At 57.9% G+C, this 57,351-nt stretch carries 55 protein-coding genes and 3 pseudogenes (1 of these 58 only partly in view); 26 read left to right on the plus strand and 32 right to left on the minus strand.

Annotated elements, in window-relative coordinates; genetic code table 11:
* Nucleotides 1–20 precede the first annotated feature (20 nt).
* Nucleotides 21–215, minus strand: coding sequence for a hypothetical protein (locus tag OOF89_RS15730; protein ID WP_266080052.1), 195 nt, complete (start codon nt 213–215; stop codon nt 21–23).
* Entirely contained in the window at nt 212–535 is a 324-nt protein-coding gene (locus tag OOF89_RS15735; RefSeq protein WP_328517194.1) for a SprT-like domain-containing protein, read from the minus strand. Before OOF89_RS15735 ends, OOF89_RS15730 begins: the two co-directional genes overlap by 4 nt.
* Nucleotides 536–700: 165 nt before the next feature.
* Here OOF89_RS15735 and OOF89_RS15740 point away from each other — a divergent pair, with 165 nt between their 5' ends.
* The 3 genes from OOF89_RS15740 (at nt 701) to OOF89_RS15750 (ending at nt 3,404) form a co-directional block, all read left to right on the plus strand.
* The gene (locus OOF89_RS15740) at nt 701–1,129 is read left to right on the plus strand and encodes an SHOCT domain-containing protein (RefSeq protein ID WP_266080054.1); all 429 of its coding nucleotides are present in this window, start codon (nt 701–703) and stop codon (nt 1,127–1,129) included.
* Nucleotides 1,130–1,630: 501 nt separating this feature from the next.
* Nucleotides 1,631–2,608 carry an ABC transporter ATP-binding protein gene (locus OOF89_RS15745; RefSeq protein WP_266080056.1) on the plus strand — a complete coding sequence of 326 codons (978 nt, stop codon included), beginning with the start codon at nt 1,631–1,633 and terminating at the stop codon, nt 2,606–2,608.
* A gap of 1 nt (nt 2,609) precedes the next feature.
* Nucleotides 2,610–3,404: an ABC transporter permease gene (locus tag OOF89_RS15750; RefSeq protein WP_266080058.1), complete on the plus strand. Its 795-nt coding sequence runs from the start codon at nt 2,610–2,612 to the stop codon at nt 3,402–3,404.
* Here OOF89_RS15750 and OOF89_RS15755 read toward each other — a convergent pair whose 3' ends face one another.
* Complete coding sequence (locus OOF89_RS15755) at nt 3,405–5,012, minus strand: COG1361 S-layer family protein (protein WP_266080060.1); 1,608 nt, start codon at nt 5,010–5,012, stop codon at nt 3,405–3,407.
* A gap of 586 nt (nt 5,013–5,598) precedes the next feature.
* Here OOF89_RS15755 and OOF89_RS15760 point away from each other — a divergent pair.
* Complete coding sequence (locus OOF89_RS15760; protein ID WP_266080062.1) at nt 5,599–6,339, plus strand: HFX_2341 family transcriptional regulator domain-containing protein; 741 nt, start codon at nt 5,599–5,601, stop codon at nt 6,337–6,339.
* A 459-nt stretch (nt 6,340–6,798) separates the two neighbouring features.
* On the opposite strand, the gene OOF89_RS15765 is transcribed toward OOF89_RS15760, so the two are convergent.
* The gene (locus tag OOF89_RS15765) at nt 6,799–7,176 is read right to left on the minus strand and encodes a response regulator (RefSeq protein WP_266080064.1); all 378 of its coding nucleotides are present in this window, start codon (nt 7,174–7,176) and stop codon (nt 6,799–6,801) included.
* Nucleotides 7,169–8,644 (minus strand): ATPase domain-containing protein, encoded by a 1,476-nt coding sequence (locus OOF89_RS15770; RefSeq protein WP_266080066.1) that lies wholly within the window; start codon nt 8,642–8,644, stop codon nt 7,169–7,171. Before OOF89_RS15770 ends, OOF89_RS15765 begins: the two co-directional genes overlap by 8 nt.
* A gap of 152 nt (nt 8,645–8,796) precedes the next feature.
* On the opposite strand from OOF89_RS15770, the gene OOF89_RS15775 reads away from it, so the two are divergent.
* Nucleotides 8,797–9,459: a cyclase family protein gene (locus OOF89_RS15775; protein WP_266080068.1), complete on the plus strand. Its 663-nt coding sequence runs from the start codon at nt 8,797–8,799 to the stop codon at nt 9,457–9,459.
* 371 nt (nt 9,460–9,830) lie between these two features.
* On the opposite strand, the gene OOF89_RS15780 is transcribed toward OOF89_RS15775, so the two are convergent.
* The 3 genes from OOF89_RS15780 to OOF89_RS15790 all read right to left on the minus strand — a co-directional run bounded on the left by OOF89_RS15780 (nt 9,831) and on the right by OOF89_RS15790 (nt 12,555).
* The gene (locus OOF89_RS15780; protein ID WP_266080070.1) at nt 9,831–10,577 is read right to left on the minus strand and encodes a ribonuclease H-like domain-containing protein; all 747 of its coding nucleotides are present in this window, start codon (nt 10,575–10,577) and stop codon (nt 9,831–9,833) included.
* Nucleotides 10,578–10,724: 147 nt separating this feature from the next.
* Nucleotides 10,725–11,087 (minus strand): DNA-binding transcriptional response regulator, encoded by a 363-nt coding sequence (locus OOF89_RS15785; protein ID WP_266080072.1) that lies wholly within the window; start codon nt 11,085–11,087, stop codon nt 10,725–10,727.
* Entirely contained in the window at nt 11,080–12,555 is a 1,476-nt protein-coding gene (locus OOF89_RS15790) for an ATPase domain-containing protein (RefSeq protein ID WP_266080074.1), read from the minus strand. The genes OOF89_RS15785 and OOF89_RS15790 overlap by 8 nt, the downstream gene beginning before the upstream one ends.
* A 345-nt stretch (nt 12,556–12,900) precedes the next feature.
* Between OOF89_RS15790 and OOF89_RS15795 the strand changes: the two genes are divergently transcribed.
* Nucleotides 12,901–13,767, plus strand: coding sequence for a QcrA and Rieske domain-containing protein (locus OOF89_RS15795; RefSeq protein ID WP_266080075.1), 867 nt, complete (start codon nt 12,901–12,903; stop codon nt 13,765–13,767).
* Between the two features lie 209 nt (nt 13,768–13,976).
* On the opposite strand, the gene OOF89_RS15800 is transcribed toward OOF89_RS15795, so the two are convergent.
* Nucleotides 13,977–15,170, minus strand: coding sequence for an MFS transporter (locus OOF89_RS15800; protein ID WP_266080077.1), 1,194 nt, complete (start codon nt 15,168–15,170; stop codon nt 13,977–13,979).
* Nucleotides 15,171–15,307: 137 nt separating this feature from the next.
* Between OOF89_RS15800 and chrA the strand changes: the two genes are divergently transcribed.
* Both chrA and OOF89_RS15810 read left to right on the plus strand, forming a co-directional pair.
* Nucleotides 15,308–16,654 carry a chromate efflux transporter gene (chrA, locus tag OOF89_RS15805; protein WP_266080079.1) on the plus strand — a complete coding sequence of 449 codons (1,347 nt, stop codon included), beginning with the start codon at nt 15,308–15,310 and terminating at the stop codon, nt 16,652–16,654.
* 178 nt (nt 16,655–16,832) lie between these two features.
* Nucleotides 16,833–17,822 (plus strand): glutathione S-transferase family protein, encoded by a 990-nt coding sequence (locus OOF89_RS15810; RefSeq protein WP_266080081.1) that lies wholly within the window; start codon nt 16,833–16,835, stop codon nt 17,820–17,822.
* Between the two features lie 51 nt (nt 17,823–17,873).
* On the opposite strand, the gene OOF89_RS15815 is transcribed toward OOF89_RS15810, so the two are convergent.
* The gene (locus OOF89_RS15815) at nt 17,874–19,541 is read right to left on the minus strand and encodes an AMP-binding protein (protein ID WP_266080083.1); all 1,668 of its coding nucleotides are present in this window, start codon (nt 19,539–19,541) and stop codon (nt 17,874–17,876) included.
* Between the two features lie 101 nt (nt 19,542–19,642).
* Here OOF89_RS15815 and OOF89_RS15820 point away from each other — a divergent pair, with 101 nt between their 5' ends.
* Nucleotides 19,643–20,095 carry a DUF4112 domain-containing protein gene (locus OOF89_RS15820; RefSeq protein ID WP_266080085.1) on the plus strand — a complete coding sequence of 151 codons (453 nt, stop codon included), beginning with the start codon at nt 19,643–19,645 and terminating at the stop codon, nt 20,093–20,095.
* Nucleotides 20,096–20,187: 92 nt separating this feature from the next.
* On the opposite strand, the gene OOF89_RS15825 is transcribed toward OOF89_RS15820, so the two are convergent.
* Entirely contained in the window at nt 20,188–21,801 is a 1,614-nt protein-coding gene (locus tag OOF89_RS15825; RefSeq protein ID WP_266080087.1) for a right-handed parallel beta-helix repeat-containing protein, read from the minus strand.
* Between the two features lie 212 nt (nt 21,802–22,013).
* Between OOF89_RS15825 and OOF89_RS15830 the strand changes: the two genes are divergently transcribed.
* Nucleotides 22,014–22,571: a thioredoxin family protein gene (locus OOF89_RS15830; RefSeq protein ID WP_266080089.1), complete on the plus strand. Its 558-nt coding sequence runs from the start codon at nt 22,014–22,016 to the stop codon at nt 22,569–22,571.
* Between the two features lie 110 nt (nt 22,572–22,681).
* Nucleotides 22,682–23,095 carry a DoxX family protein gene (locus tag OOF89_RS15835; RefSeq protein WP_266080091.1) on the plus strand — a complete coding sequence of 138 codons (414 nt, stop codon included), beginning with the start codon at nt 22,682–22,684 and terminating at the stop codon, nt 23,093–23,095.
* 49 nt (nt 23,096–23,144) lie between these two features.
* On the opposite strand, the gene OOF89_RS15840 is transcribed toward OOF89_RS15835, so the two are convergent.
* A complete protein-coding gene (locus tag OOF89_RS15840) occupies nt 23,145–23,375 on the minus strand; it encodes a hypothetical protein (protein ID WP_266080092.1) in 231 nt (76 codons plus the stop codon).
* 166 nt (nt 23,376–23,541) lie between these two features.
* Between OOF89_RS15840 and OOF89_RS15845 the strand changes: the two genes are divergently transcribed.
* Both OOF89_RS15845 and OOF89_RS15850 read left to right on the plus strand, forming a co-directional pair.
* Nucleotides 23,542–24,885 (plus strand): oxidoreductase, encoded by a 1,344-nt coding sequence (locus OOF89_RS15845; protein WP_266080094.1) that lies wholly within the window; start codon nt 23,542–23,544, stop codon nt 24,883–24,885.
* A 52-nt stretch (nt 24,886–24,937) separates the two neighbouring features.
* Nucleotides 24,938–26,785 (plus strand): DEAD/DEAH box helicase family protein, encoded by a 1,848-nt coding sequence (locus OOF89_RS15850; RefSeq protein ID WP_266080096.1) that lies wholly within the window; start codon nt 24,938–24,940, stop codon nt 26,783–26,785.
* A 523-nt stretch (nt 26,786–27,308) separates the two neighbouring features.
* Here OOF89_RS15850 and OOF89_RS15855 read toward each other — a convergent pair.
* The 4 genes and pseudogenes from OOF89_RS15855 to OOF89_RS15870 form a co-directional block, all read right to left on the minus strand.
* Nucleotides 27,309–28,578 (minus strand): annotated as a pseudogene (locus OOF89_RS15855) (threonine synthase).
* A complete protein-coding gene (locus OOF89_RS15860) occupies nt 28,575–29,336 on the minus strand; it encodes an HpcH/HpaI aldolase family protein (RefSeq protein ID WP_266080098.1) in 762 nt (253 codons plus the stop codon). Before OOF89_RS15860 ends, OOF89_RS15855 begins: the two are co-directional and overlap by 4 nt.
* Before the next feature lie 92 nt (nt 29,337–29,428).
* Nucleotides 29,429–29,710 carry a DUF7521 family protein gene (locus OOF89_RS15865; protein ID WP_266080100.1) on the minus strand — a complete coding sequence of 94 codons (282 nt, stop codon included), beginning with the start codon at nt 29,708–29,710 and terminating at the stop codon, nt 29,429–29,431.
* A 175-nt stretch (nt 29,711–29,885) separates the two neighbouring features.
* A complete protein-coding gene (locus tag OOF89_RS15870) occupies nt 29,886–32,852 on the minus strand; it encodes an FAD-binding and (Fe-S)-binding domain-containing protein (RefSeq protein ID WP_266080102.1) in 2,967 nt (988 codons plus the stop codon).
* 372 nt (nt 32,853–33,224) lie between these two features.
* On the opposite strand from OOF89_RS15870, the gene OOF89_RS15875 reads away from it, so the two are divergent.
* Complete coding sequence (locus tag OOF89_RS15875; protein WP_266080104.1) at nt 33,225–33,524, plus strand: PadR family transcriptional regulator; 300 nt, start codon at nt 33,225–33,227, stop codon at nt 33,522–33,524.
* Here the strand turns inward: OOF89_RS15875 and OOF89_RS15880 are convergent.
* From OOF89_RS15880 to OOF89_RS15895, 4 genes are read right to left on the minus strand one after another with little or no spacing between them, the layout of a single operon-like run.
* Nucleotides 33,521–34,168: a hypothetical protein gene (locus OOF89_RS15880; protein WP_266080106.1), complete on the minus strand. Its 648-nt coding sequence runs from the start codon at nt 34,166–34,168 to the stop codon at nt 33,521–33,523. The two genes, OOF89_RS15875 and OOF89_RS15880, sit on opposite strands and share 4 nt — an antisense overlap.
* Nucleotides 34,169–34,218: 50 nt before the next feature.
* A complete protein-coding gene (locus tag OOF89_RS15885) occupies nt 34,219–34,608 on the minus strand; it encodes a hypothetical protein (RefSeq protein WP_266080107.1) in 390 nt (129 codons plus the stop codon).
* Nucleotides 34,609–34,641: 33 nt separating this feature from the next.
* A complete protein-coding gene (locus tag OOF89_RS15890; RefSeq protein ID WP_407661632.1) occupies nt 34,642–35,340 on the minus strand; it encodes a DUF7530 family protein in 699 nt (232 codons plus the stop codon).
* Nucleotides 35,337–36,215, minus strand: a complete 879-nt coding sequence (locus tag OOF89_RS15895; protein WP_266080109.1) for an NAD(P)H-binding protein — start codon at nt 36,213–36,215, stop codon at nt 35,337–35,339. Before OOF89_RS15895 ends, OOF89_RS15890 begins: the two co-directional genes overlap by 4 nt.
* A gap of 79 nt (nt 36,216–36,294) precedes the next feature.
* Between OOF89_RS15895 and OOF89_RS15900 the strand changes: the two are divergent.
* From OOF89_RS15900 to OOF89_RS15910, 3 genes and pseudogenes are all read left to right on the plus strand, one after another.
* Nucleotides 36,295–36,748, plus strand: a pseudogene (locus OOF89_RS15900) (DUF456 domain-containing protein).
* Between the two features lie 37 nt (nt 36,749–36,785).
* On the plus strand, nt 36,786–37,325 hold the full coding sequence (locus OOF89_RS15905) for a DUF192 domain-containing protein (RefSeq protein ID WP_266080111.1): 540 nt from the start codon (nt 36,786–36,788) through the stop codon (nt 37,323–37,325).
* A gap of 78 nt (nt 37,326–37,403) precedes the next feature.
* Nucleotides 37,404–37,889 carry a GNAT family N-acetyltransferase gene (locus tag OOF89_RS15910; protein ID WP_266080112.1) on the plus strand — a complete coding sequence of 162 codons (486 nt, stop codon included), beginning with the start codon at nt 37,404–37,406 and terminating at the stop codon, nt 37,887–37,889.
* A gap of 116 nt (nt 37,890–38,005) precedes the next feature.
* On the opposite strand, the gene OOF89_RS15915 is transcribed toward OOF89_RS15910, so the two are convergent.
* Nucleotides 38,006–38,377 carry a hypothetical protein gene (locus tag OOF89_RS15915; RefSeq protein ID WP_266080113.1) on the minus strand — a complete coding sequence of 124 codons (372 nt, stop codon included), beginning with the start codon at nt 38,375–38,377 and terminating at the stop codon, nt 38,006–38,008.
* Between the two features lie 127 nt (nt 38,378–38,504).
* On the opposite strand from OOF89_RS15915, the gene OOF89_RS15920 reads away from it, so the two are divergent.
* On the plus strand, nt 38,505–39,098 hold the full coding sequence (locus OOF89_RS15920; protein ID WP_266080114.1) for an HdeD family acid-resistance protein: 594 nt from the start codon (nt 38,505–38,507) through the stop codon (nt 39,096–39,098).
* On the opposite strand, the gene OOF89_RS15925 is transcribed toward OOF89_RS15920, so the two are convergent.
* Entirely contained in the window at nt 39,091–39,657 is a 567-nt protein-coding gene (locus OOF89_RS15925) for a HalX domain-containing protein (RefSeq protein WP_266080116.1), read from the minus strand. The two genes, OOF89_RS15920 and OOF89_RS15925, sit on opposite strands and share 8 nt — an antisense overlap.
* Before the next feature lie 183 nt (nt 39,658–39,840).
* On the opposite strand from OOF89_RS15925, the gene OOF89_RS15930 reads away from it, so the two are divergent.
* From OOF89_RS15930 to dhaM, 5 genes are all read left to right on the plus strand, one after another.
* The gene (locus OOF89_RS15930; protein WP_266080118.1) at nt 39,841–40,152 is read left to right on the plus strand and encodes a hypothetical protein; all 312 of its coding nucleotides are present in this window, start codon (nt 39,841–39,843) and stop codon (nt 40,150–40,152) included.
* A 227-nt stretch (nt 40,153–40,379) separates the two neighbouring features.
* The gene (locus OOF89_RS15935) at nt 40,380–40,673 is read left to right on the plus strand and encodes a hypothetical protein (protein WP_266080120.1); all 294 of its coding nucleotides are present in this window, start codon (nt 40,380–40,382) and stop codon (nt 40,671–40,673) included.
* A gap of 278 nt (nt 40,674–40,951) precedes the next feature.
* Nucleotides 40,952–41,953, plus strand: a complete 1,002-nt coding sequence (gene dhaK, locus OOF89_RS15940) for a dihydroxyacetone kinase subunit DhaK (RefSeq protein WP_266080122.1) — start codon at nt 40,952–40,954, stop codon at nt 41,951–41,953.
* A gap of 566 nt (nt 41,954–42,519) precedes the next feature.
* The gene (gene dhaL, locus OOF89_RS15945) at nt 42,520–43,251 is read left to right on the plus strand and encodes a dihydroxyacetone kinase subunit DhaL (RefSeq protein WP_266080124.1); all 732 of its coding nucleotides are present in this window, start codon (nt 42,520–42,522) and stop codon (nt 43,249–43,251) included.
* Nucleotides 43,252–43,629 (plus strand): dihydroxyacetone kinase phosphoryl donor subunit DhaM, encoded by a 378-nt coding sequence (gene dhaM, locus OOF89_RS15950; protein ID WP_266080126.1) that lies wholly within the window; start codon nt 43,252–43,254, stop codon nt 43,627–43,629.
* A 73-nt stretch (nt 43,630–43,702) separates the two neighbouring features.
* Here dhaM and ptsP read toward each other — a convergent pair whose 3' ends face one another.
* From ptsP to OOF89_RS15995, 9 genes and pseudogenes are all read right to left on the minus strand, one after another.
* Nucleotides 43,703–45,391, minus strand: coding sequence for a phosphoenolpyruvate--protein phosphotransferase (gene ptsP / locus OOF89_RS15955; RefSeq protein ID WP_266080128.1), 1,689 nt, complete (start codon nt 45,389–45,391; stop codon nt 43,703–43,705).
* Nucleotides 45,388–45,654: an HPr family phosphocarrier protein gene (locus OOF89_RS15960; protein ID WP_266080130.1), complete on the minus strand. Its 267-nt coding sequence runs from the start codon at nt 45,652–45,654 to the stop codon at nt 45,388–45,390. Before OOF89_RS15960 ends, ptsP begins: the two co-directional genes overlap by 4 nt.
* 50 nt (nt 45,655–45,704) lie before the next feature.
* Nucleotides 45,705–45,953, minus strand: coding sequence for a hypothetical protein (locus tag OOF89_RS15965; protein ID WP_266080132.1), 249 nt, complete (start codon nt 45,951–45,953; stop codon nt 45,705–45,707).
* A complete protein-coding gene (locus OOF89_RS15970) occupies nt 45,954–46,868 on the minus strand; it encodes an MIP/aquaporin family protein (RefSeq protein ID WP_266080134.1) in 915 nt (304 codons plus the stop codon).
* Between the two features lies 1 nt (nt 46,869).
* Nucleotides 46,870–48,408 (minus strand): glycerol kinase GlpK, encoded by a 1,539-nt coding sequence (glpK, locus tag OOF89_RS15975; RefSeq protein WP_266080136.1) that lies wholly within the window; start codon nt 48,406–48,408, stop codon nt 46,870–46,872.
* 326 nt (nt 48,409–48,734) lie between these two features.
* Nucleotides 48,735–48,980 (minus strand): GNAT family N-acetyltransferase, encoded by a 246-nt coding sequence (locus tag OOF89_RS24570; protein ID WP_328517191.1) that lies wholly within the window; start codon nt 48,978–48,980, stop codon nt 48,735–48,737.
* Nucleotides 48,981–49,059: 79 nt separating this feature from the next.
* Nucleotides 49,060–50,025: an aldo/keto reductase gene (locus tag OOF89_RS15985; protein ID WP_266080138.1), complete on the minus strand. Its 966-nt coding sequence runs from the start codon at nt 50,023–50,025 to the stop codon at nt 49,060–49,062.
* A 73-nt stretch (nt 50,026–50,098) separates the two neighbouring features.
* The gene (locus OOF89_RS15990; protein ID WP_266080585.1) at nt 50,099–50,503 is read right to left on the minus strand and encodes a lamin tail domain-containing protein; all 405 of its coding nucleotides are present in this window, start codon (nt 50,501–50,503) and stop codon (nt 50,099–50,101) included.
* A pseudogene (locus OOF89_RS15995) lies at nt 50,501–51,004 on the minus strand (thermonuclease family protein); the annotation flags it as partial. The gene OOF89_RS15990 and the pseudogene OOF89_RS15995, both read right to left, overlap by 3 nt.
* A 542-nt stretch (nt 51,005–51,546) precedes the next feature.
* Between OOF89_RS15995 and OOF89_RS16000 the strand changes: the two are divergent.
* Nucleotides 51,547–52,023: an SHOCT domain-containing protein gene (locus OOF89_RS16000; protein WP_266080140.1), complete on the plus strand. Its 477-nt coding sequence runs from the start codon at nt 51,547–51,549 to the stop codon at nt 52,021–52,023.
* Nucleotides 52,024–52,047: 24 nt separating this feature from the next.
* Here OOF89_RS16000 and OOF89_RS16005 read toward each other — a convergent pair whose 3' ends face one another.
* A complete protein-coding gene (locus OOF89_RS16005) occupies nt 52,048–53,775 on the minus strand; it encodes a MutS-related protein (RefSeq protein WP_266080142.1) in 1,728 nt (575 codons plus the stop codon).
* Nucleotides 53,776–53,856: 81 nt separating this feature from the next.
* Between OOF89_RS16005 and OOF89_RS16010 the strand changes: the two genes are divergently transcribed.
* Entirely contained in the window at nt 53,857–56,640 is a 2,784-nt protein-coding gene (locus OOF89_RS16010) for a bacterio-opsin activator domain-containing protein (RefSeq protein ID WP_266080144.1), read from the plus strand.
* Nucleotides 56,641–56,671: 31 nt separating this feature from the next.
* Nucleotides 56,672–57,351: the 5' portion of a TIGR00341 family protein gene (locus OOF89_RS16015; protein WP_266080146.1), read on the plus strand. 598 nt of this gene lie beyond the right edge of the window; 680 of the gene's 1,278 nt are visible here — the first part of the coding sequence; it begins with the start codon at nt 56,672–56,674; its stop codon lies off the right edge, out of view.

The following is a 57,351-nucleotide window of genomic DNA, read 5'->3' on the forward strand; positions in this document are numbered from 1 at the left end:
GGCCGAATCGTCAGGGGGTGTTAGTCGTCGTCAGTGGCGGTCAAGAATTCCGTCACCCACTTACCGGGTGAGAGCGGGTCAAGGGACGGAGCGTCGATCAACGCCGCCCTGTGACTGATCTCGTGCCCGCAGGAAGAGACTGTAATCGCCGACGGGCCGCGAATTGCCGTCACTGTCACCGTTTGGCCGCACACCGGACAGCGTTGTGGACTCATTCGGTAGCCTCCTTAACGCGGAGAATACCACCACAGTCACCACAACTGTACTTCTCAGGCTGTTTCACAACCTTCGAGCGCCGGTAGCGCGCAAGTCGTCCCTTACAGTCCTCGCAAATTACCCACCAGTTCGGCGAGTTGAACCGCTCACAGTGCTGGGTTGTGTCGAGGGCGTCCGTCCACCGCTCGAACGTTCGCCCGTGATCTGCCTCGCCGAACTCGTGATACTTCCAGGCGTGAATGAGTTCGTGACGCATCGTCGAACTGAATTGCTCCCAGCCGTGTTGCTCGAAGGCGTCCCATGCGAGCGAGATCGTGATCTCGCCTTCTCAGGGGTTGGATCTTGTTTTGACGGCGAAGGAAACGGATAGATCCGACGATTTATCCAATATCAGGCATATTGTGGATTGACCCCGTCTCCGTGGAGACTGTAAACATAGGAATTGAAGATCATCCGTCACAAAGAATCTGAGTGAAGAACACTAATGCCCTCACTGCTGGGTTCTGATGACCACTGGTTCACCCTCCTCACAGCGACGATTGTTGTTGGAGTATTGTATGGAGCGTTCTCGGTGCCCTGGTATTGGGCGCTGGTTGCTGGTATGATCGTCTCTGGTGTGGTTGAATTTGCAATTAAAGAGGTTCCACCGGAGACTGATGCATATGATCCAAACCAGTATCAACTATGGCATAAGGCGTTCGGGGATCCCCAGGATAGCAACAAGGGTGCTATGAGAAAAACACCCGCTGAGACAGACGGGTCTTTAGACACTCTCCGTAATCGATACGCCAATGGGGAACTCACTGACGAGCAGTTCGAGCAGAAAGTTGAGAAGGTGTTAGAGTCCAAGTCGGTAGATGGATCCAACGAACGCGAAAAAGCACATGATGTACTCACCGAGAGTAACGACTGAAATCCCATCAATTCATTCGCAGTGTAACTGAACGTCTACCGTACGGAGAATCGTCCTTCAGTTCGCGTCTTAACAAGGTTTCAGGATTAGATTTCGTCGCCCCTGCTGACCGCTGACGGCGGTGGGTCACTTCCCATTCAATCGACTCAAAAAGTAACTCTGGGAAATGTTCTGCAGCGACGTCCGCCGCGTGCGCCTGCACTCGGTTGAGCAGCCCGCGCTCAGTCCTCGGTGTGTTCGAGCTTTCGGTCAGCGTTCGCTGGGTAGCGACATCCGCAAAATCCTCCTTGCTCTGTCATAGTCTCACGAAATGCCACTGCACCGTCTCAGGACTACTGTGATGTTGCTCCAAAATCCACCTTTCCCGTTGTCGGTATTAACCGCTGTATCATACTTTCCGACCAGACTACCTCCAGTCTGGATGCTGTTGACCAGTTCGTTCAATAAGCGGTGTGCATTCTGAGGAACCGTTAAGGTTGTTCACGGCGTCTCATTCTCCGTGTGGCGACGGATACAACGGCCGTCAAGAACGCGATCGTTGTCGAGAACCTGACAAAGTACTACGGCGACGTTCGGGGGGTGGAAGACCTATCGTTCACAGTCACGACAGGGGAGATATTTGGGTTTCTTGGACCGAACGGCGCAGGGAAGTCGACGGCCATCCGGGTATTGCTCGGACTCTTGAAGCCGACGCATGGGACGGCGAGGATACTGGAAAACGATGTAACCGACCGTCATGCAGCCATCGCAGCCCGCAAGAACATCGGGTACGTCCCAGGCGATGTGGGGTTTTACGAGGACGCGACCGGTGAGAGATTGCTCGATTATTTCGGATCACTATCAGGTGATGAGCGTCGCGAGGAACTGCTCGAACGATTTCCCATCCCTCGCAATCGGAAGGTGAAGGCCTACTCGCGAGGGAACAAACAGAAGCTCGCACTGATTCAGGCATTCATGCACGATCCTGACCTCGTCGTGATGGACGAACCGACTGCCGGGTTAGATCCGCTGGCACAGAACGCAGTCTACGAGTTCCTCCAAGCCGAACAGCAGCGCGGTGTTACCGTTTTCTTCTCGACCCACATCCTGAGCGAGGTACGAAAGCTCTGTGATCGGGTGTGTATCATCCGCAACGGCCGACGCGTCGCGTTGGAACAGATCGACACCCTGGTCGAGAAGAGTGGGAAGGTCATCCGTCTCGACTTGGCGGAATCCCCGGCACCTGATGACCTCACCTTCGAGGGTGTCGCAAGCGCGAGCCGCGACGCAGACGACTACTATCGGTTAGTCGTGACTGGCAACGACTTCGAGGGAATGGTGGACGTTCTTGACCAGTACACGATTAGAGACATGGAGATTCGGGAAACGTCACTGGAGGATGTCTTCATCGAATTCTACGCCGAGGATGTGGATCGCGAGATGAAACGTATAGAACCGCCACCAGAGAGGGACTGGAAAACGGAAGGAGAGCGATCGTAACGTGTTCGAGATTACGCAGTTCGAAACCACCAAACGCGTCCGAGGGACGCTGATATTGACGGTGGCACTGGTCATGCTCATCGCACTCACCGTCGGCCTGTTTCCCTCGATAGAGAGTGCCGGTATCGACCTGGACGCCTATATCGAAAGCCTTCCTGAAGAGACCCGACGTGCCTTTATCGGCAACGTCACGACTATTACCACTATCGAGGGCTATCTGGCCTCGCAGTTCTACCAACTGGCGTGGCTGCTCGTGCTCGGCGTCTACTACGCGTACGCGGCGGCATCGAGCGTTGCGAGTGAGGTAGAGAACAAAACGCTAGAACTGGTGCTCGTTCACTCGGTCAGCCGGTCACAACTCGTCGTCGGAAAGTTCTTCGCCCTCGTCCCGAGTATGATCGCCGTCAACGCACTCAGCTATCTCGCCGTCTACGGTGGCGTCCGCTACATCGACGAAGTCATCGACCCGATGGATCTCTTTGCGCTTCACGCTTACTCCATCGGGTATCTCCTCGCCTGCGCGGCCCTGGGGATGGTCGCGTCGGTCGTCTTCGATACGGCACGGCGTGCGCAGATGGTTGCTATCGGGAGTGTCTTCGGAATGTTTATCATCGACTCCTTTACTTTCGATACTGACTATGAGTGGGTGGGTGACTTCGCCTTCACTCGCTACTATGATGTCGGTGAGATACTGACAGAAGGAACGGTTGCGTGGAGCGACCTGGCCCTCCTCGTCGTCTCCGCCGTTCTCCTGCTCATCGTCAGCGCTGAGTTGTTCGAACGCAAAGACGTCTGACTACGTTCCTCGTCGCAACCACCACCCGACGGCCACGAGCACTGCGGCGATGACAGCGACCGTCGCAATGACTGGAAATCCCGGTCCGCGTTCCCGTTCTACCTGCACGGGAACCTGATAGGGACCAGCGACGCGGCGCTCTCTATTGGGTGTCTCATAGGTGATCGTCACGGTTGCTGGATGTCGCCCTGCTATGGCTTCATCCCCCACCGTCAACTGGAACGCGGCGGTTCTGGACTCGTTGGGGGAGAGTACACCGACGTACGCGTTTGGATCGTCACTGGTCAGTGGTTCATCAACCTGCAGCCGCGCCGTCACGTTCGTCAGTGGCTGCCCAGCATTGTTGCTGACCTGGACGCGTAACACCCCACTCTCATCACCGCCGAACGACGCTGCCACTGGATCGATGACGAACGGTTCGCGCTTGTTTCCGACTCGGATTGGTGCCTGAAGTGGATCGCTCGCCGTCCGTTCTCCCTCCCGATTGCGGTACACGACGCGGAACGTGAGCTCGCGTGGCCCCGCATTTGTGGCATTGATCGCGTTGATGTCGAATCGGAACGGCCGTTGTTCGCCGGCTGGAATCGTTCCGAGTGGGTAGATCCTTTCCTCGGGTTGGAGAGTAGTCGTGTTTGTCTCGAGGATGAGCACCGCGTCTTGCACCGCCCTCGGCCCGGTGTTGACGACTGCACCGGTCGCTCGTCCCTCGTCGCCGACGCGAAGTGTGCTCGTCACGTTCTGGAGCGCGAACGACTGCTCAGCGTTCGGGATTACTCCGAACAGTTCGGTTGTCGTCCGAGTACGCGTGCCATTCGCCCGATAGGACACGGCGACCGAGAAGGGGTAACTCGCGACGACAGTGTTGTTGGTCGCCGTAGCTTCAAACTCGAATGTGATATCCTCGTTCGTGGCCCATTCGCCGACGAACTGCGTAGCGTTTTGTGTCCGCCCGAGCCGAATGTTCCGGCTCCGCGATTGCAGGGTGACAATTGCGTCACTGACATCCGGCCCCGTGTTCTCAATCGTGACTGCGATCGTACCAGAGTCTCCAACTTGGACGTTCGATCGAATCGATGTGACTTCGAACTGCTCGAGACGGATTGCCTCGGAGGGCTGGACGGTGAAAGTGAACGGGGCGGTGCGTACACGAGAGCCGTTCGCTGCGGTATAGGCGATGACCGCTTGAAATGGGTAGCTCCGTGTCTCCGCGAACTCCTCGGCAAGGATGTCGAACGTCACCGACCGCCGCTCGCCGCTCGCCCACGGGCCGATGGACTTGGTAGCGTTCTGATCCGAGCCGAATCGAACGCTCTCGTTTGGAGCCATAACAAGGATACTCGCATTCGTGACGGTGTCGCCAGTGTTGACGAACGTCAGTGCGAGCGTGCCCGATCCGTCGACTGGTACGTTTGACGAGGTCGAAATCAACCGGAACCGTCCGTCTTGTTCGGTTACAGTTAGTCCACCATTCCCCGCCGTGGTTGGCGACGTCTCCTGTGCGATGACAGAATCGGTCGGGCTAGTGCTCGCTACAACGGACGCGACGCCAAGTGACACGAGCGAGACCGTCAGAACCACCGTGAGCCACCGGTTGGTCACCTCAGACATTCGTCCTGATTATCCGTACATATGCAGTGACGCTTGCTATCGCCTGAGAGCATTATGTTCGTCATTTGGCCCTCACTGCTCGATTCGGCTGCGTCGTATACCGGAAACCATCCCCCATTCCGATAGATGGCATCTATTTCTCCCCCGTCAGGGTACACGACGACGAGGCCTATAGGTTTGACTCCTGGTTGTTCGGCCGATTACGTACCAAATTATGCATAGATTGATCCGGGAATACCGGGGGTTATCCACTTCCGCTTTGTGATCTAATGGGAAGTGAATCTACCAACAGCTCATTGGTCGAAATCGGGTTTCTGAGGCACTGAAATTGGTAATAAAGATACAATAAATCCTATACTGCGATATTAAATCAATAATACACAGTGGCGAGAGCCCTCAGCAGGTAGCGTTCCTGGAATGAACGACTTCAGTGATCACAACGGATTCGTACTTCTGCAAACCGTCGCCGTGTCGTTCGCGCTTCTCCTCGGAATTGAGGATAGATAACGAATTCCCGGTAGTAGAAGAACCGACAGCGGTGTGAAAATCCACGGGATTTAACGAGTCGTGCGTGAACGACCGAGTAATGCAATCCATCGATGAAATTCACATCGCACCGCTGGGATACGAATTCGACCGAATCGTCGGCCCAGTCCATCAACACGGTGTCGATGTCCTCTATCTCCTCGAACACGACGGTCCGGCGAGCGAGCGGCCTGACTATCACGACGAACTGAAATCCGTTCTTCGGGGCGACGGTATCGACGTCAGGAGTAAAGCCGTCGATCTGCTCGACATCTACGACGTGCTTGGCGTCGTTACGACACTCGTCTCCGACCACGAGGACGATATCGTTCGCGTGAACGTTTCGAGCGGGTCGAAACTCTCTGCGGTCGGCGCGGCCATCGCCTGTATGGCGACCGATGCGACGGCGTACTACGTGCAACCGGAAGGATACGCACATCAAGACCGTAACGAACGACAAAGCTACGGATACGTCGGCGAAGAGGTACTCCCCACCTATCCCATCGAATCACCGACGCGGGACCAAGTCGCTGTGATGGATTACGTAGACGAAGCGGATACCGAGGTGTACACGCCGAAGAAAAAGGACATCATCGACTACGCGGAGGCCGCACATCTGTCGTTCATTTCCGACAGCGACCCGGCGAACGACAAGGCAAAATTCGCTCTGTTGAATGCCAATATCGTCGATCCGCTCGTGGAGGACGGCTACGTCAATGTGAAAAAAGTGGGGCGACAAAAGCAAGTGACGTTGACCGAGACGGGTCGAGACGTGCTTCGGGCCTTTCGACACAAGCTCTGAGAGACTGTTTCGGTCGAAGCTATCGTGTTCAGGTCGCATAGCTGGCCGAGAGCCCAGAATTCGACCGATGTTCCCGTGAAACCTATCGTGTCCGCTTCTTTCATTGCGCACGTGATCGAAGACAGGGTCGGTCAGGTCGAAAGAACAGTTTCGATAGTATAGATAGTTAGTATACTATCGATAGTTTTGTAATAGTACTGAATAAGGTACTGGCCGAACTACTATTTGATGACGACGTAGCACTACTCCACCCCCTCGGCCGACGACAGCCCCCTGTGCGGTCCCCCCGCTTCGGCCCTCACTCCAAAACAGTTCGGTTCACCAACCGACAGTCTCCCCCCGCTAACCGCTTCGGCTCCCTCCACTCGTCGGACGAACCCTACTCGTCATCGGTTCTCACCCTCCTGTCGAAAGCGTTCGCTCGAAACCGAAACGCGAAAACGAAAATTCGACCCGTGATCAGTTCATCCGGATATATTCCATCAGGCCGCGTATCGTCGCCTGCAAATCCGCCTTATCGACCGGCTTTTCGAGAATGGTTTGTGCCCCCCGGCTGACCGCTTTCTGACGCATTGCGGGCGGAATCTGTGCGGCGAGGACGAGCATGGGAATATCTCGGTTGTTGAGCTGCTCACATCGCTTCCAGATGTCCTCGGTGAATCCGTCCACGTCGAGAACGGCGAGCGCCACGTCGTCACGATGCTGAAGCAGTTCGTCGAACTCCCCCATATTCGTCGCTATCTCGACGTCGTATCCACCGTTTTCGAGGAGTCCAGCGAGCAGTTCGAGGTTTCGCTCTCGCTTACCGAGCGCGAGAATGAGGGCCGCCTCACCCATTGTGGTTTCCTGATGCCGACTGCGCCACCTCCGGAGAACCCGAAAGGACGCTGTTCAGTTCGGTCAAGGGTTCCCCGACCTTGAGACCGTGTTCCGTGATTTTGAACTCCCGAAGGCTTCGCTCGAAGTCGCTCGTGCGCTTTTTCAGGACGCCAATAGCTTTGCGCATCTCGCCGGTGACTTCGAGATGACGAAGAAAAACAATATTGTCCGCAAGGTAGCTGATTCCCGCTTCGGTCGCTTGAAACTCACCAGTAATGGTGTCGATTTCGTCCACGAGAATGACGGTGACCCCCATGTTCTTTAGATAGCGACAAAGCGAATGGAGTTTTCGAACCAACACACGGTCGTCGTCGTCCCTGAGCGAGAGTTTGTAGCCGTCGATACCGTCTATCATCACGATGCTCGTGTCGTTTTCTTCGACCTCCTTTCGTACTCGGTAGGCGAATTCGGTCGCGGAGCAATCGAGGGGTTTCATCTCCTCGACTTCGAGGGCACCCTGTTCTTGCATCCGTTTGACGGGGATATTGATGGTCTGGCTCCGTTCGCGGAACGTTTCTAGCGTTTCCTCGAACATATACATAACCGAGCGCTCGCCGCGACCGGCAGCCTCCTTCATGAACTGCGTTCCGACGGTGGTCTTCCCAACTCCTGTCGGGCCGCTGAGAATGCTGATGGTGCCGCGTTCGAGGCCACCGTGGAGCAGTTCGTCAACCTCCGGAATCCCCGATGAAACGGATTCGATTTCGAAGGACCGGGAATGTTCTGTCGGAGAGATTTCCGGATAGACGGAGAGACCACCCTGTCCGATGCGCATCGCATGGTCACCTTCGTTGACGGAGGAACCACGGAATTTCGGGACGCTGATGGTTCGCCCGTGGGAGGAGTGTTCGAGTTCAATCGTGCCGTCGGTCATGTATTGTAGGTCGTCGTCGGACGACTCATCACTGTGTTGTGACGTGAACAGAACCGTTGCACCTTGCTCCTTCAGATAGTGCATGAACGCGATGACCTGTTTTCTGAACTGATACTCGTCGGAAGTGAGGTGACGAAGGCGAGTGAGCGGGTCGATAAACACGCGGTCGGGGTCGATGGACTCGACACGGTCAGTAATCGCCGTCGTCAGTGGTTCCTGTTCAACTTCGCTCGGTGTGAAAATGTCATACGATTGTTCATCGACGAACACGTCCGAATCCGGACTCAAATCGAGGAAATGGACGTCCGAAAGGTCGATATCGAGCGTCGATGCGTTGTCCCGAATATCGTCTGCCGACTCCTCGAGATTAACAAATAACACCGTTTCGTCCGCTTCGACACCTGCGGTGAGGTATTTCATTCCGAGGATCGTTTTCCCCGTACCTGGGTCGCCTCGGAGAAGGTAACTCCGCTTCGCGATAAAACCCCCTTGTAAAATTTCGTCTAGCCCCGTCGTTCCCGTCGATATTTTTGTCAATTGACTGTTACTCATACGCGGCGTTGCTATACCTGCACAATGAAACCGTATATTTCTATCGGAGTGGATAGCGGGAAATCAGTGGAGAGTGGTGCAAGTACCATGATTTATAAAATGGAGATCGAACGACCGGGTTTTATTTCGACACCACCTTCAAACAGTCGAGAATGTATCACGACTGCACACAGGTACTCGACTCCGATGCGACGACGTATCCCGATGACCCGCCTGTCGAACTCGCGCCGCACACAACCTTCGAGAAGGATGGCTATCGAGTCACCGAACTCGGGTTCGGAACGCACAGTGGCACGCATATCGATGCGCCATCCCATACCGAACCCGACGGGCGGACGCTCGATTCGTTTCCCATCGAGACGTTCGTTTTCGATGCAGTACTGGTCGACTGCCGTGGCAAAGCGGCGCGCGAACCGATCGACCGTACCGACCTCCCGAAATCAACAGGCGGTGACCTGCTCGTCTTTCACACCGGATGGGACGCCCATTGGGGGACGGATGCGTACTTCGACCATCCGTATCTATCTGCGGAAGCCGCGAGATGGTGCGCCGACAACGGATACCATGTCGCCATAGACGCGCTAAACGTGGACCCGACGCCCACCGAGGGGGCAGGCGACGTATCAGGGAACGCTAAAGACAAACCTGAGGGAGTTCCTGCTCACCACGCACTTCTCGGGACCGACCACCTCATCGTGGAAAACTTGACCAACCTCGACGGATTGCCGGAACAATTCACCCTCGACGCGTTCCCATTATCGGTGAGCGATGCCGACGGTTCACCGGTTCGTGCCGTAGCGGAGTTCCAACCGTAGCAATCGAGACAGTCAGCCATGGAGGAGATCGATTCGTCGACCGGAAGACGCCATCGACGTGGAACACGGTGGGTACATCCCCGTCACGAGGGTCAGTCGCGGGGTCGCTGCCGTAGCTGGCCCATTCTACACAGTAAAATGAGATGCTCGCAATCACGGCAATGACGACAATCGGAACCGCCTGCGTGAGGTAGGTGACTTCCCACAAGACGATAGAGATAGCCGTAATCAATGCACCCTAGATGAGCGCGTTCGCAGTAATTAGGTCGTTCCAGTACACCTCGAAGAGCGGTGTGGTTCGACACTTCATACCAAGTGAATATCTTCGAACAGTAAATATAGATCATTCGAGGCGGGTCGATAGCTGGGTTTCAGGGCAAATGACAGGCGAATACGTCGTCGTGAAGCGTCCCTGTGGCGGTGTCCAAGATCGTTTCCAAATTCTGCGTGTCGTACTGGTTGTACCGAACAAGCGTGTCCAGCGCATCCTCGTCGCCCGCTTCGTACTGGTGCCAGAGTCGGACCGCGTCCTGTCCATCAATGTCCATTCCGCCGCGACTGATGCCGAGTTCGTCTTCCACCGCACTCAACCCGCCCGTGAGGCCGAGACGTTTGCAGGTGTACATCAGATCGACGTGCGGCGTATCGAGCGAGAGATCGAAGTTGTGTTCGAGGAATGGTTGGTCGAACCGTTTTCCGTTGAATGAGACGATGAGGTCGGATCCGCCGAGTTCGCGCTGAAGCGCCTCGGCGGTAAGGTCGTCCCCTCGGACGAGCGTTTTCGTCTCGCCGTCCTGATGAAGACTGACGGTCGTGACGACACTCGAATACTTGCTCAAGCCGGTCGTCTCGATGTCGAAAAAGCAGGTATTTTCCTTGAAGTTTTCGTACAGTCGCCAGTTCTCACCGCTAGGGAACTCGGACGCGAAAAACCGTGAGTTGCCGTCGTCCAGATGCTCGTGCGCGGTAGCGATGAACGACTCGATTCTGTCGGCCGTCGCGTCCCCGACGAGCGACGGATCGAACTCATCCCAGTTGATGCTGCCGTTCCGCCACAGTTTCTGCTCCGTCTTCTCGCCCACCCCGCGGACGGGAATGAAACTGTTCTCAATTCGCATTGCCGAAAAAATTCGGCGAGAGGCTTAAAGAGGTTGCCTCTCGCGGGCGATAATCGCCAACTCAAAACAAGTAACAAATTATTTATAATATTTCATATGTAAGATAGTCTGATGAATTCTATAAAACGAACGAGCAGGTTCGAGTACTCACTGCTGTTGAATCATCCCTCGGATCGTCGCTCGAAGGTCAGCCGAATCGACCGGTTTCTCGAGAATCGAACGGACACCACGACTGATCGCCTCCCGTCGAACGTGGGCAGGGGTCGATGGCGTGAGGACAACGGTAGAGACATTGTTCTCGTTGAGGTATTCACATCGTTTCCACAGGTCCGCCGAGAACCCCTCCGTATCGAGGACAGCGATTTTGACGGTGTCGTCCCTGCGAAGGAAGGTATCGAACTGCTGTACGGTAGTTGCGAGATGGGCCTCACATCCCTCCTCGTCTACGAGGTCTGCAAGGAGTTCGAGATTCTGTTCGTTCTTACTGAGGACGAGCAGTGTTTCAGCCATCGTTCGACACGGATTCGGATTCGACCCACTCCGGTTCACCTGACAGGACACCTCGGAGACCGGTGAGCGGTTCGCCGACTTCGAGACCGTGATCCGTGATGCGGAACTCACGGAGGGTCCGCTCGAAATCGCTCGTGCGCTTCTTCAGGACTCCGATGGCCTTGCGCATCTCACCGGAGATCTCGAGATGGCGGAGGAAAACGATGTTGTCGGCGAGATAGCTGATTCCCGCCTCAGTGGCTTGGAAATCACCGGTAACGGACTGGATTTCGTCCACGAGGATAACGGACACACCCATATCCTTGAGATAGCGAGAGAGCGTGTGGAGTTTCCTAACGAGCATCTGATCGTTTTCGCCCCTTACCGACAGCTTGTACCCCTGCAAACCGTCTATCATGACGATATCGGTGTCGTTTTCTTCGACTTCCCGGCGCACTTCGCGAGCGAACTCCATAGCCGAGTGGTCGAGGGGTTCCACCTCTTCGACCATGAGCGAATCCTGCTCGATCATCGCCTCAACGGGAATATCGATGGTACGGTTGCGCCGCATGAACGTCTCCCGACTCTCCTCGAACATGTAGATGACGGAGCGCTCGCCGCGACTGGCAGCCTCCTTCATGAACTGCGTTCCGGCGGTCGTTTTTCCGACACCGGTCGGTCCACTCAGGACGGTGACCGTCCCTCGTTCGATACCGCCGTGCAGTAGATCGTCGATTTCGGTGACACCGGACGGTATCGGTTCGGCGACGAACTCCCGGTCGTTGCCGGTCGGTGTGAGTTCCGGATAGACGGCGAGACCACCCGGTTCGATACGCATCGAGTGTTGGCCCTCTCGAATCGATGACCCACGGAACTTTGGAACGCTGATTATTCGGCCCATCTCCGGACGTTCTAGTTGGATGGTTCCGTCAGTCATGTACTGAAGGTCGTTGTCTGGCGAATCCGGCGTGTTCTCCGAAGTAAGCAGTATCGTTGCGCTCTGTTCTTTCAGGTAGCGCATGAACGCGATAACTTGCTTTCGAAAATGGTAGGTATCAGCGGTAAGATGACGAAGCTTCGTCAGTGGGTCGATAAACACGCGGTCGGGGTCGATGGACTCGACACGGTCGGTAATCGCCGTCGTCAGTGGTTCCTGCTCTACCTCGCTCGGTGAGAAAATGTCGTAGGATTGCTCATCGACGAACACGTCCGAATCCGGACTCAAATCGAGAAAATGAACTCCGGAGAGGTCTACGTCCAATGACTCTGCGTTCTGCTCGATTTCGTCATTTGATTCCTCCAAGTTGACGAACATAGCCGTCTCGTCTGCCTCGGTACCGGCAGTGAGGTAGTTCATCCCGAGAATCGTCTTTCCTGTTCCCGGGTCGCCCCGAACGAGATAACTCCGTTCTGGAATAAGGCCACCGTGTAGTATCTCGTCCAGTCCAGGCACACCCGTCGATATCCGCTCTGGTGGACTGTGCGTCATACCCTACTATAGAATCACTGTAACCCGCATATATCTCTATTGGGCGCGGAAGTAAGGGGCCAAACAACTTGCCGACCAGTCGAGGGGGGGTTTCGAACGAGTGTTATCGAATAGTTTTGCAGGAATTCGAACACTAGTGGGAAAAAATGGAATTATCAATACGAATTTGAAGAGTCAATTAGGGAGGCATTACCCATTTGAAGCTCGAAGTAAGCGAAGCAGTCGGTCGGGTGGGACGACGAATAACAAAGCACGGCGAGGCCCTAGACCGAATGATTGCGTGGAGCGGCGACAGAACATAACGGTTAGACTTGGACCGTCGATCCACGCAGGGTGAACAATACGATGTCAGAGGCGGATAAATATCCGGAAGACACGTCACGCCGCCGCTTCGTCAAAGGAGTTGTCGGAAGCGCGGCATTGGCTGGTATCGGAACTGGAACGGTCGCGACGCTGAAATCTGCAACGGCGCCGTCCGGCGCAGGGGGTGGTATCGTCCAATACTACGGCGTCGAGAACGTCGCGGGACCGGCACCGCGGGGAATGCCACAGATTCCGGTCGAAATCGAAGACAACGGCGACGTGAAAGGAGTCTGGCCGAAGGTCCAACAGCGAGAACAAGAAGGCAGAACAGTAACCGTCGCCGAAATGCAACTCGGGGGAGTCACGTACTCATCCCAGTGGTTCCAGTACTGTGGTGTCCAAACATATCCCGGTATCGCACCGGATGCCGAACAGGATAACTACTTCAGGTACACCTCGTCCTCACAGTACGAGTGGCAGTCCGAAGACGTCGAAGCTGGGGCCATCGTGAACATCAACGATTTCGAGGATTACGAGTCGTGGGGGAACGGGATCGGCAAATCCGGACTCGGGAAACCCGCCACCGCGACGTGGCGGTCACAGGACGTTCCAGCGAGCGGAACGATACCCGTACAACTCATCCGAAGTCCACGTATCGAGGAGATGGCGAACCAGAACCAGTGGATAGGGGCGAGCACGCAGGAGGGCTTCATCGCTATCATGGACAAATGTACACACTTCTGTTGTGTACCTCTGTTTAAAGGCGACCCCGGTAGTGCGAAGTTCAACGCCGAGAACGAGATTTACTGCCCGTGCCACCAGTCAGTGTATGACCCGTTCTCGATCGAAAAAGTGTCGTTCGTCGCGCTTCCACGGCCGGACGATTCCTCCGGCGGCGGAAGCGCGTAGCTCGACCGTTCGGTTATCGTTTCTCAACCGATCGCCACGTCCGACCCGTCTCGCCGCCGCATTTCGACCGCGGACGGATGATACGAGTGTCTCCAACTGCTCCAAATAATGGTAATCCAACCGCCGACACGGGCGATGGCGAACGTCGTTGTGAACGGTTCTGTGGAATGCCAATTCCGTCGAGCAGGACAGCACGTCGAATCCGGTCGTCATTCCGTCGGGCGTGATGACTCGAAAGGATCTGCAGTCAATCGAATGACCGAAACGATCCCAACGGCGAGACAGCCGAACCCGGCAAGCGCGAACAGTGGCGACGTAGCGTCCGCTACTACGCCGCCAGCAGCTCTGGCGAAGAGAAATACGAGCGCGTGAACCATCGAGACACCACTCAGTGTGGTTGCTCTCCCGTGAGAAGCCACCCGGTCGTTGACGAATGTGCTTCCGAGCGTATCGGTAACCGTGTTCGCACCCCGGGAGAGGAAGAACACCGGCAGCGCGACGGCGTGTACCGAGCTGGCGACGAGCAAAACGATGGCGAGCGTCGTCGGACCGAGGACGAACCATCGGCCCACCCCGATTCGACGACCGACCGCGTCGGCCGTGGAAGAACCGAGCGCTGCGGCGAACATGAGGGCCGAGTACAACGGTCCGAGCGAAGACGGTTGAAACCCGATGGACAGAGCGACCGGTTGTACGAACACCTCGACGGTCTCCGGTACGGCGAGAACAATCCCCGACAGGAGAACGAACGACCGGACCGTTCGATTGGAAACGACCGAGAGAAGAGCGGTTCGTGCTTCAGTGAGCGAGAATTCACCGTCCGAACCGGATACGGTGGGTTCCGGAAGCGTGAGGACGACCAACGCGCCGATGGTTGTCAACACGCCAGCGAGGAGAAACGGTAGTGCGGACCAACGTTCGTAGAGGACGCCGCCGACGAGGGCGGAGAGTGCTGCTGAAGCGTAGAAGACGCCAGTACCTCTGCCACGGACGCGAGTGTACGAGTCGGTCGCGTGATGGTCCACGAGGGTATCGTAAAGCCACGCGTCGGTGCTTCCGGAGCGGAACGTCGCGGCGACACCCCAAAACCCCCAACAGAAGACGAATCCGACGAGCGAATCGGCGAACGCGAACCCGAAATGCGTCACGGAGATGAGAACGGAACCGACGAAGAGGCTGTTTCGGCGCCCGATTAGGTCGCCGACGTAGCCCGTCGGAATCTCGCCGAGAAGCGTTCCGGCGAAGAACATCCCTGCGGCGAACCCGACGCCCGCGAGGTCGAGACCCTGCGCGAGTGCGTGAACCGTGAGGATCGGGTAGACGAACCCACCGGAGGTGAGGGCACGATAGCTGTAAAACCGGTGGACGAGCAAATCGACGGAGGAGTGAGCGTGTCGTGACATCGAGAGCGGTGTTCGGTTTCGAGAATGCAGAGGGGGGATAATAATCGCTCGTCGAAACACGACACCGTTTGGCAGCAGAACCATCCGAGGGCGGACCGAGCGAAACTTTATATTCGAAAACGAAGCAATCGATGGGGATGGCCGACGAAACCGTGAATCCCGAACGTCACTACAAGGGCCACCCTTCTCCGGCAAACCTCCGCGAAATCGCGGGGTTCTTCCTGAAAATCGGAGTCGTAGGGTTCGGCGGACCGTTGGTTCACATCGCCATGATGGAAGACGAACTCGTGGGAGAGGGGAGTCGGCAGTGGACGGACGAATCGACGTTCATGGAGGGACTTGCCATCTGCAACATGCTTCCGGGGCCAGCATCGACGCAACTGGGGATATTTATGGGATGGGTCCGCGGTGGAACTCCGGGTGCGGTGGTCGCCGGGGCGTGTTTCATGCTCCCCGCATTCGCGATCATCGTCGCGCTCTCGTATCTCTACTTCGCCTACGGGGAACTACCGGCGATACGGGATGGTCTTCTGTACGCGATCAATCCGGTCGTCATCGGCCTTATCGTCGGGTCAGCCTACTCAATGGCTCGGAGCGCATTGGGTGCGGCTGAAACCGACCTATCGTTCGAAATCGGCGACGATTCGTGGAGCGTTGACGTAAGACTCCTCTTTCTGTTGGTCGCTGCACTCGTCGCAACCATCCTGTTCAATCCGAATCCGGTGTTGGAGTTCGCGGTGGCTGGATTCGTCGCGCTCCTTATCTATCGATGGTCGTGGGTCGCGTCGAATCTCGGCCGGATGTCGCTCACAGCAGCGATCAGTATCACACTCGCGGGATTGTATTTCAGCCGGGACAAAATCGTCGAGTTCGCGTCCTCACGGGCGAAGGGAACCGGCTGGTACGCTGCCGTCGCCAGCATCGCCGGAGCGCTGTGGGCGAACACCTGGGTGAAACTCGTCCTGTTCATGCTCTACACGGGATCGTTCATCTACGGTGGTGGTTTGGTACTCATCCCGTTTATCGAGAAATACGTCGTCGACGAATTCGGCTGGATGGACACCGCGACCTTCGTGGATGGCATCGCACTCGGCCAACTAACCCCCGGGCCCGTGGTAATGACGACCGCGTTCGTCGGGTACGAGCTCTTCCTCTCGCAGGGCATCCCGATGGCAGTCTTCGGCGCGTTCGTCGCCGCTTTCGCGGCGTTCGCACCCTCGTTCGTCTTCATTGTGGCGATGTTTCCCTATGTTGCGAGGGTTCGTGACAACCCGCAAATCAGAACCGCGCTCGTCGGCATTAACGCCGCAGTCGTCGGTGCGATTTTGGGTGCGACAGTCTCATTAGCCCAGGAGGCAATCGTAGACCCGCTGACCACGATGGTTGCGTTCGGTACCTTCGTGCTGTTCGTCCGCGGAGTCAAGGCTGTGACCCTCATCCTCGGTGGTGGCGTAATCGGGATCGTCGCGTACTATCTGCTCTAAACCTATTTTGAGTCTTTTGCGTGGCGGATGTCCGGGTAGATAGCTAGAAAGCTATCCAAAAATATTTCCGAATAGTTAGTTAGGTGGGTAGAAATACAGTCGAACCGTTCGGCGGACAATTCCGGAAGGAATGTGGGGAAACAGCATGGCTAAGGCTGAATCGAGCGTATCGATATCCATGAGAATGCTCGTCGATGGGGAGTGGAAAGACGCGTACGAGACGACGAACGAGGAGGGTGAGTTCGAGCGACAGACCACGACGTTCCGGGAGTGGGTCGAAGCCGACGAGGACGCCGAATTTTCGGCCGAATCGGGACGATATCACCTCTACGTCTCGTACGCCTGTCCGTGGGCACATCGAACGCTCATCACGAGAGTACTAAAGGGACTGGATGCCGCGATTTCGGTGTCGGTAGTGGACCCGTACCGCCAAAACGATGGATGGGAGTTTTCCCCCGACCGAATCGGCTGTACCGCTGACACCGTCAACGGGACGGAGTATTTGCGGGACGTGTACGTCCAAGCGGACCGGGAATTTACGGGACGCGTGACTGTACCAGTGCTGTGGGACACGGAGCGAGAAACCATCGTCAACAACGAGTCGGTGGAAATCATGCGGATGCTGGACACCGAATTCGATGACGTAGCGGAGCGAGACGTGACGTTCTATTCCGAGGAATACCGCGACGAAATCGATGACACCATCGAGGCGATTTACGAACCCATCAACAACGGTGTCTATCGGGCGGGGTTCGCGAACACCCAAGCCGCATACGAAAGCGCAGTGACCGAGTTGTTCGACGCGCTTGACCACTGGGAGGGCGTCCTCGCCGACCAGCGCTTTCTCGCTGGACCGGAATTGACGGAAGCCGATTTCGCCATGTTCACTACGCTCGTGCGCTTCGATGCAGTGTACGAGACGCACTTCAAGTGCAACCTGCGACGCATCGTTGACTATCCGAACCTGTGGAATTACTTAAAAGAGCTGTACCAACTGCCCGGTATTGCCGAAACGGTCCGAATGGATCACATCAAAGAACACTACTACCGAAGCCATACGGATATCAACCCGAAACAGATCGTTCCGAAGGGACCGAAACTCGACCTCGGTGAAACACACGACCGGGGTTCGTTGGCGGGCGGTCCTCCCGAGGGACTTCGACGGTAAATATCGCCGGTTGATACGGTTCGAAGAACGGTCGGTCTTCAGCAGTCACGGTTACGCACGCTCGTCATCCCGGAGTTTTCGCCGCTGAATCTTCCCTGTCGTCGTCTGGGGAAGTTCGGCGACGAACTCGATATCACGTGGGTATTCGTATTTCGCCAATCGGTCGCGCACGAGCGTTCGCAGTTCCTGCCGGAAAGAATCGCTTCCCTTACGGGTCGAGACCGGTTGCACGTACGCCTTGACGATTTCGCCACGGGTTTCATCCGGGACGCCGATGACGCCGACCTGCTCCACGTCCGGGTGTTCGAGTATCGCGCTTTCGACCTCTCCAGGACCGACACGATACCCGCTCGTGATTATGACGTCATCGTCGCGTGATTTAAACCAGAAATAGCCGTCCTCGTCGCGATAACCGAGGTCGCCCGTCAAGTGCCACCCATCGACGGTTACCGCCGCGGTTTGTTCGGGCTGGTTCCAATACGCCTCGAAAACGACGGGGTCGTTACCTCGCTTGACCGCAATCATGCCCACGTCGCCGACGGCTTTTTTCTCGCCGGAGTTGGGGTCGATAATCGCAACCTCGTGACCGGGAACCGGTTTGCCCATGCTTCCGGCGCGAACGGGGAACCAGTCGCTACAGTTCGAGACCAACAAGTTCGCTTCAGTTTGGCCGTATAGTTCGTTAACCGAGACCCCATCCAACTCCTCCGCAGCCCATTCGATGATTTCGGGTGTGAGCGGCTCACCGCCGGAGCAGATGCTGTCGAGCGCCAAATCATACGTTTTTACTGGCTCTTCGACGCTCATCATCATTCGAATCGCAGTGGGTGGAAGGAACGTGTGTGTGACCGAAAATCGTTCCAGCAGTTCGTACGCGGTTTGGACGTCAAAACCGCCCATCGGATAGCCGACTACGGAGTGACCGTAATGCCACGCTGGGAACACTAAATCGCCGAGCGCACCGATCCACGCCCAATCCGCTGGCGTCCAGTAGACCGGAGTTTCATCGGGAACATTCGAATCCGTATCGGTCCGTTCGAAATACATGTGAAACGCGGGACAGTGTCCGAGCCAGACGTCGTGCGTGTGGAGAACTCCTTTCGGCGGACCAGTCGAACCGCTCGTGTAGATGATGATGGCGGGGGTGTCGGGAGTCGTCTCCGCGATGTCGAACGAACGCGGACGCCCGGCTCGAAACTCGTCGAAGTCGTGGCTAGCGTGGTTCCCGGTCGAATCGGCTCCATCGATTTCGATGACGTGTTCCAACGCCGGACAGTCGTCCCGAACCGTATCGAGCGTGTCGTAGACGGTGGAATCGACGACGGCGACTTTGGCACCGCTGTCGTTCAATCGATAGCGCAACGAGTCGTCACCGAACAGAATCGAGAGGGGGAGCGAAATAGCGCCGATTTTCCAGCAAGCGAGATGAGTTAGCGGATTCACCGGTTTCTGCGGGGCGATAACCGCAACACGGTCGCCATACTCGACGCCGAGTGCGGTCAGTCCGTGTGCGAGTTGGTTGGAGAGAACGTCCAGATCGTGGAACGAGAAAGTCTCGTGCCGACCGTCAGGATAGCACTGTTCGAGCGCGATCGAATCGGTATCGTCGTGCTTGCGAAGCAGGTCGAAGGCGAGATTGTAATCTTTCGGTATATTCCACGTAAACGTCGTTCTCGCTTCTTCGTGGGAGGAACCGGCAGGGGAGAGATGCCAAGACATGGCAGTATATTCGAGAGCTACTCGTATAAGTTCGCACGTCGCATCATGAGAGTATCCGTCACTGCCAGCGGATTTATTGTGATACGGGAGCAGTGATCTGCATGAACCACACCGGAGACGACCTCAACAACGAATTCGACTTCGACGGAGAACTACCGAGATCGGTAGATAGAGCCGCAATCGAGCGGATGCGGACCGTCGCCCGAATTTTCGATGACCTCGTTCGCGTCCCCGGAACTGATTTCCGCGTCGGAATCGACCCGATTCTCGGCGCACTACCGGTGGCAGGGGACGTAATCAGTGCCGGACTCTCGTTGTATATCGTCCTCGAAGCTGGCCGATTGGGCGTTTCGTTTACGACCCTCCTGCGAATGATCGCGAACGTGAGTATCGATGTCGTCGGTGGGGCGATTCCGATAGTCGGCGGTATCGTCGATGCGGTCTGGAAGGCGAACAAACGCAATCTCGAACTGGTATTGGACGAACTTGCAGGGAACCCGGAGAGCGATGGATTCGAAGGCGAAGACGAAGTTATCGAAATCGAAGTAGAATAGCGGCCGAGAAGCCGTACAGGACCCTTTCGGGATCGACCGTTCTAATAACCGCGGCAGCGAGCATCGTTCGCCACCACACTTCGGGGTCCGTTTCAACATCGTTCGTCTATCCCAGCGTTCGAACCGGGATTCGGACCGGAGTCCCCTCGCTCCCCTAGCACGGTAAACACCGCCCGATCCGGTCGGGAAAGGGTCGCTGAAACGACGGCATGGTCCGTGTCAATGCGGCTATCACACACCGGTGACCAGTTACCATCGTAGCGCCACAGCCGGAGCTTTCGCTCGATAACGTCGGCGTCGGAAACGGCGCGTCGGTCGTACTCGAATTGCGCATCGAGCATACCAGCAGCTGTCGTTCTACTGATGACGAGCGACCGGCCGAAAGCCACTCGTTTCGTCGGGTGCGACGGAAGCGGCGGTCGCCTCGTCGAATCGAGCGCGATATCCGTCCCGACGAACGAAAGTCGTGTTTCATCGAGTGAAACGTGCGTCGCATCGAGATTCGACTCCCGCTCTGCGAAGATCGTCCAGTTGTCGTTGTTTGCTGTCGTTACGTCCTCGAGTCGGGCGTCGGAGCCGTTGAGGTAGATTCCGGCGCTCGTCGCTCCCGAGACGGATTCGTTACCTGCCGTGGTTTCGATCGTCGTGTTGGAAAGTCGGGTTGCGGTCGTCTCGACCAGCGCGGCGCCGATGAACTCGTTTCCGCTGATTTCGCTTTCGGAGAGCGTGCTGCGACGAGATTCGAGGAAGTTGATGCCGACGAAATCGTTTTTCGCCGTAATGTTACCCATCGAAACGCCGTGCGACCGAACGACGCTGATCCCGAGGAAGTTCGAGCTGGCGTTCGCGTCGTTCAATCTGGCGTTCGTGGTATTCTCGACACCGAAACCGACCCGGTTGGAGACGGCCGAAACGTTCGCAAGCGAACTGCCGGTCGCATTGTCGGCGAAGAAGCCGACATTGTTTCCGGCGGCGACACTCCCGCGAACGGTGTCGTTCGCCCCGCGGAGAAAGAATCCGATCTCGTTCGCGGTCGCGACGCTGTTGCTGACGACGATATCGGTGGAACCGACGAACGAGATTCCACCGACGTTGCGCGAGACGTTCGCGTCGGAGAGGCGGGTGTTACGACTGTCGATGGCGAGAACCCCTGCCGACTGCGATGGACGAGGGAACGGGGAGAGTTCGGGTGCGACGTTGTCGGCCGCCGTAATGTTCGTGAGCGTCATGCTCGTCGCTTTTTCGAGACAGATTCCCGTTCGACGGTTGTCGATAGCGACGACGTTCCGAACGGTTCCATCGACGGTGTTCTCGAAATGGATTCCCGTCTCCCATTTCGTGACGGAGAGGTTTCGCACGGTGACGTTCGTGGACTGACGAACGAGAAGACCGTCGGATCCGCCGTTTCCGTTGCTCGCCAGTACATGACCGCGGCCGTCGAGCACGACATCGTCTGCTCGAACTCTGATGCACGTCTCGGCAGGAGTATCCTCGATATCGTCCGAGAGGGCGTACTTACCGGACTCGGAGATGACGGTACAGGAGTCGATTTGCGTGGAATCGGGACGGTCGACGGTACCGTCAACCGCAGCGATTTCGATAGCTCCGCCGGATCCGATAGCAGGTGGGAAAGGGGAGATGACCAGCAAGGCAGCGAAGGAAACGGCCATGAGTTCGATCAGTGCGGTCGGCGATGTCGTTCGCATGGCACATCTATCGTGCGAGGTATGCTTTGTTATTGACCGATAGAGCACTCGAAACTGGGATATTTCGATCTCGTGCGGAAGTAACGGCGGCTACTTCGACAGGATCGAGCGCCGGAGGCCGTCGTGAACAACGGCTCCGAGGGGAATGGGTTGGCCAGGGGCGACCGAATTCGGGAAAACGTATTTTTACGCTCGATGAACAATCTGTCTACATGGTAATGAAAGAATCCGAGGCCGAAATCGAGCGCGGCGATCCGGTGCCGAACTTCCAACTTCGAGGCACGGACGGGGAGAGATACACGCTCGACGACTTCTCAGGATACGAAGCCGTTCTGCTGGTGTTTACCTGCAACCACTGTCCCTACGCACAGGCAAAGTTCGACCTCCTAAACGACATCGCAGCAGAATATGAGGAGGTGGCAGTCGTCGGCGTGAACCCGAACGATGCCGAGGAATACCCCGACGATTCCTTCGAAGCGATGCAGGAGTGGGTCGAGGAGGGACGTATCCAGTACGACGCCTACCTCCACGACGAGACGCAGGACGTGGCGGACGCGTACGGTGCCGTCTGTACCCCGGACCCCTTCCTCCTCCGAAACGAAGGCGACGAGTTCACCCTTGCGTACCACGGACGACTGGACGACGCACTCAATCCCGACGCTGAACCCACCGAGTACCACATCCACGACGCGATCGAGTCGGTGCTTGCGGGCGAAGACGTCGCGTTGGAGTTCCTCCCGTCGCGGGGTTGTTCGATCAAGTGGAAGTGACTCCGCTGTGAGAGCCACGAGCGAGGTAACACTCACGTCAGGAAGCGACACGGATGTAACCGAATCGATTGGGCGTCGGCTATAACTCGGCGACCATCGTAATCGGGAACATGTCCGAACAAACAGACGACACGACAGGAACTGCCGTTTCCGAGACGACCGCCTTTAGAGTCGCCCGACTCCTGTACGGGGGCGTTCTCGTACTGACTGCCATCTCGGGACTTCGAAATATCGACGCGCAGGCAGGCTACGCCGAATCCAAGGGAATTCCGTTGCCGGAAGAGTCGGTCGTCTCCTCGCACGGCCTGCTACTTCTCGGCGGAATCGGTATCAGTATCTGGCGCCTCCCCGCGCTCGCAGCCAGCGCCGTCGTCGCGTTCTTCGTCGGCGTGACCCCGACGATACACGACTACTGGGCACACGACGGACAGGAGCGGCAGAACGAGCGAAACCACTTCCTGAAAAACGCCGCCCTCGCGGGTGCGGCCCTCGCGTTCCTTGGGGTCGGGGAGAAAAAGAAGTAGAAGTTCGACTGCTCGGCCGTAGCGACCGACCGCATCTGCCGGAAGTGGCTCAGCGACGAACCCGTTCGACGCGCTTTTGCCCCCGTTCTTTTACTTGGTCGAATCGAGCGCGAGCGACCGGACGTTTTTCGCCGACGACCGCACCGACGAACGCACCGACGGCGCCGCCAGTGCTTGCCGCTCTGCTACTGATGAGTCCACCGAGACCACCGCCGATTGCCCCTCCGATTGCTGCGTGACGAGCACGACTGATAGCGCGCTCGATGCGAATGGAACGCATGTCTAAAGCTAACGTCGTACAAACGGATAAATGATTCCTGAGAAAAAGACCGACGGACTGCCGCATCCCGTCGTAATTCACGGGATGTCGTTCGGATTGCTGAGCACGGGCCACGTAATCACCGTCACAAACCTTTAGGCCGAAACCACACGAACCCAGACGCAACGTGCCTGCACTCGAAGACCCCCTCGAAATCGGGGGTGTCGAACTGCCGAACCGCCTCTACCGCGCACCGCTACTCGAATGTGCCGGAAACGGCCCAAACGCGGTGGACACGCTAATTCGGGAACTCGAACCGGCCGCCGAGTCCGGAGTCGGCCTGATATGTCAGGGTGCGACGATCGTTCGTGGGGAAGGTGGCTGTGCCGCGCCGGGAATGACTCACGTTCACGACCCGAAATTCGTCTCGAAATTGGGCCGACTGACGGACGCGATCCACGGCCACGGGAGTAGGATTTTCGTTCAGTTGGAACACGGCGGGCTTCGGAGCATGGAGACGTGGCATGCGGGCTATCGCGCCGAAAATCCGAACGTACGACAACTCGCCGTTTCGCGCCCACCTACCGTGCTCCGGGCACTCAGCCGAATCGGATTCCTGTCCTACGATGCACACGTCCTCAGCACCGAGGAGGTGTATGACCTCGCTGCCGATTTCGGTCGGAGCGCCGAGTATGCCATCGACGCGGGCTACGACGGTGTTCACATCGCCGGGGCGAACATGGGAATCGTCCAGCAGTTCCTCTCACCGTTTTACAACCGTCGAGACGACGAGTTCGGCGGATCGCTCGCCGAACGAACGAAATTCCTCGAAGTCGTTCACGGCGAGATTCGAAAACGCGTCGGCTCCGACGTGCCGATCGTGACGAAAGTGCCCGCCGAGACCACCGCACCGCCATTCGTTCGTCGGCATCTCTCCCTTAGCGACGGGGTTCGAATCTGCGATCGACTGGCGGAGGTTGGGTTCGACGCCCTGGTTCCGGTACAGGCATCCGTGTTCTGGGACGCGAGCATCGTGCGTGGCGCGTTTCCCGCTCGTGCGTGGCGTGACGAGCGATTCCGCGATGGCTATGCTGAGGCGTTCGGAAGCAAGACTCGGGGCGGTCTCGTCGCCGCGCTCAACTGGATACAATCGAGAAAATACGATTTCGAACCAGCCTGGAACCGGCCGTTTACCCGCCGGGTGACGGAACGAACTTCCGTTCCAGTGCTCGCGGAGGGCGGCATCCGAACCCGAGACGGGATCGATCGGCTACTCACGCATGGCGACTGTGACGCGGTCGGAATGGGACGCCCGTTTTACGCCGAGCCGCGACTTCCGGCGCGAATTCTCGAAACGGATGTCGAAAACGACCGAGCAGCGCGCGTCATCTGCGAGAACTGTAACAACTGTACCGTCCCACAGGCAACCGGCGCTCACGGTGTGTGCCGAACACCGGATGTCCTCGAAAAACGAGGGACACTGCGGAAGGCAGGTGCCTACGGCCGGGGAGGCTCAGACAGCGAACGTTGACCACCCGATGGAGTCGTAACGGGTATTCCACGGGGGACCCAATCAGGGAGCAGTGACCGACGAGGATATCGAGATTTCGGACGTATTTGACGCCGTCGAGGACATCGGTCGGCCGGTGCTCACCGCGGAGGAAGTCGCTCGGGTACTCGGCTGTTCCCACGAGGAAGCGAATCGTGCACTGGAACGGCTCGCGAACGAACAGGAAGTCTCCCGTCTCGACGTGGAGCGCGACCCAGTCGTCTGGTTTCCGACGGAGTGGGAACGATTGGCCGACCGTGAACGAATCGTCGTCTTTCCGAAACGACGAGAAATCATCGCCGACCATCCCCGGCAGTTCACTCGGGCGCAACTCTCGCAGTTCGCGCACCTAACGGACACGACTCGTACCGGTGGGTACAGCTATCGGATCCGTCAAGAGGATATCTGGTCCGCGCCGTACGACTCGCTCGAGACACTGATGCGAACGGTCAGACAGGTCCTACCGGAACCGTCGCCGGATTTGGAGGCGTTCGTCGAACAGCAGTGGAAACGCGCCAAGCAGTTCCGTCTATACACCCACGAGGACGACTACGTCGTTCTCGAAGCCGCGAGCGATGACCTCATGGGAAACGTTGCACGACAGAAATTGGACGATAGCCACTTGCGTGCGCCGCTTTCGGATAACGAGAGTTGGGTGGCGGCAGAAAAGGTCGCGGAGGTCAAACGAATCCTCTACGAGGCGGGGTATCCAGTACAGGACGAGCGGGAGTTGGAATCGGGCGACGAACTGGACATCGATTGCTCGCTCGATCTGCGCAAATACCAGCGTGCGTGGGTGGAGGAGTTCGTGGACCTCAAATCCGGCGTCCTCGTCGGTCCGCCAGGAAGTGGAAAAACGGTTGCCGCGATGGGCGTTCTCGAAGCGATTTCAGGCGAAACGTTGGTCCTGGTTCCGAGTAGGGAGCTCGCCGGACAGTGGCGCGAGGAACTGCTGACTCACACCAGCCTCGCTCCGGAACAGGTCGGCGAATATCATGGCGGTGAAAAGAACGTCCGCCCGGTGACGATTGCGACCTACCAGACCGCAGGAATGGACAGGCATCGCCAGTTGTTCGATCAGCGACGCTGGGGTCTCATCGTATATGATGAATGCCAGCACATTCCAAGCCGGGTCTTCCGCCGAAGTGCGAACCTCCAGAGCAAACATCGGCTCGGACTGTCTGCCACCCCCGTTCGAGAGGACGACAAGGAAAAGGACATCTTCACCCTGATCGGTCCACCGATCGGGACGGATTGGGACGCCCTGTTCGAAGCCGGGTTCGTCGCCGAACCGGAGGTAGAAATCAGGTACGTCAGTTGGGACGACGAAACGTATCACGGCGAGTACGCCGACGCCGACCAGCGCGGAAAGCGTCAGGTGGCCGCATCGAACCCCGCGAAAGTGGACGAAATCCGCTATCTATTGGCCGAACACCCCACCGCGAAAGCGTTGGTGTTTGTGGAGTATCTGGAACAAGGAGCCGACATCTCGGAGGCGCTCTCCGTCCCGTTCATTAGCGGGGAGATGCCCCATCCGGAACGCGAGCGCCACTTACAGGCGTTCCGTGATGGCCGCCTCGACACGCTCGTCATCTCCCGCGTCGGGGACGAAGGGATCGACCTGCCGGATGCCGAACTCGCGGTCGTCGCCTCCGGACTCGGCGGGTCACGGCGACAAGGTGCGCAGCGCGCCGGGAGGACCATGCGTCCGGCGGGGCGTGCCCGAATGTACGTGCTGGCGACCCGCGGAACGCGCGAGGAGGAGTTCGCTCGTCAACAGTTGCGTCATCTCGCGTCGAAAGGAATCCGGATTCAAGAGACGGTCGCGAAGGAAACGCTCGCGGAAGGGAAGAATACGGAAGAAACGGTTTCGGAGGAGTAGTTCTCGGAACCGATTTCGTGGATGTCGAAGTGATGGGGTGTCGGGAGAGCACATAGCACACGGAGTCAGACACACCGCAACTGCGCAGCTGCAAAGGGAGCGAATTCAGTATACCTACGAGTGATAAGGGGGTAAAAGGTGGCAACAACTCATAACCGACTGAGAAGCGTGTGGGTGGTATGTCTTCTGGGAGGAGATCCGCGATACCGCTCCGGATACTGGTCGTCACGGTCGTAATCGGTACCGTATTTTCGATGTCCGTAATGGCACACCCACCTGCAAACATACCGAATCAAGTCACACCGACCGCCGACATCGAGTACACCTGCAACAACGTGACCGTGTCGGTCGAACCGAAATGGGTCACGTACAGCCTCGTCGTCTACTATCGAGACACAGTAACGGGTGACGAAGGGAAAGCGTTGCTCGGGCCGATGAATGGAACCGTGGTCGAACCCTATGGCCCGGAGATCCTGTTTACGAGCGTGGAAGTGGTAGTCAACGGGAATACGATAGCGACCGATTACATATTGGCACGGTGTACGCCCGAAACGAGCGAGCGAATACGTTCGGAAAGGTTGGAAAGCGAAATCGACCGTGAAGCGGTCGTATTCGCCGACGGCTCACGGAATCCCGTACCGGTCGCGATCGCGACAACGTGATCGTCCGACGAAATCTCGTCCGACTCCGACAGGTGGCGAATTCCCGCCAACGTGGTCGCGGAAGCGGGTTCGACACAGATACCGGCGCGACGGGCGAACTGACGCTTGGCGTCGAGGATCGCATCGTCAGGGACGGAGACCACCGCCCCACCCGCTTCACGAACGGCCGCGAGGACGCGGTTCCCACTGGGGGGTTCGGCGTTTGCGATGGAGTACGCGACCGTTTCGTCGCCCTCGACGGAACAGACTTCGTCCGCGTTAGCACGAAACGCCCGTGCGATAGGGTCACAGGCGGACGCCTGTACGAAGTACAGTCGCGGAAACGAGTCGAGCAGGCCCGCAACGCGGAGGTCTCGGAGTCCCTTCCAGATGGCACTCGCGTGGCCGCCGCTACTGACCGGCGCAACGATCGCATCGGGCGCGTCGCGGGATTCCGGAATATCGATACCGGCGAACGACGACCCCCCTGAGGGTTCGTCGTGAGGGGTCGCAAACGCTTCACAGATTTCGAGCGCCGTTGTCTTCTGGCCTGCCACTCGATAGGGGGTATCGGAGTTGACGAACCGAATGCCCGGTAGTTCCAGGCTATCATAATAAAGCCGACCGTATCGTCCTTTCACTTGTACGAGTTCAGGGCCATACTGCGCGATATGTCCGAGTCGTTCCGGCGGGATGTCGTCGGGGACGAGGACGAAGCAATCGACACCGACACTGGCCGACATCGCGGACATGCTCATCGCCATGTTTCCGTGTGAAACGGTTCCGATCCAGTTACCGTTCGCGTCGGTATTCGTACCCATTTCGAGGGCGGATGCGACGCCGACCGCACTGCCGCGGTCCTTGAACGTTCCCGTTGGATTCGCACTCTCGTCCTTGACCCAGAGCTTGCACCCTGCGTAGTCGTCAATCTTGTCGGTCCGGATGAGCGGCGTTCCCCCCCACCGCCGAACCGACACCCGCCAACTTGTCGGTTGGAAGCAAATCGGAGTACCGCCACATACCCGGGTCCGACGACCCTGACGACGGCCACGAAAAACCGTCCGCATCGGTTTTCAACCAGAGTGGTTCACCACACGCACAGCGCGCACCAGCGGTCGCTTCATTGCCACACCGATAACAGACGAGCGTCATCGAAGTACATCCTCGTAGCGTTGTTTCGCGCGCTCCGCGCCGTGGATGAGATAGTCCATATCGATACCGACGACCTGGAAGTCGAATCCCGTTTCCGCCCACCGTTCAACGTCCTCCGGATCGAGTGCGATAGTTCCGACGGCAGTATCCGACTCACCGACTGCGTCCAAGACAGCGGAAATTTCGGTGTCGAGCGAATCCGTCTCGCCGAACTGACCCAGCGACGCCGAAAGGTCCGTCGGACCGACGAACAGTGCATCGACGCCATCCACGGCCGCGATAGATCCCACGTGTCCCACGCCCTTTGCCGATTCTATCTGCACCATCACGAGGAGTTCGTCGTTCGCACGTTCGAAGTAATCATCCAGCTCGAGTCCATACGCCGATGCCCGCGAACCGGCAACGCCTCGAACCCCATCCGGAGGGTAGCGCGTCGCTTCGACCACCGAACGGGCTTGTTCTGCCGTCTCTATCATAGGAGCGATTACACCGGAAACACCGGTGTCGAGGGCCCGCTTGATTCGGGTCGGATCGTCGTCGGGCAAGCGGACGATCGATTTCGTCTCGCCGTTCGCCGCATCCACGGCGCGGACGAGGTTTTCGACGGTCGAAATCGACATCGAGGAGTGTTCTGCATCGATGACGACGAAGTCGAAGCCGAGTTCACCGCTTATCTCGGCGACTGCCGGATGTCCGATCGTAACCCACGTTCCGACGACGGGATCACCCGCATGCACCGCGCGTCTGAGTTCGGTCATACGTCTTCCGACGTTCGGAGGGGAAAAATAGCTGTGCAGTGTGTCAACTTTCGTCCAGTCATTTTAAGAGAATAATCGTTGCTTCGCTCCGGTCAGTCCGCTCCTGTTACACTGTAAATGACGAATAGGTAGCCGACAGTCGAAACGCCGTAGTTCACCGTCAAAAGTACACGGCTGTTTTGGAAGTCGTACAGGAACGCGCTGACCGTCGTTGCGATAGCGGCCGCGACGAGTATCGAAAAGCCGATACAGAGGACGAGCATGGACCGACGATTGGTCTGCAGATACGCTCGCATCGCTAGCCCCACCATGGTAAGGCCCGTCATCGCGAGGACGGCACTGAGTATGATATAGGTGATTTCGATAGGTTGCATGTGGTGAGTCCCCCTTTGTGCTCGTCACCTACAATTCAGGCTATCGATTTAAAATTATTCAATACATATAGTTAGTAATTGGACAAGATATGAGTCCAACAGTTAGATACGGGGATTGTATCGACGGGCAGGCGAAAAACATGGCGATCGGATGAAAAGCGTCAGGCGATGGAGTTTACGAACGATGGAGCGCCGCCGCGACCTTCTCGATCGGGTGTGGCGGACGCGTTCCGCGACCTTCGAACTGAGTTCGACAGGACGCGCCGGGAGCGACGACGGTTTCGGCGTCGCTCTCGTCCACTTGTTCGAACAGGATTCGCCCGATGGCCTGTGAGAGGTCGTACTGGTCGGTGCGGTAGCCGAAGCTGCCCGCCATGCCACAACACCCGCTGTCCAGCGGGTCGACCTCGTAGCCCGCCCGCCTGAGGACGCCGACGGCGTGGTGATCCGTACGAACGGCCTTTTGATTACAGTGGCCGTGATAGGCGAGCGATTCATCGACGGCACCGAACTCGATGTCATCGTCCAATCGGTTGCGGTCGATGAACTCACAGACGCTGAAGGTGTTCGACGCGACCGTTTCGACGGCCGAATCGGAGAGCAAATCACGGTATTCGTCCTGGAACATTACCGCATCGGACGGTTCCACGAAGACGACCGACCAACCATCATCGACGCGATTTTCGAGGAGCGAAACGTTCGTTTGCGCCTTTTCGCGCGCATCGTCCAAGAAGCCTTCCGAATAGGCGGCACGGCCGGTCGCCGAAAGGTCGTCCGGAACCTGCACATGAACGCCCGCGGCTTCGAGCACCCGAACGGCGGCTTTTCCTGGTTCCGGATAGCTGTAGTTCGTGAACGTGTCCGGAACGAAGAGGACGCGCTCGCTGGCGATATCGGGTGGGATTTGGGCCCCACGAGATTCGAACCATTCGGTGAACGTCTCGCTAGCGAATCGCGGCAGGTCGCGTTCGGGTGCGATTCCGAGCGTTTTTTCCGCGAAGAATCCCGTTCCTGGCAGTTTCGTGACCCAGTTCGAAATGGGTGCAAGTGCGCTTCCGAGGGCCGAAACGCGCTCCGCCTCGGCGAAAAACCGGTCGCGGAGACTCGCGCCCTGTTTTTGATGACGGGCGTGTTTTACCTCGGCTTTCAGTTTTGCGAGGTCCACCCCGGTCGGACAATCGCGAGCACACCCCTTACACCCGAGACAGAGATCCAACACCTCACGTTGGAACTGGTCGGTGTGCAGTTCATCGGCCGGGAGTTCACCGCTGATTGCGGCCCGGAGAAGGTTTGCCCGTCCTCGTGTCGTCGTCATCTCGTCTTTCATGCCGCGGTAGGACGGACACATCGTCTCGCTCCCGGTTTGCCGACAAGTCCCACAACCGTTACATAGTTCGACGAGGTGTGAGAAGCCTCCCTCATCGGAAAAATCCTGAACCGTTCGTAGTTCTAGCGATGAGTATTCGGGACCGTATCTGAGATGTTCGCGCATATCCGCTTCGTCGTCGCGAAAGACGACCTTTCCGGGGTTCAGTCGCCAATCCGGGTCGAATGCGGTTTTGAGGTCCTTGAACGCGTTCCAGAGTTGCGGGCCGTACAGTTTCGGGTTGAACTCCGTTCTGGCCAGGCCGTCACCGTGTTCGCCGGAGAACGACCCATGATGGGAGAGGACGAGCGACGTTACGTCCTCGGCGATGGAATGCATCGTCTCGATGCCATCGGCGTCTTTCAAGTTCAGAATCGGTCGGATATGGAGGGTACCGCTTCCGGCGTGTGCGAAGTAGGCCGCAGTGGTATCGTGGTCGTCCAGAATCGCCATGAACTCCCGAACGTACTCGGCCAACTCTTCGGGGGGAACCGAGGCATCTTCGATGAAGGGGTACGGTTTCGGGTCACCCTCCATACTCATCAAAAGCGGAATCGCCGCTTTCCGGAGTTTCCAGAGGCGCGCCTGGTCGTCGTCCGAATAGGCCTCCAGCACGTCGAAGGCGTCGCCAGCGTGGACAAAGTGAGCGTTCGTCTCCGCGATGGCGTCCTCGAAATCCGAGTGGAGTTCGGAATCGAACTCCAACATTAGACCCGCCTCCGCGTTCTCCGGAATCGGGTCGGCGTACTCGGCAAATTCGGTCGATTCACGGGCCAGGCGGAACACCTCGTCGTCCATCAGTTCGACGGCGCTCGCGTCGAATTCGAGTGCGTCGGGCACTGCGGAGAGCGCGGAAACGAGGTCGTCGTAGCAGTAGAGCGCGAGCGCGGTGTCTTTGGGGCGTGATACCAAATCGAGCGTCGCGCCGACGACGACCCCCAAGGTCCCTTCAGCTCCGACGAACAGTTTCGAGAGGTTCATGTACGTCTCACCGTCTCGCTCGTAAACGACCTTGTGGAGGTTGTACCCGCTGACGGAACGCTTGAGTGTGGGATAGCGCGATTCGATTTCGTCGTCGTTTTCGGCGACCAGTTTCCGGACGGTTCGATACAGTTCCGCCTCCCGGTCGTCCTTATCGACGATTGTGTCCCATTCGTCGCCGTCAACTTCGATTTCGCGGGTGTGAATCAACGACCCGTCGGCGAGCACGACGTCCAGTTCCGCGGTGTATTCGTCCGTGATACCATACCGAACCGAGTGCGCGCCGGTCGAGTTGTTTCCGATACCGCCACCAATGGTTGCGCGGTTCGAGGACGCGGGGTCGGGCGCAAATTTTAATCCCCATCGAGAGAGATGGTCGTCCAAATCGTCCTGTACGACGCCGGGTTCCACGATTGCCTGTCGGGATTCGGTATCCACGTCGAGTATGTCGTCCATGTGGCGAGAGAAGTCGAGGATGATACAGTCCGTGCCGACCGTTTGTCCGGCGAGCGATGATCCAGCACCACGCGGAAGAACTGGCGCGTCGTGTGTTTGTGCGATGCGAATCGCTGCCTGTACGTCTTCGATGCCTGTCGGAAAAACCACACCTGCAGGAAGCGCTTGGTAAATACTCCCGTCGGTGGCGTACAGCAGTTGTGTGTACTTGTCGAACCGAACTTCGCCGTCGATGGTGGAACGAAGGTCGGAGGCGAGTTCGGGGTGAACTTCCTGTGGTTCGTGACCGAGTGACTCGCGGTACGTTTCGAAGTCGGGAGTTTCGTCCCGTGTTTCCATGTTAGAGAAAAGCAGACAGACGGACATAAATCCGATGCAGATTTGTAGGAATAAATTCGTTAGAAGAGAGACACATAAATTATTATATATGAATCGGTCAATCCGCGGCGTTGTCTGACATGAGAAGTCCGATACCATGCAGTCACTGGACGACGCAGTCCTAATTTCGCGGGGGTCACGCACGAGACGTGACGGGTGGGAAACTATCTTCGTAGTTTGGATAAAGACGAATATAGTCAAATAATCTACAATCCAGGACGGTAGTAAGGGAATAGAATGCATGAGTTCAAATCGCAAGCAAGCGACAAGGCGAGCTCGATTTGGCCATCACTCTTTTGTCTGTTGCATGAATCTGTAGTATTAGGGAGAACCATGCACGACCTGACTGGTTTCCAGCGAGACTTGCTGTACGTCATCGCTGGACTAGACGAACCCCACGGCCTCGCCATCAAAGAAGAACTCGAAGCTTACTACGAGAAAGAGATCCATCATGGGCGACTGTACCCCAATCTCGACTCACTCGTGGATAAAGGGCTGGTCGAGAAGGGGCAGCGAGACCGTCGGACTAACTACTACACGCTTACCCGACGCGGGGCACGCGAGATAGAGGCACGCCGAGAGTGGGAAGAGCAGTACGTCGGCGAGGACCTCGCGCAGACCCAAACCGTCTAAGGAGACAACGCAGTCCCAAGAACCGCGGCGTCGAGTGCTTTGACGTGTCCGAGCACCGGACTCGCCTCGTGGATTACGTAGCTATCGCCGGATTCCTCGAGGACGCCGAGATTTGTAAGCCGATCGACGTGCATCCACATCGATTTTCTGGATTCACCGACGAGTTCGTGAAGCGTGTCTTGTGTGAGTTCGTCGTTCGAGTCGGTCGAGAGAAGCGCATCTAACATCAACCGAACTACCTCCGGACTGGCAATGTCGCGGAAGCCATCTTCGGCACCGTGTTCGTCGGCAGTGACGCGCAGTCGCTCGGCCGTCTGTGCGACAACGCTCTGGTTGTTTGGACGATACGCCCCGTCTACTTCCCGAAAGACAGCGAGTTCGACGAGGTCATCCAACCGTCGCTCGACATGGTCTGTACTCTGGTCGAGTTCGTGCGCGAGTTCGTCAGCCTTCCACTCGCCACCTGTTGCGGCAGCGAGGCGAACGAGTTCGCGGGTGGCGTCGTCGCGCGTCAAAAAGAGCCAGCCGGAAGGGTAAGCCAGTCTTGCCGCTCGAATTCCTTCTTCGTCTGCGAGCGCCCACATCTCGTCTTCGTTGTGGGCAGTGCGGAGTGTCCAATCGCGGGCATCTGCGTGGAGCGCCATTAGTTTGCATCTGTGCGTAATGGTATTTAATACTGTACCCTGGTTTTCTATCAGGTTGGAGTCGATTCACACGAAACTGACCACGTGATGTCCGAGAGAGCGGAAAGCCGACGATATATTGCACGGAGCCCCTCCGAGCGCGTGTCAGGAAGAACGTGTAATTCCACGGACTCGTACCGAACGACGACGCGAAACGTCGTATCTCGGTTGTGATCATGAACCAGATACATCGGGACGGGAAGATCGAACCAATCGCCGTAGGTGTACGGTTCGTCGTCCAACACGTTCCGCACGAGCGTCGTCAGCTGCTTCTCGGAGCACTCGGTCCCGGGCGACAGGCGAAAGATCGTCTCCCCTTCGTAGCTGACACCGCCACCGCGCGGATATCGGCGGCGTGGCCGGTGTGGAATCGAAAACGATGGGGACGTATCGTCTGCCATCCTCCCTCAATATGCCGTCATCCGTTAAATAGTTCAGCCACGGGAGCGAACAAAAATGGCGCTCCCGGAGACACAGATCACCGCTACGACGTGACCGATGAGGGCGACAACGAGCAGGTCGTATCCCCAGACGAATGGAACGAGGACAAGTTGTATGACCGCGAATCCGATAACGATCGAATCGACCTGCCGAAGTTGGGTTCGCGTCGAATCATCCGGTTGGTGACGAACCGCCACCCAGAATCCCGTAACACTGGACCACCACGCAGTACCGATTCGGTAGCAAACGTCCCAGAGGACGAGAAGGGTGAGAAACACGGCCGGAATCGGCGGTCGGGTACCGAGAAGCGATTCGAGCAGTGGTGTCCCACCCTGTCGAGGATTGTAAACGAACAGATACGTAATAAGTCCGATGTAGGAAAACAGACCGAGAACGACCTCGATACTCGACCCAAACAGGAGTTTCCTATAAGCAGATGGTGTCGTCAGTTTTCGAATCCGTCGGGAGATCGTGAGCATCACGGCGCTTCCTGCAGTTGCGACGACCACCGCGGCCGTTCCTGCAGGAACGGCGTTCCAGAGGTCATAGCGCCACGCGAAGATAACGAGCAGGCCTTCGAAAAGAGCGAGCTGAACCGTCAGCGCGAACCAGTCGGGAAACGTAACACCCGGAACCGCATCGACGATGCTCTCGTAGGTCCACTGATACGGGCCGCGATTCATATCGCTCATGCGACTGCCTGCGTAACTGCCTCTTCGAACGGTGTCAATTCGACCGGTACGAGGGACCGAATTCGGTCGTCTTCGACCACCGTCCGCGTCTTCAGACCGAGAATAAGTGGATGCGCAACCTCCTTTGGCACGTCGGTGACGAGATCAACCCAGTAGGCCGATAGTTTCGGTGTCAGCACCGGGACGGGAATCATCGTCGCGCGTTTGTCGAGGATTTCTCCCGTGTTGAGCACCATTTCACCATACGTTAACACGTCCGGACCTCCGATTTCGAACGTCTCGCCCGCCGTCTCAGGGGTGTCGAGAACGCCGACGAGGTACGCGACGACATCGTCGATGGCGATGGGTTGGCAGTTCGTTCGAACCCACCGTGGCGTGATCATCAACGGAAGACGCTCCGCTAACTGTTGGACGATGCGAAAGCTCACGCTACCGTCCCCGATGATGATGGCGGCTCGAAGAACAGTGAGGTCGAACGCTCCGTTCGAGAGGATGTGTTCGACTTCGCGACGTGATTTGAGGTGGTCGGACAGAGTTGCTCGCTCTCCACCAAGACCACTGAGATAGACGACGCGCGAAACGTCCGTTCCGCGTGTCGCATCGACGAAGTTTCGTGCCGCAGTTCGGTCCTGTTCCATGAAATCACCGTCTTCGCCCATCGAATGAACCAGATAGTACGCGGCATCCACGCCGTCGAAAACGCCGCGAAGACTCGCACGGTCGTTCAGGTCGGCTTCGACGACAGAAACACCGTCCGGCGGGTCGTAGGACGAAGCGTCACGAACTAATGCGACCACGTCCTCATCGTGTGTGACGAGTTCGGGGACGAGATGGCGACCGACGAATCCGGTCGCTCCGGCGACAAGTACCGTCATTATAGATACTGAGTACGCTAGCGTTCAAAAGCTATCGGGCAACCCGTGAGGTTATGATTCGTCCGTGCGACAGTTCAATATGGACTGGCTTTTCCTCGTCGCCATCGCCCTTCTTATCGCTGGCGTCCTCGGAAGCGTCCTCCCCCTCCTACCCGCAGTTCCGCTGTCGCTCGCCGGAATCTACGCCTACTGGTGGGGGACGGGATTTTCCGAACCCGGGCTCCCTTTCGTCGTTGGAGCGACTATCGTCGGCGTCGTCGCGTTCGTCGCGGAGCACACGGCGAGCGCCGTTTCGGCCAAAGCGAGCGGCGGGTGTCGTCGGTTTGATCGCGTTGGTAGTTACCGGGCCGGTCGGAATGATTGTCGGGGTCGCGCTCGCGACATTCATGGTCGAATTGTATCGTACACAGGACGCGAAGAAAGGCGCGAAAACCGCCACCTACGCCGTGGCCGGTCTGTTCGCCTCAGTAGTGTTCCAGGTAGTCGTCACGGGGTCACTGCTCGTCGGATTCGTCGTCACGGTGCTGATTTGACGCGGGATTTTTGTCTCCTGGCCTCGTTTCCATGGCTATGCGTGTGACTCCCGCCCTCTTGGTTATCTGTCTCGTCGTCCTCGCCGGTTGTACGGGGGGTCTCGGAATCGGCTCCGATGGACCGATGCAGACGGAGAAACGATCCAATTCGTCAGCGACAACCAATACGGACGGCAACATATCGGCCGCATTCGTCGCGAACGATGGACGAACGAACGTGACGCTGGAAGTGGCGAATTCGGACGGCGAGCGAACCCGAGGGCTCATGTATCGAGAGTCGCTTCCCCAGAACCACGGCATGGTGTTCGTTTTCGAGTCAGCACAGCCGCAGTCGTTCTGGATGAAAAACACCGTAATTCCGCTCGACATCATCTTCATCGCACCGAACGGAACCGTCATAAACGTGGAACATGCCGACCCGCAACCGGATGCCAATGAGTTAGATCTCAGGAGTTATCGGAGCGACGCACCGGCTAAGTACGTGGTCGAAATGCGTCAAGGATTCGCCAACAGAACCGGAATCGAACCGGGGACGAAGTTCAAGTTCGATGGAAAACGCCCGTCGACCGAAAGCTAGATTTATTTTCCCCAACCACAGTGGTGATTCAGAACTGTTACCACGACACAAGGTGAACCACGGGTGGAGATGAGAGGGATGGAGATTCGACCCGCGAACGAGGGAGATTTCGGGGCGATTCGGCGAATCGCACACCGAGCATGGAGCGAGGCGTACAACGACATTTTAAACGACGAGACCATTACCGAAACCGTGTCGGCGTGGTATTCGAACGACTCGTTGACGGATGCCCTCGACAGACCTGGTACCGCCTTTCTCGTCGCAGTTACCGGCGAGGAGCTCGTTGGATTCTGTCACGCAGTCTGTCACGAGGACGAAGGGGACGTTCTTCGCCTCTACGTGGACCCGGACGATTGGGGAGATGGCGTCGGAACCGCGCTCCACGAACGACTGCGCGAGGACTTCGAAGATTTCAGCATGAAACGGATTCGGGCGATGGTGCTCGCGGACAACGACATCGGCAACGAGTTCTACCGGGGATTGGGATTCGAGAAAACTGACGAAGCCGAAGTCGAGATGGGTGGGAAGGCGTACGCGGAGAACGTCTATACGTACGCACTCTGATCGAATAGGAACACAAAGCATATACATCATGGTAGACAAGTCAAAGATAACTCAAGTATGAGTACACGAGGTTTTCTTTCGGACTACGTACTCAGCTACTGCTCCGGTTTTCACGGCTACTCGACAGTCGACCAATCGTCATCGAACAGCTGATACGTGCTGGCGATATTGAAAAGAAGTTCACGTTTTTCGCCACCAGCCTCGAGTGAACGTGCAGCCGCGTGAGCCACTTGCGAATACTGTATCGTCCCTTCACTGACTTTCACGTGATCGGAGCCGAACTCACCGTCGGAAAACGATGCGTGAATCGCGGCTCGTTGATACTGTTCGACGAGTTCGAACAGTCGCCAATACTCCAGTCCATCCCGGCGTGCGTCTACCATCGCCGAGAGAAGACGGCGTTCGAATCGCGCCTCGGGTGGTTCGAACGCTCCCTCGTCAGCTACGCCGAGCGCGGCCAGAATTTCGTCCGTGTCATCGACGGACATGTTCGGAACCTGTGAAGGCACTTCTTTTATAAATTCTTATATGTAAAGTCCGCATTCAGTCACAGAATCGACAGCTATCCCCGATGATTTTGATACTGCTCGCCGTACCGATGGTCGGGTGGGAACCATGGGAACCGAAGTACGCGACACGACAGATCGGAGTACAGCAAACTCGACGTGGAAAACACTCTTCGCGAGCGGAACAATAATCGCGGTTATCGGCGTCCTTGCCATCTTCTTCCCGTTTTTGGCGGGGGTTACCTTGTCGGTGCTGCTCGGAGCGGCATTGTTAGTCGGTGCGGCGCTTCACGCCGTCCACGCGTTTTCGGCTGGGGATTGGAAAGGCGTTCTGTGGCAGGTGGTGCTCGCAATCGTCTATGCCGTCGCAGGCGTCGCGCTCGTGGTCAACCCCGTCTTCGGCCTGGTTACGCTGACGATACTGGTTATCGCCTATCTCGCGGTAATCGGCGTCGTCGAAATCGTCATGGGAATCGCACTCCGTCCAGAAAAAAATTGGGCGTGGGTCGTCGCCAGCGGCGTCATTTCGCTCCTGCTCGCTGGTCTTCTCTTTGGAGGATGGCCGGGAAGTGCCGAATGGGCGCTCGGACTCCTGTTCGGTGTCAGTCTGCTCACCAGTGGTCTGTCGATGGTTGGCGTCGCCATGGGTGGCAGGGAAGCGGAGCGGGAAATGCCAGCCGGTAGAACGGAACGGGCTACGTAAGGTCTTGGAAGGCCCCGACGAAATCGTCGTGGCCGTCGAGGGTCGAGCGCGCGTCGTCGACGGTTTCCCGAAGTTCATCGACTCGGGTAGAAAGCTGTCGATATTCGTCGCTTTCGGCGAGTTCTTCCTCGGGTTTTTCGGCCTCGAGCACGGCTACTTTCGAAACCAGTGAGAAGTACTCCTGCATCTGATCATCGTACTCGACACGTGTCAACATCCCTTCAACAGTCGTATAGAGATCGTCCTTCGAAACGGGTTTGACGAGGTAATCGTCGAATCCCATCTCGATGATGTCGAAATCGGGCTTGACTGCGGTCACCATGACGACGCGTGAGTGAAGGCCACGGTTTCGGAGTTCCGCAAGCACCTCGTCGCCGGAGAGACCAGGCATACGACGGTCGAGCAGAACGACGACCACCTCATCGTCAAGTAACTCCAACGCCTCGCGGCCCTCGTATGCTCGACGGACATCCAAGGAGTCCTCTAACCACGTCGCGTAGAGATCAGTCACGTCTTTCTCATCATCGACGACAAGAATCGTTGGTTCGTCAACAGACATAATTTATCTTAAGTGTTCAAATTTTGTTAACCCAGGCATTTTGTTAATAGACCATTCGCTATAGCATTTTTATATTTTGTGTTATGGAATCAGGAAAAGTTTCGATCGGATCCACCCATCCTCCATCTTCAATAGAGAGGATCCTCACCGGAATAAATAATTAGATGGGGAGCGAAGGGAGGGATGGAATGTCGAACCCCAGTGGTCGTTTTTGCCGGACGTTCCGGCAGTAACACATCCCAAGAGAAACGGTTTGAACGGCTTCTCGAACTACCACCCAGTGCAAAGCTCGTCTACAGAGTTCTACAAGAAGACGCACCCAAAACACAGCGACAAGTGCGCGATGAAGCGTTGTTACCCGCACGGACAACGCGAGATGCACTCACGAAGCTCAAGGAGAACGATCTCGTAGAAGAACGATTGTACGTTCCCGACGCGCGGAAGCGTCTGTACGCACCGCTTCCGATTACACGACCCGACGACGGAGGAGGGTAGTGACTCGGGAAAACCAAAGATAGACGTGGAAAAATCATTTGCAAGTCGCCATATGGTATAGATAACCACGTGGCGGAATCCTTTTTCATGACGTTCGTTTTCCGCTGCCGATGGTCGATCCGGCTATTTCCGATTCGCCTTTTGTTTACGATCACAGTATATTTCAAACTCGATAGAACGCGCCGACCACTTCATTATCGTTCATGGCATTATTACCAAGTAGGAACATGCCGACGAACGAACGCCCACCGTGGTTACGGAAACGACAACCACGAATCGACCCGTCGAGCCGTCGAGTGGAAACCAACCAATCGGAGCTATACACCCAGCTTCGCACGGAACTAGAAACGCTTCGACAACGACTCGCCGAAACCGAGGCGAAACTCGCAACGCTCGAAAAGGCGTATGACCGCCGAGAACGCCTTATCAGAGCGTGTTCGATGTGCGGTCGTGTCAGCACTCGACCGGGACCGAATGCCGATTGCCCCTACTGTAAAACCGGACGACTCCATCAAGTGTGAAACGGCCAGACTACCGCAGTGTGGAGGGCCACGAACGTTCCGTTGCGGTCATATCTACTCACCGTCTTGGAATGACAGAATATCCATATGTCTGTAAATGATGAGTTTTGTGTCCTCATGAGTGATGAATTTTGTATCCGGTGTGATTCTTCGTTTCGATAATTTCCGAGCGTGTTCGCAGTTCCGTAACGAAAGGAGGGCAACGTGTAGTGCGCCGGTACCTCTCTCCCGACCCGAGGAAATTGTTATGCGGGAACAGGTAGTTGTTAGCGTGTCGCATGAAAAAGCTCATCAACGAACCGTCCGCCGTCGTAGACGAGATGTTGGACGGGATGGTTGCCGCACATCCGGACGAGATTCGGCGACTGCCGGACTCGAAAGTCCTCGTCCGGCAGGATGCCCCGATAGCCGACAAGGTCGCCGTCGTCAGTGGCGGTGGAAGCGGGCATGAACCGACACACGCCGGATACCTCGGACCGGGTATGCTGGACGGGGCGGCGGCGGGCGAGGTGTTCACATCGCCGACCGCCGACGAAATCAGTGAGATGATTCAGGCCTGCGACGCCGGAAAAGGCGTCCTGAATGTCGTGAAAAACTACGAAGGCGACGTGATGAATTTCGAGACCGCTGGCGAGTTGGCCGAGATGGAAAGCGACGTAGAGGTCGCCGAAGTAGTTGTCAACGACGACGTGGCAGTTGAAGATTCGCTGTACACCTCAGGACGACGTGGCGTCTGTGGCACCATCTTCGTCCACAAAGTCGCGGGCGCGATGGCCGACAAGGGCGGAGACTTGGACGACGTCAAGCGTGTCGCACAAAAAGTCATCGACAACGTGGCGACGATGGGAACCGCCCTGACCTCTTGCATCACGCCGGAAAAAGGCGAGCCCACCTTCGACCTCGCGGACGACGAAATCGAACTCGGCATCGGCATTCACGGCGAGCCCGGCGTCGAGCGCGTGGAGATGACGTCCGCGGACGAGATTACGGAACGACTGACCGAACGGGTGTTGGAGGACCTCGTCCCGGAATCGAAATCGGAAGTCGCCACCATCGTCAACGGGATGGGTGGCACCCCGCTGTCGGAACTGTACATCGTGAACCGCAAACTCCAGTCGATACTGGACGACCGCGATTTACGGACATGGGACGCGTGGGTCGGTGACTACATGACCTCGCTCGACATGCAGGGCTGTTCCGTGACGGTGCTCGTACTGGACGACGAACTAAAGGAACTGTTGTCCCATCCGGTCGAAACGCCAGCGTTGACCGTTCAGTAGGGACCTGAAGAGTGGTTTTCGTTTCGCACCAGAACGAGCACTGACGCTCGGGAGAAGCGGTATATCGTGCCGTCCACCCCGGTAGACGGCAGAATACAGGCTTTTTATCATGATTTTATAAAGTAGTGACGGGGAAAGCCGGTGCATAAACCACACACTGTCGACGTCCTAATCGAGCGGGACGGTACACTCGTCCACTAGACTGACCACGAAGTGGCGGCCGGCGATGACGCTGGACCCGGCAGGACGATTCTCCCGTGTTTATGGTAGATCGAAGAGGGGCGTTACGTCGTGCGTGTTCGCCTCAGCAGCCGAAGAACGTGGGGATCTATCGACTCACTGACGGAATCGATGTCCTTCGCCTCTCTATTTCGGTCGCCGACGGAAACACGGAGCCACAGGATACACCGCCTCTTACCATCTGGCACACCGGAAACCCGAACAAACGCTGTAAACCGACCACGTCGGCCACAAAACCTCGATGGATTGATTTCCAAGCGAAAACCATCGTTCACCCGACTCGGGAGAACGCTTTACCCCTCACACCTCGTGCTACCACACCACAGATGGGAACTACCGAACGAGAAGCAATCCGCGACGCAGTCGAACGCATTGCGGACCGGATGGCCGACGAAAAGGAGTACCTGACCGACCTCGACTCGGCCATCGGCGACGCCGACCATGGGGCGAACATGAACCGCGGTTTCCAGGCAGTTCGCGAGAAGATAGCCGAGATGGACGACGCATCGCCCGACGAACTCGTCAAAACAGTTGGAATAACCCTCGTCTCCGAAGTCGGGGGGGCCGCCGGGCCGCTCTACGGGGGATCGTTCATGACCGCCAGCGCGAAACTCGAAGACGGAATCACGGCCGACTCCAGCGTCGCGTTCGCCGAGGCGTTTCTGAACAAGGTAAAAGACAGGGGTGGCGCGTCGGTCGGCGCGAAAACGATGGTCGATGCCATCACACCCGCGGTTCACACCTACAAGAAATCGATCGAGGAGGACGACCTCGAACCGGCAGAGGCTCTGTCGAAGGCGGTCGACGCCTGCGAACGTGGCGTGAATTTTACGACACCGATCAGGGCTTCGAAGGGCAGAGCCTCGTATCTCGGCTGGCGGTCGGTCGGGCACCAGGACCCCGGCGCGACGAGCACCCTGTTCATTTTGGAGGCCATTCGGGATACCGCAGTCGAATATTTGGGAGACGGGAATCTCGAAGCGGATGCGACTTCACCGACGGTTCCTGACGGAAACGAGGCAGGAGAGGAGCGCGACGAAACACAGGAGGAATCGTAGATGGTTGGTCTCGTTATCGTGTCACACAGTGAGCGGGCCGCTGACGGAATCAAGGAAATCGCCGCCGAAATGGCGGGAGACACACAAATCGAAGCCGTTGGTGGCGACGGAGATGGCGGAATCGGGACGAGTGCGACGGAGATTCAGGACGCACTCGATGCGATTTCCGACGGGGAAGCCGTCGTGTTGGTCGACCTCGGAAGCGCGGTGATGAACGCCGAACTCGCGATCGAGATGTCGGCCACCGACGCGGAAATCGCGGACGCCCCGGTTCTCGAAGGTGCGGTCAACGCTGCCGTCTCAGCGACCAGTCCGAAGGCAACCCTCGAATCCGTCCTCGAAGCGGCAAACGAGGCGGGAGAGATTTCGAAGGTATAACCGCTCATCCGACGCCACAGATACGGAGTTACGCGCGTTTCTTCGGCGTGTGTACCGCCGAGCACAGTTCTCTCTATTCGTCCGTCCCCTCCGACAGCAGACGACGAACCTCCGTCCGTGTTTCCGACCGAAGGAGGCGCTCGGCACGTTCTCGCGCATCCTCCGCGTCGATAGTTTCGAGGGTGGATTTCACTTTCGGCACCGTCACGGCACTCATGCTCAACTCGTCCAATCCGAGGCCGACGAGCAGTTCCGTCAGTTCGGGGTCGCCAGCCATCTCGCCGCACATTCCGACCCATGCTCCACCCTCGTGGCTCACTTCGATCGTCCGACGGATCGCACGCAGAACCGGGGGGTGAAGCGGATCGTGCAGGTCGGCAACGTGTTCGTTCTCCCGGTCGGCAGCCATGACGTATTGGGTTAAATCGTTCGTCCCGATACTGCAGAAATCGACGCGGGACGCAAGTGACTCCGCAACGAACACCGACCCGGGCGTCTCTATCATGACGCCGATTTCCGGTATCTTGTGTTCGATTCCATCCTCGATCAGGTCCTCGGCAACGTCTTCCACGAGGGAAAGTGCTGCGTCGAGTTCCTCGACGTGGGAGACGAGCGGGAACATCACGGCCAAATTACCTTCCGACCCTGCGCGAAGCAGAGCGCACAGTTGCGTTTCGAAGAGGTCCGCGTCGCTTCCGAGCGACCGTCGAATTCCGCGGGTCCCCAAAAACGGGTTCCCCTCCTCCGGCGCGTCGAGATACGGAATCTGCTTATCACCGCCAATATCGAGCGTCCGGATGATGACTCGGTCGTTCGGAAACGCCGACAGCGCCTCTACATAGGCGTCATACTGCTCGTCCTCGTCCGGGGGTGCATCGCGGTCGAGGAAGAGGAATTCGGTCCGAAAGAGGCCGATTCCGTCGGCCCCCTGCTCGTTCGCCGTATCGAGTTCGGCGAGGGTGCCGACGTTTCCGGCGACTTCGATTTCCGTTCCATCCGTCGTCGTGACGTGGTTCGGGATTATTTCCGTCTCCTCGTCGCCGACGCGGTTTCGCGCTGATTCGTCCGGATCGATGACGACGAGACCGTCCGTCCCGTCGACCAATACCGGCCGTCCGTCACCGACTTGTCCCAATTCGTCGCCGACGCCGACGACTGCGGGAATACCGAGCGACCGGGCGAAAATCGCGGCGTGTGAGGTTCGTCCGCCGAAGACGGTCGCAAACCCGGCAACCGCTTCGGGGTCGAGTTGCGCCGTATCGCTCGGTCCGAGTCGCTCTGCCAGCAAAACAGCACCGTCGGGGAGGTCACCGAGGTCGGTCCGCTCACGGTCGGTTAGGATTCTCAACAATCGGTCACGAACGTCCCGAAGGTCGTCCGCTCGCTCGGCCATCTGCCCCTCTAGCCCCGCAAGCCGAGCGATAGGGTCTTCGAAGGCCTGTCGAACCGCGTGCGGAGCGGGAAGGCCGTTTTCGATAGCGACTTCGACACTACCAGTGATTTCGGGATCGTCGAGGAACGCCCGATGGGCGTCGAAAATTTCGGCCTCGTCCTCACCGAGGCGGTCGCGTGTTTGATCACGTTCGTCGGCCAATTCGTCGTGGCCACGCTCGCATGCAGCCTCGAACCGAGCGATTTCCTCGTCCGTATCGACCGTTTTCGGGTCCGGGAGTGGAGGTAAGTCGGTTACTCCGCGATGCCAGATCACATTCCCAAATCCGACACGGGGCGTCACACCGGTCCCGGTCAGTTCGACGCTCACGATTCACCCTCCGGTGTGGTGAGGACTGCTTCCAGTGCGTCGAGTGCGACCTCGGCGTCGTCGCCTTCCGCGACGAGGCGAACCGTCTCTCCCTGTCGAGCATCGAGAGTCGTCACCGAAATCATGCTTCGTGCGTTTACTGGGTCGCTTTCGGCTGTTGCGACGGAAATTTCAGCATCGAATTCGTTCGCTGTCGTGACGAATCGTGCTGCGGGTCGGGCATGAAGGCCGTCCTTCGGGACGATGGTTACTGTTCGCTCCATTGCAGTCTCCGTTCTGATACTGTTGAACGGGAACTTGCTTCACCTTATCGCTACCCCCATCGTTCGAGACCCCACTGTGCTCGCGTGTATCCAAGGGCGAACAGCACCGTTCCGACCAGCATGAGTGCCCCTCCGAGCATCGGTTTCCCGACTCGGGTGCCGGGGTTCGAAATGATGACCAGCACGATTCCCGCGACGAGGACGGCCAACCCCGCGAGGGTTATCGGGTCGAGAAATACCAGCCGAAGGTAGTCGACCGTCGAGTGTGTCTGGTCGTCGCTATCCGACACGGTTGACACCTAACTTCCCCCTGTCGGGCGTTCGTGCTCTTCGTCGTGAACCGCCGGCTCTTCCGGCTCGATATCCTGTTCTTCGAGTCGTTTGACGTACCTCCGAGTGAGGACGTCGTAGAGGCCGCCACCGATGAGACCACCGACGATTGTGGAAGTGGTTGGAAGCCACCAGCCCCCGCGTGGTCCCGGGAACGCGATTTCCCCCCATCCGGCGAGATAGCCGAAGATTCGCGGTCCGAGGTCGCGAGCGGGATTCAGTGCCGCCATGCTCACCGGCGCTTCGTACTGAACCAACGCCGCGACGAGGAGACCGATGAGGAACGCCGAGATTGCGGGCGTCGCTCGGGTTCCCATCGGGTTCCAATCGTCCACAAGGGCGAAGATGACCCCCACGAGGATGGCCGTGATGACGACTTCGCTGAAGAACGCTTGCGGAAACGAGACGAGGAACGCCGCCTCCTGAAGGCTGTTGAAATCACCGACCTTTACGCCCGCAAACGCCGGGTTCGGAAAGAACGTCCAGAGGGTCATTCCCGTGATGGAACTCCCCGGTTCACCAGTGACGACGTTGTTCGCCTGGTTGAACTGCCGGTAGTAGCCCGACCACGTGACGAACAGCGTCGCGGCGGCGAGAAACGCCCCGACGATTTGCGAGACGATATAGCCGGGGACGTGTTTCCACGGGAAGTCCCGCCAGACGGCGTTCGCGATCGTCACGGCGGGATTGATGTGACCTTCCGAAACACCACCGACCCAGTAGACCGCGAACATGACCGCGAATCCCCACAGCACGGCCACGCCGAACAGGTCGTATCCGCCGGTCAGCACCGAGACGACGACCGCACCGTCGCCGAGCAGGATGAGGATAAACGTTCCGACAAGTTCGTTTAGGTATTTCGCCCGCCAGTACTCTTCGGCCATCTCACCCACCTCCCTCCTGTGCCCAGTCGAGTGAGCGGGAAACCGCCTCTTTCCAGCGGTCGTGTTTGCGGTCGGCGTCGGCGCTCGCCATCTCGACGGCGAACTCGCGGTCTACCTGCCAGTTGTCCCTGAGGTCGTCCACCGAGTCCCAGTACCCGACCGCGAGCCCGGCAGCGTAGGCGGAACCGAGCGCGGTCGTCTCGTCTACGACCGGGCGGACAATATCGGCACCGAGGATGTCGGCTTGGAGCTGACAGAGGAAGTTGTTCTTCACGGCGCCGCCATCGACCTTTAGCGATTCGACCTCGATGCCGCTGTCGGCTTCCATCGCCTCCGCAACATCGCGAGTCTGGTAGGCGATGGACTCGAGTGTCGCACGGACGATGTGTTCTTTCCGGGTTCCACGCGTCATCCCGACGAGCGTCCCGCGTGCGCGCTGATTCCAGTGCGGTGCACCCAGTCCAGTGAACGCGGGGACCATGAAAACGCCGTCGGTCGAATCGACGTTTCTGGCCATCGACTCGGTTTCGGCCGCGTCGTCGATAAACCCGACATCGACTAGCCATTCGATCGCCGCGCCCGTAACGAAGATGGAGCCTTCGAGGGCGTACTGAACGGGTTCCCCGGACCGCTGGAAACCGACCGTCGTCAGGAGGCCGTGCTCGCTCTCGACCGCTTCCTCGCCCGTGTTGAGCAGGAAGAAGCTGCCAGTTCCGTAGGTGTTTTTCGCGTCACCCGCGTCGAAGCAGGTCTGCCCGAACAGGGCGGCCTGCTGGTCGCCGAAGGCACCTGCTACCGGAACCGCAGCGCCGAGGAACCCGTCCGGATCGGTCGAACCGTACGTTTTGTCGTCGCTGGACGGGCGAACTTCCGGAAGCATCGCCATCGGAACGCCGAACTCAGCACAGAGTTCGGCGTCCCACTCCATCTCGTGGATGTCGAACAACATCGTCCGCGAGGCGTTCGTCACGTCCGTAATGTGCTCACCAGTCAAGTTGTAGATGAGCCACGAATCGATGGTTCCGAATAGGATTTCTCCCTCTTCCGCCCGTTCACGGATGTCTTGAGGTCGAGCACGCTGAAGCTTGATCGGATCTGCGTTGTCGAGCAACCACTCCGCTTTCGTCGCCGAGAAATACGCGTCCGGTTCGAGACCTGTCTTCGACCGCACCATCTCGACTTTGCCTTCGTCCTCGATTCGCTCTACGCGGTCGGTCGTTCGCCGGTCCTGCCAGACGATGGCGTCGTGAACCGGCCGCCCCGAATCGTTGTCCCACAAAAGCGTCGTCTCCCGTTGATTGGTGATGCCGATCGCCTCCAACTGGTCCGCAGTGACTGCGGCCGTATCGAGTGCAGTCGTGACGACGTGCTGTGTGTTCTCCCAGATTTCGAGTGGGTCGTGTTCGACCCATCCCGGTTCCGGATATTTCTGTTCGTGTTTTTCATAGGCGCTAGCGACGACCCGACCGTCGTGGTCGAATAGCATGAATCGGGTGCCGGTCGTCCCTTGGTCAATCGCGCCGACGTATGTATCTGTCATTGTCCCCCCACGGTGCGTCGGTTCGTTCCCCCTCCCGCCGCCGCACCTCTTCAGACAGACGACACGAAGAATAATTACGTTTTCCCACGTCGATATCGCTGAATCGGCCACGTCGAATCGATCGGAGAAGGACCTTACAGGGATTTCCGCATACAGGTGGCCGTACTGGGACAAAGATCGTCGAACTCCGTCGTCCCTCGGATAGTGGAGGGTGCGTCAGCACGCTCGATTTCGACGGAGTCACGCGCGACAAAGAAATCGGCCGCCGTCGTCGGCAGGGATAGAGCGTTTCGACGCCGTCCATAGATGCCCGTTTTTCCAACACGTCACACAGTTCCGTATCCCGTACCACGTGCCGACCGTTCAACAACAACGGATCGTAACAGACCGCCCGTTCCATGGGTTTCGATGCCACCGACGCCGATAGCATCGTTTCCATCGTAGCCGATGTAGGAACAGTTCGGCTTCGACCGAACGTCTCGTGACGGCACCCCGTTTCGCTCCAACAGTGTTTGAACGTATGAGAGAGTGCTGTCATCCGCCCACAGAAGTGTGAGTGTTGCAGCAGTCAAACCGATCGTATACGTGGACGGGAGTAAAATACGTTCATTAGAATACAGTACTCGGTAGCAGTTCAACGGGACGACGGAATCAGCTCGCGTCCGCAATTCGGTCGTACTGGTCGTCGGAGAGTTCGATTTCGACAGCGCCAGCGTTCTCCTCTAATTGGTCGGTCGTCCGCGCGCCGACGATCGGGATACACGAGAAATCGCGCTGTTGGATGAGCCAACGGAGCGCGACCTGTGCCGGTGTCGCACCGAGGTCGTCCGCGATCGACCGAATTTCGTCCAACACCTGCCAGCCGTCTTCGGACATGTAGTAATCCTCGAAGCGGTCGGTGAGGTCGCCGCGTGACCCGTCCGGAACGTCGCCGTCGCGTTCGTATTTGCCCGTCAGGAACCCACCTGCCAGCGGCGAGTAGGGACAAACTGCGAGGTTTCCGTCGGCACACACGTCGAGATAGTCCTGCACGTCGTCACCTACCGCGGCGTGATACATCGGCTGCGTCACGTCGAACCGTTCGAAATCGTTGACGTCGCTTTTCCAGAGCGCCTTGGTCAACTGCCAAGCAGCCATCGAGGATGCGCCGAGGTAGTTGACCTTCCCGTCCTCAACGAGGCCGTTCAAGGTCGAGAGCGTCTCCTCTATCGGCGTCGTCTCGTCCCAGCGGTGGATGTAGTACAGGTCGAGGTAATCGGTTCCGAGACGGTCGAGCGTCCCCTGAATCTGCTTTCGGATGTGTTTGCGCGAGAGCCCCCGTCCGTTCGGGTTTTCGCTTTCGAACGGGAAGTACACCTTCGACGCGATGACGAAATCTTCGCGGTCGTGTTGGGAGAGCCAATCCCCGATCCACTCCTCGCTGGTACCGCTCGGGTCGCCGTAGACGTTTGCGGTATCGATGAAATTGATGCCGTTTTCCCACGCCGTGTCGAGCAACTCGTGAGCCGTCTCGCGGTCGGTTTCGACCGTTCCGTTCGATTCCTTGGCGAATCGCCACGTGCCGAAACACAGTTCTGAGACCTTCGTACCGGTCGCACCGAGGTTCCTGTACTCCATGGGCGGGAGTCGTCGGGAACGAAGGTAAAGTTCGGGAAAGCGGTGAGATACGGATCCGATTCGAAGGAGGGTGTCAGCCCGAATACGTCTGTCGGATCATCTCATCCCCGTCCGCGTCCCGGACGATTATCGTATCACCGCCGTTGTTCCAGACTGCGCTGTCCGACCCCCAGTACAGTTCCGACGTGGAATCCGACCCATTCCCGGTGTAGAGCGTGACGGTCTCACCCGGCTCCAGAGAGACCCTCGATGGAACAAGATAACTGTGACCGGCGTCATCGGCGACCGACCAGCCGGAAACATCGAGAGCGTCGTTTCCGCTGTTTTTCAGGACGATGTACTCGTCGTTCAGGTTATCGTGGTCGTTGTCCGCAGCATCGGCGTGAATCCGGACAATGGAAAGGTCGGTGGTGCCATCGGTCCTCCCTGCCGTTGTTCGACCTCCGACCTGTCCATTCCGACATTCCCACAGGCCGATTTTCTCGTGCTGGGCGTTCGACTCGGCCGAATAGAATCGGTCGCGTTTCGTAAAATCGCTGTCATACACCCGAGCGTAACCCTGTGCGACCAACTGGAAGTTGAACAGTTTTCATTTGTGCCGGATATACGCCAGCAGTCGATCGTACCTATCGCGGGGACCCTCGTTCGGGTCGAGGACGAGGGTCACTCGTTCGCCCACGAGTTCGGTCTCCGCGAACTCGCTCGCCCTGTGACCCCAGTCCCGGAGGCACCTCGCACCCGAATCGTCGGTCGGCACGCCCTCGAACTCCACCGGGTCGTTCGTGGTGTGGATTTCGGGCGTGTTCACGCCGAGCAATCGGGCCGTGTCCTCCGTTCCGTTTCGGTATTCGAACTCGACCGTGTCGCCGTCGACGATTCTCGTAATCGTTACCGTCCAGCCGTCGCCGTCTTCACTTGGCAGTTCCGTCGTCCGCGTCGTCCCGGGGTGCGAGGACGAACAGCCAGCGAGGAGAACCATCGAAACGACGAGCAGAATCAAAAGCGACAACCTGAGAGACACGATACAGGGAAGGGGGTGTCGTGGATTAAATCTATGCTCGATTGGCGGCTGCGTTCGCCGACGGATCCAATTGGAGAAGACAGACTACGATGGGGAATCGGCAGCCAATCCTTCCAACCGAAATAGAACGTCGGAATCAGCAACAGTCCAGTGACAGCCCACAGAACGTCTCCCTGCAAGTCGTGCCAGCGGAAGGGGAACATTGCAGGGGAGTAGTAACACAATTGCGTCAGCGACGTTGCGATGAGGAACGCGAAGGATAGTCGCCTGTCCCGTGATCGACTCGGACACCTGTACGCCCACCACGCGGCCGGGAAGGCAAAAGCCAACGTTCCGACGACAAGAAGCCACTGGATCATCTCCTTCAGAGGTCGGTATCGATTTATTTACTGTCGTCGGGGCAGACACACCCTCTCGTCGCTTTCCGATTCACTGCTCACCATTGCGGGGAGAACATACCAACGGTGACACTTAATAATCGAGGCAATCGATCTACGAGCATGAACGATACTCCCCGTGAGCGCCTCCACCAAAACGCGACGGAAATCACGTCGATGCTGGTCACTGGTTTCTGGCTCGTCGCCCTCCTCACCGGACAGAGTTGGTGGCTCGCGGCCCTCCTCTTCGGTTACGTCGTCGTCATCCCGGTCGTCGCCATGCTGTTCGACCAGGAGGACGAGGTCGATAACTGGTGGAACGACATGTGGAGCGATTCGTCAGGGACGCCCGACTGGTGGAACGGGTTCGGCGGCCTCGGAGAGGCGAAGTCGGACAGAAAGAAATCAGCCGAGCACTCCGAACCGACCGTATCGAGCAAGGACGCCCTCGAAACCCTGCGAAACCGGTACGCCAACGGCGAACTCACTGACGAGCAGTTCGAGCGAAAGCTGGAACGCCTCATCGAAACCGAGACGATGGAGGATGTAGAAGACCGGTTTCGTGCGGACAAAGGCGGACGGGTTCGGGAACGAGCGTAGCCGGGAACAGTCGAAAAATCGGGGTTATTCCCCTTCAGCCCACGAACTGAGCGTCTGCTGAACCGCCGCCTCGCCGACCGCTCGACCAAGAATATCGTATCCGGCGCGTTCGGCGCGGTCGTTCGCGGAGGCGATGAGACGCGAAACGATGAACTCCGGCGTCGATTTGCCGACCGTGTCGAATCTCGGCTGGTAGTCCACGAGCAGTTCGAGGTCGTCGTTCAGTCCTTCCGCGAAGATGCCGTCCTTCCGCGCTTGGTCAGGAAGCGGGTTCAAATCCTCCGCGAGGTGCGTGACGAACACGCCGAGCGCCCCACGATCTACCGTCAGGCCGACCAGTCCGTGGAGGAGGTTGGCCGCGCTTCCGGGTTCCGTAATCGCCTCGAACTCGTCTACGAGCATGAGCGTCCGCCCGTCGTTCGTCAGCGGCGGCACGATGTTCCGGAGCGTGGATTCCAGCACCCCGGCGTTGAAACTAGCGTGTCGGCGGTGGAAGACGATGGTATCCGAAACGGATAGCTGTGCTCGGTCCGCTGGAACCGGGAGTCCCATCTGCGCCAGCAGGGCAACCTGACACAACGTTTCGAGCAGGGTGGTTTTCCCCCCGCTGTTCGCCCCGGTCAAGACGGTCACTCGGTCGCCTCTCGGCGGTCCGGCGACACCATGTTCACCGATACCGTAGGTGATCGGCTGGACGTCACCGCTACCGGTAGCGAGAAAGAGGTTTCGGGCGTCTTCGACCGCGAATCCCTCGTCCACGAACTCGGGGCGGGAGAGGGAAAACTCGTCGGCGAATCGGGCCAACGAGAGCGAAACCGCGAGGTCGTTGACTGCGGACACGGCGGCGTCGATAGCATCGCGAGTATCCTCGATTCGAGTTTCGAGTTCCTCGGCGACCGTCGATTCTCGCTCCTCGACCGATTCGCGCTGTTCGGCGACGAGTTCGCGGAGCGACCCACCAACGAAATCCGTGGCGTCGGTGGCATCTCCGACGGTGGCGCTTCGGATTCGCTGTGGTTCGATGTCGGTCTCGCTGGCGACGTGTTCAACGTAGCTCTCCCGGAACTCATCCGGGTTTCGGAGGTCGTCGGATTGGACCGCTTCGAGTACATCCAGCGCGCCGCTTTCCATTCGTTCGACTGCGGCCAGTTCCGTTCGAAGGCGGTCTAGCGTGTCGTCCGCCCCCTCGGCGACTCGGTTATCATCAAGTTTGCCAAGCGCACCGGTCGCGGCGTTCAGCGCGTCCGAATCGATATCCGCCACGGGAGCGAATGCGCCCTCCGTCGTACCGATTGATTGTAGTGCGAGCGCGGTTTCGACCGCGGTGCGCTCGCTTCCGTCGTATTCCTCGAACGCGGTAACAACCGACTCGCGTTCGGAGTCGGTCAGTTCATCCCACGACGTGACGGCGGCCATGACCGAATCGAGCCGTTCGTTCGCTTCCGTCGGGGAGCGAACCGGCGTCATAACCCGAATACGGTCGGCAGCGTCAGGCGTTACTGCGTAGTTGCTAGCGATATCGAGAAGCGATTTGTAGACGGAACGGCTGTCCCGCGTCGCTAGAACTGCCATTCCCTCGCCGCCATTCGCCTGTCGAAGAATACGAGTTGCTCGTCCTCTCGATAAACCCGCATTCGAGAGCACACGAACGTTACTCGCTTCGATCGCCTGGATCGCTCGTTCGGCCCCCAGTTCAGCTTCGAGAAGGTCGCTCGTCTTTGGCCCAACGCCCCAGTAGTCCTCCAACCTCATACCTGTCGGCTGACACTGGGCGGTATTAACGGTTCCCGTTGGACCGAAACATAAAGATGGTATAAAATATTTAATATTAGTATGATCCTTGATGAAGAATGTAGGAATGAGCCACGAATCCTCTACATTGGTGCCGGGAAAATAGGTATTGAGACGGACATCGAGCGAGCGATGAATGCGAACGAAATCCCCGACGATCTCGAAACGATCGATTGCGTCGTCTGCGAGCATTCCCCCCCTCGATACGACGCACTTTCCCTCCTCGATGCGGTTCGTGCCGACGACTCGTCGCTTCCAGTTCTCGTTCTCACCACCGACGAGAGGGTAATACGCGATGCAATCGAAGCCGGTGCGACCGATTGCGCTCATCCGGACTGTCCGGAGCTACTGACATATCGAATCGACGCCCTCGTCGATCGACGCCAGAACCGGCACGAGTCGTTACAAACCGAAACACCACCCGGTGAACCGTCGGACGCAATTATCGAGATAAGCACGAATGGAATCATCGAGCACGCAAGCGATGGAGTCGAACGGATCTTCGGATACGACCCGGATACCCTCCGCGGACGTTCGCTTGCGGAGTTGATACCCGCACGATCGCAATCGGGACCCAGCGACTCCTTCATACAGTCCATCGAAACTGATGGGAAGCAGGTCGATTTGGACCGCGTCGAAACGTTTGCTCGGCATCGAGCTGGTCATGAGATGCCCGTCGAGATATCATCCCGGAGTAAATCCCGAAGAGATGGATGTAATAGTACCATCATCATCCGAGATATCTCGAAGCGGAAAGCGATGAAATCGAAACTCGAAGCCTCACGTGAACGATACCGGAAACTGATCGAAACGACCCCGGAAGCGATACTCGTCGCCGACGCGGAGACGGGATCTATAATCGACGCGAACCCGGCGGCAGAATCCCTTCTCGACCGCCCAAAGGACGAAATTTGCGGGATGCATCAAACCGAAATACACCCCGTCGAACGTCGCGCGTACTATCGAGACATGTTCGAACAGCATGCGAAGCACGGTGGTATTACGAAGAACGCAACCGGCCTCGAAATAGCCAGACCCGACGGTTCGGAGATACCGGTCGAAGTCAGTTCGAACGTTACAAAGATCGACGGACGGCGGATCATTCACGCGACGTTCAAGGACGTTTCTGATCGAACCGAACGCGAACAAACTTTGGATACGCTTCGGTCAGCGACGCGTGACTTGATGGCGGCGGAGACGAAGGCTGAAATCTGTGAAATCGCGGTCGCTGCGGCGGACGAAACACTCGGATTTCCGCTCACCGCAGTCTATCTCAGCGATGAAAAAACACGTACGCTTCGTCCCGTCGCAACGACCGAGAGTACCAGCGAGATACTGGATAGAATGCCTACGTTCGAGGCGGAAAGCTCGTTGACGTGGTCCGTGTTCGAATCGGGGGAGTTCGCCGTCTTCGAAGGCGTCAACAACGAACTGGGAGCGTGCGATTCGGAGACGACGATCGAGAAGGAACTCGTCTTCCCGCTCGACGACCACGGTGTATTCCTCCTCGGGTCACAGCGTGCGGCGGAACTCGACGAGTTCGTCCTCGATTTCGCCGAAATTCTGGCAGCCAATGTACAATCAGCACTCGATCGTGCGGAACGCGAAGAGGCGCTTTCGACGCACAGGAAGGAGTTAGAGGAACTCAATCGCATCAATGCAGTCATCCGTGACGTCGATCGAACGCTGGTTCAGGCCACGACACGTGAGGAAATCGAACGGGCAGTTTGCAATCGGTTGGCGACGGTCGAACCGTACGAGTTCACGTGGGTCGGCGAGTACGATGCCAGCGCAGAAGCCGTCAGTTTAGTGGCACACGCCGACAAAGGGATCGACAACGCGTATTTCGAACCGGAAACCGAACCGAGCGAACCGGTTCAGGAACCCGCGATGAAGGCGTTAGAAACTCACGATGTCGTACTGGCCGAGAACGTCACAGCTAGTGCATCGTTCGACCCGTGGCGGGACGAAGCGACTGATAGGGAGTTGCGGTCGCTCGCCGCGATCCCTATTCGGTACGACGAAACGTGTTACGGCGTCCTCGTCATCCACGCGAATAGAACCGAAGCATTCGATGACCGGGAGCGGGCGGTGCTTGCCGAACTCGGCGAAACCGTTGGCCTCGCCCTTGCAGGAGTCGAAAGCAGGAATGCGCTCGTCTCCGATAGCGTGGTCGAAGTCGAAATCGAATCGAGGGACTCGGACGACTTCTTCGTCCAAGTCCCGAAGGAGGTCGACTGTGAATTTATCCTGCACGGGATCACGGTTTCGACGGACGGGTCGCCCTTGGCGTTCGTGACCGCGACGGATGTCTCCGCCGAGACCGTCCTCGAACAGGCAAACAGATTCGATGCGATACTCGATGCGCAACTCATTCACGAGGGAGACGACGGATGCCTGTTCCGATTCACCCACGTCGGACTAACGACACTCATCACAACGCTCGCCGACCGAGGGGCAACAATCGACCGCGCGGAAGCCGACGAGGAGGGAGCAAACGCAACCGTCGAACTACCGACAGGAACGCGCATCCGGCAGGTCATCGAGGAATTTCGGAAGGCGTTGCCGGATGCGCGTCTGGTCGCGCAGCGTGAACAGGACAGAGTGGAACCGACTCCCACGGAGTTCCGACCGACGCTCGACGAGTCACTAACCGACCGTCAGTGGTCGGCGCTAGAGACGGCCTATCTCGCGGGATATTTCGAATGGCCTCGAATCAGCACGGGCGAGGAAGTAGCATCGTCGCTCGACGTAACTCCGCCGACGTTTCACCAACATCTCCGACGAGCACAGGCGAAAATGGTCGAAACGTTCTTCGATCGGTGAGGCTTTTACCACCCAGTCGGTTGCTTCTGCCATGCGTCTCATCCAGGCCCTCGTTCCTGACGGTTGTCGAGACGCTGTTCTCTCCGTCTTGGACGACGAACACATCGATTACGTACTGACACGGGAGGAGAGCAACGGCGATGAATCGGCAATCGTCCAGTTTCCGCTGCCGACGCAAGCGGTAGATAGGGTTCTTTCGGACCTTCGGGAGGCCGGATTGACTGACGAGTACACCGTCGTTGGTAGTTTGGAGACGGCACAGACGCCGCACATCGAGGAACTGGAGAACAAGTTCGTCAAAGGGGGCGGCGAGAACGACAGCATCGCAACCGACGAAATCCGTACGAAGGCACTCGGCATGAACCCGAGTCCGACGACCTACTACGCGATGACCGTCCTTTCGGCGATCGTCGCAACTGCCGGGCTTCTCCTCGACTCGCCCGCCCTCGTCGTCGGGTCGATGGTCATTGCACCGCAAGTCGGATCGGCGATGACGACCAGTGTCGGCCTCGTCTTGAACGACCGGGATATGATACTAGACGGCCTGCGTTCACAGATACTCGGCCTCAGTGTCGCCATCGTCAGTGCGACGGTTTTCGGGTGGGCGCTCAAATCCGTCCAGTTCATTCCACCGGCACTGGACGTGGTGACGGTGAGCCAGATAAGTCAACGCGTTTCCCCCGGGTTTCTGTCGCTCGCGGTCGGCATCTG

It is taken from the genome of Haladaptatus caseinilyticus (genome assembly GCF_026248685.1).
In the GTDB taxonomy this organism is placed as follows: Archaea; Halobacteriota; Halobacteria; order Halobacteriales; family Haladaptataceae; genus Haladaptatus; species Haladaptatus caseinilyticus.

Bases quoted from the DNA above. Each gene is read 5' to 3' on its own strand.
- OOF89_RS15730 (WP_266080052.1), bottom strand. From the start codon at position 215: ATGAGTCCACAACGCTGTCCGGTGTGCGGCCAAACGGTGACAGTGACG.
- OOF89_RS15740 (WP_266080054.1), top strand. From the start codon at position 701: ATGCCCTCACTGCTGGGTTCTGATGACCACTGGTTCACCCTCCTCACA.
- OOF89_RS15755 (WP_266080060.1), bottom strand. From the start codon at position 5,012: ATGTCTGAGGTGACCAACCGGTGGCTCACGGTGGTTCTGACGGTCTCG.
- OOF89_RS15760 (WP_266080062.1), top strand. From the start codon at position 5,599: ATGCAATCCATCGATGAAATTCACATCGCACCGCTGGGATACGAATTC.
- OOF89_RS15765 (WP_266080064.1), bottom strand. From the start codon at position 7,176: ATGGGTGAGGCGGCCCTCATTCTCGCGCTCGGTAAGCGAGAGCGAAAC.
- OOF89_RS15770 (WP_266080066.1), bottom strand. From the start codon at position 8,644: ATGAGTAACAGTCAATTGACAAAAATATCGACGGGAACGACGGGGCTA.
- OOF89_RS15775 (WP_266080068.1), top strand. From the start codon at position 8,797: ATGTATCACGACTGCACACAGGTACTCGACTCCGATGCGACGACGTAT.
- OOF89_RS15780 (WP_266080070.1), bottom strand. From the start codon at position 10,577: ATGCGAATTGAGAACAGTTTCATTCCCGTCCGCGGGGTGGGCGAGAAG.
- OOF89_RS15785 (WP_266080072.1), bottom strand. From the start codon at position 11,087: ATGGCTGAAACACTGCTCGTCCTCAGTAAGAACGAACAGAATCTCGAA.
- OOF89_RS15790 (WP_266080074.1), bottom strand. From the start codon at position 12,555: ATGACGCACAGTCCACCAGAGCGGATATCGACGGGTGTGCCTGGACTG.
- OOF89_RS15795 (WP_266080075.1), top strand. From the start codon at position 12,901: ATGTCAGAGGCGGATAAATATCCGGAAGACACGTCACGCCGCCGCTTC.
- OOF89_RS15800 (WP_266080077.1), bottom strand. From the start codon at position 15,170: ATGTCACGACACGCTCACTCCTCCGTCGATTTGCTCGTCCACCGGTTT.
- chrA (WP_266080079.1), top strand. From the start codon at position 15,308: ATGGCCGACGAAACCGTGAATCCCGAACGTCACTACAAGGGCCACCCT.
- OOF89_RS15810 (WP_266080081.1), top strand. From the start codon at position 16,833: ATGAGAATGCTCGTCGATGGGGAGTGGAAAGACGCGTACGAGACGACG.
- OOF89_RS15815 (WP_266080083.1), bottom strand. From the start codon at position 19,541: ATGTCTTGGCATCTCTCCCCTGCCGGTTCCTCCCACGAAGAAGCGAGA.
- OOF89_RS15820 (WP_266080085.1), top strand. From the start codon at position 19,643: ATGAACCACACCGGAGACGACCTCAACAACGAATTCGACTTCGACGGA.
- OOF89_RS15825 (WP_266080087.1), bottom strand. From the start codon at position 21,801: ATGCGAACGACATCGCCGACCGCACTGATCGAACTCATGGCCGTTTCC.
- OOF89_RS15830 (WP_266080089.1), top strand. From the start codon at position 22,014: ATGGTAATGAAAGAATCCGAGGCCGAAATCGAGCGCGGCGATCCGGTG.
- OOF89_RS15835 (WP_266080091.1), top strand. From the start codon at position 22,682: ATGTCCGAACAAACAGACGACACGACAGGAACTGCCGTTTCCGAGACG.
- OOF89_RS15840 (WP_266080092.1), bottom strand. From the start codon at position 23,375: ATGCGTTCCATTCGCATCGAGCGCGCTATCAGTCGTGCTCGTCACGCA.
- OOF89_RS15860 (WP_266080098.1), bottom strand. From the start codon at position 29,336: ATGACCGAACTCAGACGCGCGGTGCATGCGGGTGATCCCGTCGTCGGA.
- OOF89_RS15865 (WP_266080100.1), bottom strand. From the start codon at position 29,710: ATGCAACCTATCGAAATCACCTATATCATACTCAGTGCCGTCCTCGCG.
- OOF89_RS15870 (WP_266080102.1), bottom strand. From the start codon at position 32,852: ATGGAAACACGGGACGAAACTCCCGACTTCGAAACGTACCGCGAGTCA.
- OOF89_RS15875 (WP_266080104.1), top strand. From the start codon at position 33,225: ATGCACGACCTGACTGGTTTCCAGCGAGACTTGCTGTACGTCATCGCT.
- OOF89_RS15880 (WP_266080106.1), bottom strand. From the start codon at position 34,168: ATGGCGCTCCACGCAGATGCCCGCGATTGGACACTCCGCACTGCCCAC.
- OOF89_RS15885 (WP_266080107.1), bottom strand. From the start codon at position 34,608: ATGGCAGACGATACGTCCCCATCGTTTTCGATTCCACACCGGCCACGC.
- OOF89_RS15890 (WP_407661632.1), bottom strand. From the start codon at position 35,340: ATGAGCGATATGAATCGCGGCCCGTATCAGTGGACCTACGAGAGCATC.
- OOF89_RS15895 (WP_266080109.1), bottom strand. From the start codon at position 36,215: ATGACGGTACTTGTCGCCGGAGCGACCGGATTCGTCGGTCGCCATCTC.
- OOF89_RS15905 (WP_266080111.1), top strand. From the start codon at position 36,786: ATGCGTGTGACTCCCGCCCTCTTGGTTATCTGTCTCGTCGTCCTCGCC.
- OOF89_RS15910 (WP_266080112.1), top strand. From the start codon at position 37,404: ATGGAGATTCGACCCGCGAACGAGGGAGATTTCGGGGCGATTCGGCGA.
- OOF89_RS15915 (WP_266080113.1), bottom strand. From the start codon at position 38,377: ATGTCCGTCGATGACACGGACGAAATTCTGGCCGCGCTCGGCGTAGCT.
- OOF89_RS15920 (WP_266080114.1), top strand. From the start codon at position 38,505: ATGGGAACCGAAGTACGCGACACGACAGATCGGAGTACAGCAAACTCG.
- OOF89_RS15925 (WP_266080116.1), bottom strand. From the start codon at position 39,657: ATGTCTGTTGACGAACCAACGATTCTTGTCGTCGATGATGAGAAAGAC.
- OOF89_RS15930 (WP_266080118.1), top strand. From the start codon at position 39,841: ATGGAATGTCGAACCCCAGTGGTCGTTTTTGCCGGACGTTCCGGCAGT.
- OOF89_RS15935 (WP_266080120.1), top strand. From the start codon at position 40,380: ATGCCGACGAACGAACGCCCACCGTGGTTACGGAAACGACAACCACGA.
- dhaK (WP_266080122.1), top strand. From the start codon at position 40,952: ATGAAAAAGCTCATCAACGAACCGTCCGCCGTCGTAGACGAGATGTTG.
- dhaL (WP_266080124.1), top strand. From the start codon at position 42,520: ATGGGAACTACCGAACGAGAAGCAATCCGCGACGCAGTCGAACGCATT.
- dhaM (WP_266080126.1), top strand. From the start codon at position 43,252: ATGGTTGGTCTCGTTATCGTGTCACACAGTGAGCGGGCCGCTGACGGA.
- OOF89_RS15960 (WP_266080130.1), bottom strand. From the start codon at position 45,654: ATGGAGCGAACAGTAACCATCGTCCCGAAGGACGGCCTTCATGCCCGA.
- OOF89_RS15970 (WP_266080134.1), bottom strand. From the start codon at position 46,868: ATGGCCGAAGAGTACTGGCGGGCGAAATACCTAAACGAACTTGTCGGA.
- glpK (WP_266080136.1), bottom strand. From the start codon at position 48,408: ATGACAGATACATACGTCGGCGCGATTGACCAAGGGACGACCGGCACC.
- OOF89_RS15985 (WP_266080138.1), bottom strand. From the start codon at position 50,025: ATGGAGTACAGGAACCTCGGTGCGACCGGTACGAAGGTCTCAGAACTG.
- OOF89_RS16000 (WP_266080140.1), top strand. From the start codon at position 51,547: ATGAACGATACTCCCCGTGAGCGCCTCCACCAAAACGCGACGGAAATC.
- OOF89_RS16005 (WP_266080142.1), bottom strand. From the start codon at position 53,775: ATGAGGTTGGAGGACTACTGGGGCGTTGGGCCAAAGACGAGCGACCTT.
- OOF89_RS16010 (WP_266080144.1), top strand. From the start codon at position 53,857: ATGATCCTTGATGAAGAATGTAGGAATGAGCCACGAATCCTCTACATT.